Genomic DNA, 57,671 nt, shown 5'->3' on the forward strand with positions numbered 1-57,671 from the left:
ACAATCTCACCCAAAAATCCGGCGAGAAATAATTGCGTACCCAATAACATCATAGTCAAAGCAATATAAAAATACGGGGAATTTGTTACCAGCGGATGCGGAATACCATTACTGATAGCGTATAATTTATTCGCACCAACAATAACTACCGCTATAAAGCCCAGCAGGAACATAACCGTCCCCCACAATCCGAAAAAGTGCATTGGCTTACGTCCGAATACGGAAAGAAACCAAAGTGTAAGCAGATCCAAATAACCGTTTACAAAGCGGCTAAGACCTGCAAATTTACTCTTGCCATATTTACGGGCCTGATGATGTACGGCCTTCTCCCCTATTTTATTAAATCCGGCTATCTTAGCCAGATAAGGAATATAACGATGCATATCGTTGTATACCTCTATACTTTTTATGACTTCTTTCCGGTACGATTTCAATCCGCAATTAAAGTCATGCAATTTCACTCCCGATACCTTACGGGCTGTTGCATTAAATAACTTGGTAGGCAAAGTTTTGGACAACGGGTCGTAACGCTTCTTTTTCCATCCCGATACCAAATCGTAGCCATCTTCTTTTATCATTTTATATAATGCAGGAATTTCATCCGGACTATCCTGCATATCTGCATCCATCGTGATCACAACATCTCCCTCTGCTTTCTGAAAGGCACAATGAAGCGCAGGAGATTTTCCGTAATTTCGTCTAAACCGTATTGCTTTTATTTCAGGGGAAGTTTTCTTGATAGTGCTTATAACATCCCACGACCGATCGGTACTGCCATCATCTACAAAGATTACTTCATATGAATACCCGTTCTCATCCATTACCCGCTTTATCCACGTGTATAGTTCCGGAAGAGATTCTTCTTCATTCAGCAACGGTATTACAACAGATATGTCCATCGGGATACTACTAATTAAAAGCCTAAGGCCGATTGTTATTCATATTACTTGTACTATTTACAAGAAAGCTCATAAGAAAACCAAGAACTACCCCTAATATCATATTACCGATAAACTCGGAGATAATATATAACGGTTTTCCTGTAACGATATAAAGGTATATTTCTTTCTGATCGGGCTGGAGATTGCGCATTTTATCTACCATAGCGATAAAAGGTGCTGTCATCTTCATAAAGAATCCCGGGTCGATAAATTTATAATGAGCGTACATGATCCCAGCCTCGAAAAAAGAGGCAAAGAAACAAATCAGCACGACAAAAAAGACACACGACCATATACCTTTTGGTTTATCCGGCTCCGAACCTTTAAATTTAAAGGTAAAAATATAAATAAGCAGAAATGTACCGACATTCAATAGATAGAATATATAAATAAACACATGATCGGAGAATCCGGCACCTATCTTAAACATATATTTAAACATCCAGAACAGCCCCAGAATAGCCCCATAATGCATGGCATACCTAAGTAACGATGTTCCTCTCTCCTTTATATCCGTACTATCGATCATTGTGCTACAAATGTAAGAAATTTGTTTAAAACAAATAAGTGTAAATCCTCCGATTTACACTTATTTCATTTATTAGTTTGCTGTCTTTTCTTCTTTTACCGTTAAATCCAGCGGCTCTTTTACTTTCTCTTTTAGCAGAGCTATATCCAGAACCTGCTTTATATCATCCACATAGTGGAAAGTCAACCCTTTCAGATAAAGCGGCTTAATTTCATCGATATCTTTCTTATTTTCTTTACAAAGAATTATATCTTTTATTCCGGCACGTTTAGCTGCCAGTATTTTTTCGCGGATACCTCCCACCGGCAATACTTTACCCCGTAAAGTAATTTCTCCGGTCATAGCGAGGTTTGCTTTCACTCTGCGTTGAGTAAAGGCCGAAGCCAGAGACGTTACCATAGTAATACCTGCCGACGGGCCGTCTTTTGGAATAGCTCCTTCAGGCACATGAACATGAACATTCCAGTTATCAAAAACTTTTTCGTCGATACCGAAATACTGAGAATGAGAATGGAGGTATTCCAATGCCAATACGGCAGATTCTTTCATCACATCACCCAGATTTCCGGTAAGAGTGAGTTTTCCTCCTTTACCTTTGCTCAGGGATGTCTCAATAAAGAGTATCTCACCTCCAACCGATGTCCAGGCGAGCCCTGTAACCACTCCTGCATAACCATTGCCCTGATACTGATCCCGGGTATATTCTATGGCGCCGAGATATTCGTGTAAATCTTCAGGTTCGATAATCTTCTTATATCCTTCTTCCGAAGCTACCTTACGGGCAACTTTGCGCATCACTTTGGCTATCTTCTTATCCAATTCGCGTACCCCGGATTCACGTGTATAATTTTCAACAATCTTTTCAATTGTCTTTTTCGGAATATCAATTACATCCTTAGCCAATCCATGATTTTCCATTTGTTTGGGAATCAGGTGGCGGCGGGCTATCTCTACTTTTTCTTCAATGATATAACCGCTTACATCAATCAATTCCATACGGTCGAGTAACGGCTGGGAAATTGTAGACAGATTATTAGCTGTAGCAATAAACATTACTTTCGACAGGTCATAATCTATATTCAGGTAATTATCGTGGAACGCAGAATTCTGTTCGGGATCGAGGACTTCGAGTAATGCAGAAGAGGGATCTCCTTTAAAATCACTTCCGATCTTATCTACTTCATCCAGCACAAACACAGGGTTTGACGAACCGGCTTTCAATATATTCTGAATAATACGCCCCGGCATAGCTCCGATATATGTACGACGGTGGCCGCGTATTTCCGATTCATCGTGTAATCCGCCGAACGAAACACGCACGTAATTACGGTTCAGGGCTTTTGCGATAGATTTACCCAATGATGTTTTACCTACTCCCGGAGGGCCGTAAAGACAAATTATAGGTGATTTCAAATCTCCTTTCAGCTTTAACACAGCCAGGTGCTCGATTATACGCTCTTTCACCTTCTCCAAACCAAAATGATCCTGATCAAGGACTTTCTGAGCATTCTTCAGATTGAAATTATCTTTCGTATATTCGTTCCAAGGCAAGTCGAGTAATGTTTCTATGTATGTGAATTGAGTGGAATAATCAGGAGACTGCGGATGCAGACGTTCCAATTTGCTCATTTCTTTCTCAAATGTCTGAGCAGCTTCTTTGTTCCATTTCTTCTTCTGTCCACGTTGTCTGAATTCATCCAGATCGGCCTGCTGAGGATTTCCTCCCAACTCGTCCTGAATAGTCTTGATTTGCTGTTGCAGGAAATACTCTTTTTGCTGCTGGTTCAACTCCTCACGTGTTTTCATCTGAATATTGAGTTTCATCTCCATCATCTGAGTCTCACGATTGAGGATAACAAGCAGACGATAAGCACGTTCCTTATCATCGTCAATATCCAGCAGACTTTGTTTTTCCGTACCGGACACAGGCAAGTTGGCACAACAATAGTTCACCAAAAGCGGAGATACCACATCAGATTTCAGCCGTTGTATAAATTCTTTCGGCGGTTCACCGTACATACGCAGCATCTGTATTGTCATATCCCTTATAGAGTCTAACAATGCTTTGTATTCTGTATCGTTTTTAAGGACAGGTAGAGTTTCACGTATTTCGTAATGCCCTTTGAGAAAAGGTTCTGTTTGTGTCAATTCTGTCAGTCGGAAACGTTTCTTTCCTTGAAAAATGACAGTCACATTTTCATCATCCGGCAACTCTATCACACGTATAATCTCACCGATCACACCCATAGAATACAAGTCGGCAATTTCCGGATCATCATTTTCTGCGTCCTTTTGGCAGACTAAGCCGACATATTTTCCTTTCAGCCGGTTTACACTCTTTATCAGCTTCAACGATTTTTTCCGGGCAACTGCAATTGGCATACTCGTTCCCGGAAAAATCACCGTATTACGAAGAGGCAAAATTGGCAATTCTTCTTTCAGATCTTTCTCGTTTATATAGCAATCCCCATCATCGAAGTCATTGGCTATAATTGAAATAACCGGTTCATTACTTTCGTTTAGATGAAGAAAATCTCTCTTTTTATTAGACATATTATCCTTTTATTTAAACTTGGATTTACCCCCTCCTCTGTAAGGGGCTGTAAAAATACAGAATTATAATTAACTTTGTTTTTAATATATAACAAAATTTGTGCCATAATGGATTTCAATATTTGCCTTTATAGTATTTCAAGATTAAAGCGGACAAAACATGCCCAATCCCTATTTCAAGTTTAAGCGATTCACTGTATACCACGACTTATGTGCCATGAAGGTAGGCACCGATGGAGTATTGCTTGGCGGATGGATAAATGTTAGTGAGGCCGAGAAAGCTCTCGACATAGGTACAGGCACGGGTTTGGTAGCCTTAATGCTTGCTCAGAGGAAGGACAAACTTCACATAGATGCCATCGATATCGACCACTATGCAATAGAGCAGGCAAAAGAAAATATAAAACAGTCACCTTTCTCTGATCAAATACAGGCTTTCGAATCTTCGCTTCAGCATTTCAGGGAATCCAGGCAACAGTATGACTTAATCGTTTCTAACCCGCCATTCTTTATTCAATCATTAAAATCACCACATAAAGAACGGACATTAGCCCGCCATACCGACAGCTTATCTTTAGAAGAATTATTAGAGATTTCCGCGGTCTTATTAACAAGTAAAGGCAAACTGTCCATTATATATCCGTCCGAACATAAAGAAACTCTATTTTCTTTATCTAAAAAGCTTGAACTGTATCCTTCGCGCATTACTAACGTATACCCTACTCCGGTGTCCTTGCCTAAACGGATACTGATCGAATTTTCAAAAACAGAATTGCCATTAATCGAAAACAACTTGATCATAGAAAAGGAAAGGCATGTATATTCTGATGAATTTACGGAATTAGTACAAGACTTTTATTTGAAGATGTAACCCATAACAAGCAGGCTATATACATCATTTACACAACTTTGTGCTGCCATTTAGCATACTTGAGATACAAGAACGAAAACAACAACAAGCCTCCCCAATATACATATTCTACAGTCCAGCATACCGCTACAGATGCCGATTTATATATCACTATCCAATACATATAAAGGACATATGACACCAGTGTTATTATTTCGAGCTGCAAAGCAGCACGAGTGTTTCCTGTACCCGAAATAGAATTGAATATCACGGTACTCAGGCTGCAAATAGGCAGAGCAAACACTACAACCAACAAAGGTGTAACCGACTCGGGTATCAATGATACATCTTCGTGCGAAGCTATCAATGATATCCAGAATTCAGCGCCAAGGCCGGTTACCAACATTACAACAAGGATAACCCCGAGACTAAGCGAGCAAATTCTTTTGATAAGAGGTATTACGTCTTTTATCTTACCTGCCCCCATCGTATTGCCTACAAGTGTATTGGCTGTAGTTGCAAAAGCATTCATCGGAATAAAGAAAAGCATATAGAAACTACGTACAATATTTGTAATAGCCAATGCACGTGGAGAATGCTGTTCAATTGCCATAAAGAATATGAACCATGTGGACATGGATATTAAATACTGAACCATCGTAAAAGATGAAATGTTCAGGATACTCTTTACAATAGAGAACCTGAATCGCATTTTCATAAAACCGTATTTCTTGAGGTCTACAGTCTTCAATGTGTATATTACAAAGAACAGTACCGATGCTATTTCCGATATTACGGCTGCAATACCTGCACCTTCTATTCCAAGTTCGGGGAAACCGAATTTACCGAATATGAGAACATAGTCCCCTATAAAATTGACCACCGCCATTACTACGGCATTCATTGTCAACACAGGTGTACGTGCGATACCGACATAAAAAGCCCTGAACATGACATTTATAGAAGCAAAGAAAAAGCCATAGATACGCCACGAGAGGTAAGAATGCACTGCCTCATAAACTTTTTCCGATTCCATGAAACGGGGAAGAACATATTCGCTCAACAGGGAGGAACCCATAAATAGCATCAAAGCAATAAGCTCCAGAAAAATCATACCCTGAATAACAATACTTCCAATCTTGTTATAATTCTTCTCACCATTACGGCGGCTTATCATTATCTGGCCTCCAATACTGAATCCGAAACAAAGCGTAAAAAAGGCGATATAATAAATCCCGGCCAACCCGGAGGCACTTTGCTCAACCTCTCCTACCCTTCCCAGAAAGATGGTAGCAGTAATCTGAACAATATTCTGAGCAAGCAAGCCTAACATTATAGGCAAACTTACTTTCCATATATCTTTGTATGAATACATAATCCGGGCCGATAGCTATTAGCGCATAGCTATTAGCATCTTTAAAATGTCAGTTTTATTTAATTAGTTTGTTTGTTTTTGTATCAGGAAATGCAACCCATGGCTTGAAAGCCTTAGCTTCCTCAAAGTCCATATATGCATATGACATGATGATAACAATATCTCCGGGCTGAACCTTTCGGGCAGCTGCGCCATTGAGGCAGATAGCCCCCGAACCTCGTTTTCCTTTTATAATATAAGTTTCGAGACGCTCTCCATTATTATTATTTACAATCTGAACCTTCTCACCTTCAATCAGGTTTACAGCATCCATCAGATCTTCATCTATCGTGATACTTCCTATATAATTCAAGTTGGCTTCGGTTACAGTAACACGATGTAACTTCGATTTTACAACCTCTATAATCATTTTGTGTTCTCTTAATTTTGGCTATCCGCCTTGTATATAATATTATCTATCAATCGCACTTCGCCACAAAATATGGCGATGCAACCCACTATATAATCGCCATCCTTCCAATCTGACACCGACTGTAAAGTATAACCATCCACAATTTCGTAATATTCAACTTTCAGTTCGGCAAAAGAGTCCAATGTTGTCACCACTTTCTTTATCACCTCCCCTACAGAACTACCCTTTATCCACTCCCTACTTTCTGCAAGAACCCTGGATATATTCACCGCCAGATCTTTCTGAGCAGCAGTCAATCGTTCGTTACGGCTGCTTAGCGCAAGCCCGCTGGCTTCCCTCACAATAGGCATTGGGACAATATTGACATTCAGCTTTAACTGTTTCACCATCTCACGTATGATAGCCAATTGCTGAAAATCTTTTTCTCCGAAATATGCCCTGTCCGGCTTCACTATATAGAACAGGCGGCTTACCACCTGGGCAACTCCGTTAAAATGGCCCGGACGATGTTCGCCCTCCATCACTTTATCAAGTTGTCCGAAATCAAATTGACGTGTATCCGGCTCCGGATAAACCTCATCTACAGAGGGAGCAAAAATTACACCAACTCCTATCGATTTCAGATATCCACAGTCCCGTTCCAAATTTCTCGGATATTTTTCAAGATCTTCCTTATTGTTAAACTGGGTAGGGTTTACAAAGATGCTCACAATGCACACATCGTTGTCGGCAATACATTGTTTCACCAAAGAGAGATGTCCCTCGTGCAAAGCCCCCATAGTGGGAACCAGACCAATCGTTTTACCTTCCGAACGCAAGGCTGTAACTTTGTCACACACGCCCTGAGTTGTTTTAATCAAATCCATTTATTCACATCAATAAAAAACGGATACAAAGCAAGTAAATATTTATGGATTGGCGAAACAATCCATGATTTTTGTTCTGCAATTTAACGTATAAAACACGTCGAAATACGACTCATCCCCCGTAAAAAGAGAGAATTCAACATTTTGTGAAGCAAAGTTTGCAAAAAAGAAGATTTTTTTTTATTATCTTTGTACTCTCAATCGAATTCAGAAGAGAGTAAATTAAATGGGTACAAAAAAAGTTTTATACATCACACAGGAGATAACGCCTTATCTGCCTGATTCACCAATTGCAACAAATTGTAGATACTTACCTCAAGCTATACAAGAAAAAGGACAGGAAATCAGGACATTTATGCCCAAATTCGGAAGCATAAATGAGAGACGCAATCAACTTCACGAAGTGATACGGCTTTCGGGCATGAATCTAATCATCGATGATACCGATCACCCCCTAATCATCAAAGTGGCGTCTATACAAGCCGCCCGGATGCAAATCTATTTCATAGACAATGAAGACTACTTTAAACGTAAGCATACAATAGCTGACGATAAGGATGTAGAATTCAGTGATAATGATGAGCGGAGCATTTTCTATGTAAGGGGAGTTTTGGAAACAATTAAAAAATTACGTTGGATACCGGATGTGATAGATTGTCATGGATGGATGACCGCTCTGACCGGGCTATACATAAAAACAGCTTATGCAGACGACCCTTGCTTCAAAAACTCGAAAATAGTATATTCTTTATACAATGATGACTTTAAGCAACCATTCAGTAATAAATTTATTGACAAGCTGAAATTTGACGGAATAAAAGATAAAGACGTGGAAGCCCTAAAAGGTGTTGTAGATTACGAAACACTTTCTAACTTTGCCGTAAAATATGCAGATGGCATTATCCAAAGTGAAGAAAATGTGAATAATAACGTTCTTGACAACATAAATAAATCAGGAAAAAAATTTCTTTCTTATCCGGGTAATTTAGACGTTTCTGTAGATGCCATCAATAATTTTTACGAGAATCTTTAAAGTATCTAAAATAAATATAGAAAAATGCTGTTTTATTTCTTGAGAATAGCATTTTTTTGGATATTTGAACCCCAAATTGAATTTAACAATAGTTTGAATGAAAATTAAAACATTATTGATTCTGGCAATCACTCTTTCCACGCTAACATTTGTGGCTTGTGATGATGACCTGACCTCCCTTGGTAGCAGTATACAACCCGGCGGTGACGATATATTCGTAGGATCCGATACACTTAGCCTTACAGCTGTAACCCGTTCGTTTAACGATTCAGTATATGCGCGTACCGTATATGGCTTACTAGGAGAATATACTGATCCTATCTTCGGAAAAATAAAATCCGATTACTTATGTGAGTTCTACTGTGCAGAAAATTCTGCATTTGCAGACCCGTACAAGAAGGGAATAACCATTGATTCGGTCAGACTTAATACAGAGTTTACATATTTTACAGGAGACACCGTATCGCCTATGGGATTATCAGTATACGAAGTCACAAAACCACTGAAGGCATTTTTCTTCACAAGTGTAAATCCTGAGAATTATTGCGATATGCAAAAGTTGCTGGGACAAAGTATTTTCTCTATACAGGATGTTCCCGACACTATCATCAGCAGTACCAGAATCAGAACTATTTCAACCAATCTCAATTTGGAACTGGGGCAGCGTTTTTATAACGAATGGGAAGATTCCGACGGCGCCACTTTCAAAAACTCCAATACCCTGAAAGAATTCTTTAAAGGTGTATATGTAACCACTAATTTCGGTTCGGGCAGTATTATTAATGTAGATTATACAGAGTTTGACATCCATTATACATATCAGATGAAGAACGTGGCAAATACAGCCGACTCTGCCGTAGCTGGTATATTCAGGCTTCCGGTTACACCTGAGGTTATACAGATGAATCATGTTAAGAATTCACCTCCGGCCGGTATGATCACAGAGGGACCTGCAGAAAAGACGTATATGAATACCCCTGCGGGACTATACACTGAAGTGACCATTCCATTAGATGCTATAGTAAATGCAGCAGTAGCAGGCGCAGGTAAAGATGCGGTTATCAACGCTGCAAACTTTAAAATGCTCGGAAATACAGAAGAGGAAGCTAAATCGGGCCTGAGCAGGCCGTCGGACATCCTGTTTATAAATAAAGACTCACTCCCGAATTTCTTCTATAACAGAAAATTGCACGATGCTCAAACCAGTTTTGTGACGACCCGTTCCACCACCAACAATTCATATGACTTCGGAAACCTGGCAAGTGTAATCAATCACTATGCTAAATATTATAAGGAGAAGGGGGTATCGCCTCTCCCTGACTTGAAATATCTCGTTATTCCGGTAACAGCTACATATACGCAAACCACGAACTCGAGCGGATATACAGTGAATGTGATAACGGATCTATACAATCAGATGTTCCCTACATCGGCCATCTTAAGAACCGAGCCGAAGGATATGAAAATGTCTATTATATACAGTAAATACTGATAGTACAAAACAGATAACAGAATATAACCGTGTCTGCAAAACAGATAAGAAATACAGCTAAAGTACTGCTCTTATTATATATAGGATACTTTAGCTGTGTTTCTTATTTTATACATACACATATCTACAACGGGGTAGTATATGTCCATTCCCACCCCTACAATAAGTTTGCAAAAGATGCAGACGACAACCAAACACCGCCTTTTGAAACCCATCACCATACATCGGCGGGTTTCTTTACTTTCAATCAGTTATCAAATCTTGCTTCGTTCGAAGCATTGGAGAATAATAATATAGGCGAAATAATCCAGCCTGTACAAATTGTTGCGTATGAACAACTCTCTCCACAAATAGTTACAACTCCTGTTGTAGCTTACTTCAGTCTCAGGGCACCACCCCGGTTATCTTAATCTTTAATAATAATATTTCTGCGATTCAGGAAATATAATTCAGGATTGATACGACTCCGTATTCAATCCCAATCCCATATAAACATATATTCGGTTTGCCTTTGATAAAACTCCGGGACAGATCGAAATAAAGGTGTAAACAATGAACTGTTTGCCCCTGATTTATAACATAAGGCTACAGAGCTATTTATTACACTGTTTTGCACAGGCTGAATAAGTAGTTAGCTTAAAAAATGTATTATCAATACTTTCCATCACTTATATCGACAATCTGTTACGGCATTTTATTCATGCTTCCGGGTTATCGACTCTAAATAATTCAATATGAAAAAGATTATACTCTTATCATTCTATATATTTTGTGTTATCGGGCTCTTAGCTCAGCAAACAAGCAGATCATCTCTCAAAGGCCATGTACTGGACGGGCAGACAGATGAACATTTACCAGGTGTAACAATCTCAATAGAAGGCACCCAAATGACTACGGTAACAGACGAATCGGGCCATTTTGCCTTAGAAAATATTCAGGCAGGAACGTACATCATAGTGACACAATACATTGGATATTCATCTCTGAAGCAAGAAGTCACAATAGAGAGGAACACTACCAAAAACGTTTCCCTTTATATAGAACCCGAAAACCAGTTGCTCGGCGAAGTAATGGTTACAGCTTCTGCCCGGAGTCTCAACAGGCAAATGTCTCCTATAGTTGTAAACCAGCTGACAGCCAAGACATTTGAGGCTACCAATTCCAATTCTCTTTCGCAAGGGCTGAATTATATGCCGGGACTGAGAGTAGAAACAAACTGTCAGAATTGCGGAACACAGGAAGTACGGATTAACGGACTGGAGGGACAATATTCTCAGATGTTAATCGACGGACAACCTGTATTCAGCTCATTATCTACAATGTACGGGTTGGAACAATTACCAGCCAATATGATAGAGCAAGTTGAAGTTGTACGCGGAGGAGGATCTGTGCTATATGGAGCTAATGCGATCGGCGGAGTTATCAATATTATAACAAAAGAGCCTGAAAAGAACTCATATCAGGCTAAATATAATATGTCGCTCATAGATGGAAAATCGGTGGATAATATCCTCTCTCTCAATTCATCTTTCGTAGATCGCTCCAAAAAATCAGGTATATCACTGTTTGCGAATATGCGCAACCGCAATCCTTGGGACGCTAATGGAGACGGTTTTTCGGAAATAGGAAAGAACAGGGCTTCATCTATCGGTTTCCGCTCCTTCTCCAAACCCAATTTACATGATAAGTTTACACTGGAGTATCATTATATTTCTGAATATCGTCGTGGTGGAGACAATATGAGCCGTCCGCCACATGAAGCGCTGATTGCCGAAACAACTGATTACAGGATACATTCGGGTAGTGCCGGATACTCTCATCTGAGCGAAGACAACAAAAAGAAGTTAACAGTCAACCTTTCGGCTCAAAAGACAGGCAGAGATAGTTATTATGGTGGTGGATACGATCCCGATGGTTATGGAAACACTTCAGAACTGGCACTAACAGGAACTGTCCGTTATGAAATAAATATGGATAAATTTCTTTTCATGCCAGCTAAGTTCACAGCCGGATTCACTCAAGAATATACAAACCTTCACGATACCATACATAGCCGCAATGTGAAGCAAATAAAAAATATAAGCAGTCTGTACGTTCAGAATGAATGGAGAGACGACAACCTGACTTTTATTGTCGGGCTGCGGGGAGATAAACACAATAAACTGGACAATATCAATATCATCCCCAGAAGCAGTATCCGCTACCGCATTGGAGAAAACACCAATTTGAGAGCAGCGTATTCGATGGGGTACCGTGCCCCGGAGATTATTGCATCGGATCTGGATATACCTGTTATAGGTGGTAGCGCAACGATTACCCAATTGGGGGAGAACCTGAAAAGGGAATATTCGAACTCCGTAAATGGGGGTATAGATTTCAGCCTTTACAACGAAAAGATATATTCCTATTTCCTTCTGGAAGGGTTCTATACCAAAATAAACAGGGTATTCATTGTTGAAGAGACCGGAACAGACGCTGCGGGAAATACAATAATGACCCGACGAAACGGCGATGGGGCATATGTATACGGATTGAATCTGGAAACAACTATACAACCAATAAACTGGCTCGAACTGCAAGGAGGCTTCACCTGGCAGAAGAGCCGGTATACAGAGCCAGTAAGCTGGTCGAGCGAAGAATATGTAGCACCCGTAAAAAAAATGCTGCGTTCACCCGATACATACGGATTCCTTTCTGCAATAGCAACCCCGAAAAAGAGCTATGCCGTATCCCTGTCAGGAGTATATACTGGCTCTATGCTGACACCTCACTTTGCCGGAGCAGAGGGTGTAACAAGGGATGAGACAGTAAAAACAAAGAGCTTCTTTGATACGACCATCAAATTATCATACTTCTTCAATATCAATTCAACAAATAAAATAGAGATTAACGGAGGTATACAGAATATGTTCAACCAGATACAGAAAGATTATGACAAAGGGCCAAACAGGGACTCGGAATATATCTACGGGCCGTCACTTCCCCGGACATTCTTTATTGGCCTGAAAATTAGTTCCATATAGTTAAGTAAAGCAAGCCGTTAGATTAAAAATGCTTAACGGCTTGCCTGCTTTTAGCCATTTATGTGATATTTTCTAAGATTTTGATACTATCTTTGCACTATAGCGCAGTCAGGTCAGCGGGAACTTTAGCTTTTCGTACATTACTTTACAAAGGTGAAACGGCTGTTATAAAAGGTAGTTAATGGTATATATCATTATAAAAGGTTTGTTTATCGGATTCTTATCTTCAGCTCCTATGGGACCTGTGGGTATGCTTTGCATACAGCGCACCCTGAATGAAGGCAGGAAAAACGGTCTAATAACCGGTATAGGCGCTGTGGTAGGCGATATGCTGATAGCATTGTTGGCCATCGTTGCCGCTCTCGGATTGGGCTTCAGTACGGAATTTATTCAACAGCACGAAGGCCCGCTCAAAGTCGTAGGGAGTATTATCCTCATTGTTTTCGGATATATTGTATTTAACAAAAACCCGTCGAAAAGCCTCACAAAATTAAAAGAGAAATCGGTTTCTACCTGGACAGTATTCATTTCGTCTCTTATCCTTACCGTTTCCAACATTGCCACTTTATTCCTTTACATAGCACTTTTTGCCCGGTTTAATGTTATTGATGCCGATAAACCATTCGGTTACGACCTGATAACAATACTATTTATCGGAATAGGTGCATTCCTGTGGTGGCTACTGGTTACTTATTTTGTAAATAAGTTGCGCAGCAGATTCAACCCCAGAGGATTACAGATATTTAATAAAATTATAGGTTTGTTACTTATAGGATTGGGTGTTGCAGGTATTGTCACCGGAACACTGATGGGCATAGACATCTTCTAATCGCGTCCTTTCAATCTGATCTTTATTCCATAATGGCGTGTCATTAGCTCTTCCGAAAATGGGTCTTCGCCATGAATATATGTACTACCCTCATATCGTTCAAATTCACAGGAGACAGCACCTTGCCGTTTAGCCTCCTCTATCTTAACCTCCCTTTCTTTCATTATATTTCTGAAGATATTAATATCCTTGGCTGCCAGATAGAATGTAAAGATAAAGCTGATAAATCCTATGACTATAACCGATAAACGTATCTGCCGTAGGAACTTCTGACCAAAATCTATATTGTAATATAAAATTCCTGCCCCGACAATGAGAAAAGTAACAACTCCGAATAATGCCCTGCGTGGGAAAGTAGGTGAAAACAACATCGCATATACCGCGGCTATAGCGGCTATAGAATAGATAATGCTGAGTTTCAATTTATCCTTTCTCTCTCCTACGGGAAAACGATAGTATAGTATATATATTACCAGACAACTCAAGATTAATGTACCTGAATAAAAGAAGAATGTCAGTGTACAGTTAAATAACCTATAGACAATAACAGACAGGCCAAACGCAGACTCTCCTGCCCTCTCGAAATTACCGGGAGCAAGAATCATAACTGCATAACCAATAATAGCACCCAGCAATCCGGCAATAGCCCAAACCGGTATTTTCCATGTATACGAACTGTAATAGATAAAGAAAAAGACTACAATAAGAATCATCGCACCTGCTGTATTCTCGTTGGTCCATCCAGCAATAATGCCAAGAAGAAAGAGCCCTGTTGACGCCAGTATCTTACCTGCAATATTTAATTCGTTCCCTTTATAAAAACGGTATGGAAGCAGGAATAAAAGAATGAGAAACGTGCACCAAAGATAATTAGCCGAACCCGTAAGCCATAACACTGCATCTCCAAATACAGGCTGCATAAACCAGATAGCTATGTTTATGAATATGAACAATGATAAACTCCCCTTATTTCGTCCTGTAATATGAAAATAAATAAGGAAGACATAACCGAGATACACCAACGTATTCAATATATCTGCAAAATAAGCTGGTAGCAGCAACAATACCTGCGCTATAAAATGAGCAATACTACGTCCTCCCCACTGATAATAGTGATTGATCTGGGACTGGATAATATCTCCGACAGAGGTAACCCGTACATTTTCCCCATAAATAAAGAGATAGGCAAAATCATCTGATATAAGCGGCGTAAGTATATTCAGAACGAGTAAGACTGAAAAGCATATAGAAACTGTGAGAATCCAAAGGAGTGACCGTTTCAGTTTATTATCGCTTATCCTGTCAATTACACGGTCTGTCTTAACGTACAGACCTTTTACTGAAGTAAGGACACGTTCAAATGTATTTGATTGTATATTCATCTGTTACACGCTATATCTATGCAAAAGTAGTATAAAAAACAAAAGTTACAAGTTTTGTTGCTTGCATCATTCGCACATCGCCAGATCAGGACATTTGCAGAGGATAGATTTACTCTCCAGGGTAAACGCATGAAATATGTGTTTTTATGCAGAAGGTTTATCTATACATTTTTTAGCCGGTAGCCATTAGCTATTGGCTGATAGCTCTTTGAAAAAATGAATTAGCAAATTTATAAATTAGTATATTAGCAAATGAATTAAAAGGTGTAACCTTTGTTACTTTTTAACAAGTAATGTGAATCAGCAGTTGGATTTTAACGTTCGATTTTATCTAATGCGCCGTCCGGCTTGTATTTGGCTCCGCCGATTTCCGCTTCGCTCCAATTCATTTTGCCTTGATGCAAAACGAAACAAAAAATCAAGGCTGCATCCCCCGGCGACCCAAAACCGCAGCTCCGGTGGGGCAAAATAATACGGAATCATCCATAGCCGGATTATCAGCCGTGTATAGCAACTACCGTATTTTGCCCTACACCTCCGCTTTACGGATTGGGTACCCCGCCTATGGGACGAGGCCGGGATCGCGATGCGGCGACAAGACAGAGGCTCTTCAGGCGTTAGCCCCACGTGCGTTAGCCCTTGCGCATTAGTGACGCAGGCGGGGCACCCACACGGTGCAGACGGCGTAGAAAGGGACTGGGCGATAGCCCGTTTGTCACTTTCAGCCGGCAAATCGGTTGTGGGTCGCCGAGGAACGGAGCGCTAGCCTTTTGGTTCGTTTTGGGCAATGCCAAAATGAACATTCTGGCGGAACGAAGTGCAGCAGAAAAACGAACGTTTCTATCCTATAATAATCACTTCAACTACTGATTGGCATAAGTAGTAAGTTTTAAGTACTAAGTTGAAAGTTATATGAGATACGAGTAGACAAGACACGAGATACAAGTTGTTAACTACTAACTGTTGACTGTTAACTGACAAGATAATTCTTCATTAATTCCTGTTACCTTTGTTACCTTTTAACTAAATATAGTTAACGGATGCAAAAATGGCAAGATAAGAACAATGAAAATTCTGTCAGATGTGTCAGATTTTAACACTATATGGTTAATAAATATGAATTAAGCGAATAGTTATAACCTACAATTTTTCGTTCGTTTGCCATAATTTACTTTCAGATAAAGAAATATATATCCGGAATATTTCTTAAATTAGTACTCTATACTTTTGATGGGAAACTAAAAACAGAGATAATAAAGCCTCTGTTACATAGAATGAAAAACCGAATAATTATGGATAAAATAAAATGGGGAATAATAGGTGCAGGTGACGTATGTGAAAAGAAAAGCGGCCCAGCCCTATACAAGATAGAACATTCGGAGCTTGTCGCCGTGATGCGCAGGGATGAGGCCAAGATAAAAGACTTTGCTGCCCGTCATGGTGTAGGTAAATACTATACGGATGCAGAGCAGTTAATAAATGACCCTGATGTGAATATGATATATGTAGCCACCCCGCCGGCATCACATAAGGAATACGCTATCAAAGCACTGAAGGCAGGAAAACCTGTTTACGTGGAAAAACCGATGGCTATGAGCTATACCGAATGTATGGAAATGGTGGGCGCTGCTAAAAATGCGAAACAGAATCTATTCGTTGCTTATTATCGCCGGGCCCTACCTTATTTTCTGAAAGTGAAAGAATTGATAGACAATAACAAAATAGGAAAAATTCTGACTGCCGAGATAAAATATTTCCGGCCGGCCAGTGGGTCCGATATGGATACCGGGAATCAAACATGGCGTGTGAACAGAGAGATTGCAGGAGACGGCTATTTCTTCGATCTGGCTCCGCATACACTTGACATACTCGATTTTCTGTTGGGAGAGATAGAAGAAGCGAAAGGATATACACAGAATCTCGGAGGCCATTATTCCGTTTCGGATACTATATCGGCGATTATTCAGTTCAAATCGGGAGTCACAGGCACAGGGCAATGGTGCTTCGTTTCATCCGAACAAGCCCGGCAGGATACAATCATTATCAATGGAACTGAAGGATATATCCGCTTCAATACATTCGACTTCCGCCCTATTTGCCTGACTACGGCAAAAGGAACCGAACTCTTCGAGACGAAGCATCCCGAACATATCCAACAGCCGCTTATTCAAACCATTGTTAATGAATTGCGAGGTACAGGAACTTGTCCCTCTACAGGAGTATCAGGCGCAAGAACGTCCAGAGTGATGGATATGATAACAAAGAAGATATAAAAGGAAGATATTTATCTTAACCGGTTTCTTTCGAACACAACCCTCGAACATGTCCAGTATATAAGAACACTGAATAGGCAAAGCCCGGAAGCAACGAGATACAACGTTTCGAATGAAAAGAAGCCTGTAATATATCCGCCTAATAACATACCTATTGCCAGCCCCAGGTCGAACCCGATAAGATACGTAGAGTTGGCTGTTCCCCGCTGACTGTTTTCGGCAAGATTAATATACAGCGTTTGTAAAGCCGGAAACATCATTCCGAAACCGATGCCGATAAACAACCCCGATATACAGAATGCATAAATATTGTGTATAGTGGCAAAAGCGAAGAATGCAATAGCCACAATGGCCATTGCCGACACATTTACCTCATGTATCTTACCCCTGTCTACGAGCTTGCCTGCGAATACACGCGATGTGATGATACCACCCGCCCAGAAGAGAAAGAAGATACCGGCATTGAATATGCCTATCTGTTTCCCATATTGGGCTACAAAAGGGCCTATTGTGCCCCAGGCAAAACACGGCAGCAACTGATTGAGAAATATAGGCCAGCCTTTCAGCAGGAAGAAACGGTCCATAGAAAGCTTTTGAGACTGCTCTACCTTAGGTCTTTCAGGCGCTTTAATCATCGCTGTGGCCACAATACCCAATGTTCCCATAGCAATGGCACACCAAAGTAATATCTGAAAACCCCAGTTATTGTATATATGTATGGCTACGAATGGCCCTATAGCCATTGCCACATTCATAAAAGTACCGTAATAGCCTATGCCTTCGGCCCGTCGTTCGGTTGGCACTACATCTATCGCCAGTGTGCTGGACGATACAGTGGAAAGCCCCCATGTGATACCATGCAGGAAACGCACAAGGATGAACAACATGACTGTCGTAGCCCAGAAGTAACCGAAAAAGATAAGGACATAACAGGAAAAGGCTACCAGAAGAACTTTCTTCCGGGAATACAAATCAACAATATAACCGGAAAATGGACGAACAAACATAAGGGCAATAGCATACGATGCCAATACAATCCCCGTTTTGGACTGTGCAACCCCCATTTGTTCTGTTATGTAAAGAGGGATAGAAGGCATCAGCAAATTGAATGAGCAGGCCATCAGGAAGTTCGCAATACAAACATTCAGATAGCTTAACGACCACAGTTTCGGTTTCGCAATTTGAATTTCCATAACACATTAACGTTAGAGGAGGTCACTAAGTTCCATCCAGCGCATTGTTTTTTCATCTATTTCATCAATCAATTCGCTGATACGATTCGATTTGGATAGCAATTCGTCAGTGGAAAGAGTACCGCTCGACAACTCATTTTCGAGCTTTTCTTTCTCCTCCTCCAGTTTCGGAATCAAGACATCGAGTTCTTCAAATTCCCGCTTCTCCTTGAACGATAGCTTCTTCTTATCATCATTTTTTGGTGATGCGATCTGAGGTTTATCTTCTTTTGGTTTTGCAGCCTGCTCTTTTTCCTTCTCAATGGCTTCCTGTATCTCTTTCCACTCCCTGTATTCGGTATAATTACCCGGGAAGTCTTTTATCTTTGCGTTCCCCTGAAAAGCAAGCAGGTGGTCTACCACTTTATCCATAAAATAACGGTCATGCGAAACCACTATCACGCAACCTTTAAACTGTTGGAGGTATTCTTCCAATATATTGAGCGTAACGATATCCAAATCATTGGTAGGCTCGTCCAATACCAGAAAGTTAGGGTTGGTTATCAGTACCGTACACAGATACAAACGACGTTTCTCTCCTCCCGATAGTTTATATACAAAATTATGTTGCTTTTCGGGCGGAAACAGAAAGTGTTGCAGGAATTGCGATGCAGTCAGACGGTTACCATTACCTAAATCGATAACCTCAGCTATATTTTGTATCACGTCCAGCACTTTCATTTGGTCATCAAACTTTAGTCCGTCCTGGCTGTAATAACCGAATTTCACGGTCTCGCCGATATCGAAGTTTCCCTTATCTGGTGTAACTTCCCCCATCAGCATCTTTATGAAAGTGGATTTTCCCGTTCCATTGTTGCCTACAATTCCCAGTTTTTCGTAACGGGCAAATACATAATTGAAATCCTCTACAATTTTGATATCACCAAAAGCCTTATATACATGCTGCGCCTCAAATATCTTGTTACCGATATAGGAACCTTTCATTTGCAACTGTACATTTCCGGCATCACGCACCTGTTGAGCCTTTTTCTCCAGGTCGTAAAATGCATCGATACGCGATTTAGCCTTTGTTCCCCGTGCCTGCGGCTGTCGGCGCATCCATTCCAGTTCCTTACGCATAAGGTTATTGGCACGGTCTATTTCCGAATTCTGCGCACTGATCCGTTCATCCCTTTTTTCGAGATAATAGGAATAATTTCCTTTATACTGGTAAAGTTGTTGCTGGTCTATCTCTATAATCTCGTTGCAAACCCGATCGAGGAAATAACGGTCGTGCGTAACCATCAACAGGCTAAGCCGCGAACGTTGAAGATATTCCTCCAACCATTCCACCATATCCAGATCGAGGTGGTTGGTCGGCTCATCCAATATAATCAGGTCAGGTTCGGTAATAAGCACATTAGCAAGAGCTACACGCTTGAGTTGTCCTCCTGATAATTCGGAAATTTTCTGTTCGAAATCTGTTATTTTGAGCTGCGCCAGAATTTGCTTTGCCCTATGCTCATAATCCCATGCCTGTAACACATCCATCTTTTGGAGGATATTATCCAGATTAGAGTGATCTTTTGAATTTATTACTTTTTCGTATTCCGCAATCAGGTCTGTTACCTCATTTCCGGAACTAAAACAGGCCTGCAAAACTGTCAGATTTTCGGGATATACAGGGTCTTGTTCGAGATAAGATACCCGTATATCACGCCGAAAGACAACCGCACCATTATCATAAGATTCCTTACCTGTAAGTATATTAAGTAAGGTAGTTTTGCCCGAACCATTTTTTGCAATAAGCCCGATACGCTCACCCTCTGCAATACCGAAGGATATTTCGCGAAACAGAACCAAGTCTCCAAAACTTTTAGTGAGTCCGTCTACCTGTAAAATAGATGCCATATGAATAATTTTGTGCAAAGGTAAGCAAAAAGAGAGAGTTTACAGTTTTTATCTCGGGGATAGTGATCGTGCATTTATCGGGGAAAAGTTTATCTATATGATGCCGATAGCTTTTAGCTATTAGACGGTAGAGTTCTTTGACAATTTGCATTCATATTTTAGATTAAGAATGAAAATGTAATACCTGAATAATATGTAACACCTGTTACTTTTACATACGCTTCGCTCCTGTGACCGTTGGTTGTTACCTTTTTATTTTAACCACAGAGTAAAAGGAGTAGCACGGAGTCTTTTTATTGATGAGATGCTTCGCTCTGCTCAGCATAACAAGTCAATTATTAATTTTTCATTCTTAATTATTAATTGATTTTTCTGTTACCTTTGTTACCTTTTTTGGAATTCATGTAGGAACAATCCTTTGTGGTTACCCACCTACCATAAATGGGCAACCACAAGACCAGACTCTACATAAATGGAAAAAGTGTTACCTTTTAAAGAAGGAGATGCTTCGCTCTACTCAACATGACAAGCCAATTATTAATTTTTCATTCTTAATTCTTCATTAATTCCTGTAACCTTTGTTACCTTTTGAGGAATGAAGTAGAAAAAGGCCTTTCTTCTTGCTAAAAATTCTATCTTTGCCCAATAACATATACAACACACATACATGAGTACACAGTTATCTATATCTTTTTTCGATATTTTCAGATATTGGGATACAATCACGGAATATGTAAATCCACTCGCCATAATATTATGGGCTATTACAGGCGGTGTCATCGGATTTATAACAGTACTAATAGCCGAACTTATCCTTCGTAAAAAAATATTAATACGTCGTCGCCATTGGACATTGCAATGGCTTTCTTATATATACATGGTATTCTTGCCTCTTTTTGCAGGCTTCTGTTTTACTCAATGGTTTGCACTACATGGCTGTGAAAGAGAGATCGTAAAGAATATCCCCACTTATCTGGGAGAGGCAAATTCAGCTTTCAACACATACCTGAAAAATGAAGTGGAGAAGATTATTGACAAAAAGCATATGCAACTTACTGGTCATGATGTCATTGACAAAACCGCATCATACGCAAGCCAAACTGCAAGTACCTTACTATCCGAAGCACAACCGGCTGATAGTAGCATAACGGCTAAAGCTTCTGCCTTCCTTATGAGCAAAGTAATGGAAACAGATTTCGTTAAAGATCAGGCAGTAAAATATGTAGAAAGTGCTTTAGGTGAAGAAGTACTGAATGATAAGGAACTGACAAACGACCTGCTGAATGTAAAGATCGAGAATATTCTCACAGACGGGGTACTGAATACCATTATAGAAAAGAAGGTCAAGAATATTTTTGGAGGTCTTAAGTTGAATATTGTATTTATCTTCTTGTTGGGATTAGCAATACCAATAGCTGAGATAATACTGGCGCATTATCTGGAAAAGAAAAGGCTCGCAGTTATTCCTTCTGTAATATTTGACACACCTCCTCCTATCCCAACACAATTAGAAAAGGAGAAAACAAGTCAGGAAAATAATTGATGTACAATAGGAATCAGCAGGGCTGTCATAACTCCCATCAATCCAATAGCCAGGCCACTGAGTGCACCTTCTATCACTCCCATTTCCATCGCTTTGGCCGTACCAACGCCATGAGCAGAAGCACCCATTGCAAGTCCCTTGGCAACACTGCTTTTTATTCCCAGCACACGTAGTATAGGAGGACCAACAATACTGCCGAAAATACCACAAAACAATACGATAACAGCAGTAAGTGAGGCATTGCCACCGGATTGCTCAGCTATACTCATAGCAATAGGTGTAGTTACCGACTTCGGTTCGAGGCTATGTATCAATACCTGATCTGCACCTGTAAGTTTAGCCAGTATGATGACGCTCAGAATACCAACAACACTACCAATGAATACCGATGTAAGTATAGATACGACATTCCCTTTCAGGTAAGCAAGTTGTTCGTACAATACATATCCCAACGCTACCACCGAAGGCCCCAGCATAAAACTAACAAATTCACTTCCCTTCTCGAAGGTTTGATAACTGATGCCGGATATCTCCAGAAAGGCGATGATAATAGCAATGGATATAATCAGTGGATGCAGCAATCCTATCCTTGTCTTCTTGAACACCCATTGTCCAAAAAGATAGCTCCCGAAAACAAGCAGGAGCATAAATTCCGTGGATTCAAATAATGCTCTCATTTTCTTTTCTTCTCCATTTGTTGTTGAATAACCGCCACTACGGCAATAACCAGAACTGTACTCACCGAACATACAATAAGAATCGACATCCAGAATTTGCTGATCAGTCCGTAAGAGCCTAACAATCCCGCACCAGCCGGTATAAAGAATATAGCCATATTGCGGGTAAAGGCATTGGCAACATCTTTTACATAGTCGGGTTTAAGGGCTTTGAAGTAGAGACTGAGGAATAATAGAATCATTCCGATAATATTTCCGGGAACAAGTCTATCTATCAGATAACTAATGCCTTGCCCAAGGAAATAGAACAGAAGAATGATAAAGATACCTTTTACCATTTTCATAACGATAACCTTCTAATTTAACTCGGATACAAAGGTAGTATTAAGTTATAAGTTATGGGTATAAGTTATGAGTTTTTTGATAGCCGATCAGCTTTCTTCCGGCTCTTCAAATATCTCCAGTGAGAAATTCTCTCCATCGAAAACGCCGTAAGAGAAGTATTTGATCCAATCACCCAATATTACAACCCGGCTTTGCATAGAGAGCATCAGGTCGAGCATAATATGACGATGTCCGAATATAAAGTAGTTGATACCAGGAGCATGCTTTAAATGGCTTTTGGCAAAGAGAACAAGGTGCTCTTTGTCTTCTCCGAAATAATCGGGCATCTCATCATTCTCTCTATTATGATTAGACCACCACTGGGCAAACCCTACCGTCCACCGCGGATGGATGGCAGCATAAAGTTTGCGGCAAAACTTATTGTGGAAAAGTCCGCGTAAGAGCTTGAATGAAGTAGAGTCATCCCCTAGTCCGTCTCCATGTGCCAGAAAAAACTTCTTTCCATGTATATCCCGTACCAAAGGTTGGGTATGGACGATCATTCCACACTCTTTTTGCAAGTAATCGGTTACCCATATATCATGATTGCCGATAAAGAAATGCACCTCGATACCCTTATCTGTCAGTTCGGCAATTTTCCCCAGAAAACGGACAAAACCGCGGGGTACCACATTACGGTATTCGAACCAGTAATCGAATATATCGCCAAGCAGATAGATAGTCTGGGCATCTTCTTTGACCCTATCCAGCCACCGACAGAGTTTTCTCTCTACCTCGTGCTGAGGAAAATAATGGTCATCGACTTTGACCGAAGGCAGGGTCATCTGCTGATGCTTATTCACATTCTTCTTGTGAAAAGCAGAACCTAAATGTACATCTGATAAGAAATAGACTTTTTTTTCCACCTTATCCTGCTTATAGAAATCCCAGTTCCAGTTTTGCTTCCTCACTCAGCATATCCTTATTCCATTGAGGTTCGAATGTCAGATTAACTATTACATTGTTCACTTCCCTGATAGACTCCACCTTGTACCTCACATCTTCCAATATAAAGTCGGCTGCAGGACAATTAGGCGCGGTCAGCGTCATTGTAATAGTTACATTCTTATCGTCGTCTACCTCCACCTCATAAATAAGGCCAAGATCGTAAACATTGACTGGTATTTCGGGATCGTAAACAGTTTTCAACATGTTTACTATTTTTACTTCCAAGTTTAATAATTCGCTCATATCTCTAATTTAAGGCCTCAGACCTATTTATTACTTCCGTATTCGAAGCTGCAATAGTTAGCATGACATAACATTGCATTCAATACATTCTTTTATTTACATTTGTTATAAACAATTTTACAGAATCATTAGTTTATAACCATTCCATTTTACACTGCAAAGGTAATATTAAGTTACAAGTTATGAGTTATAAGTCATGAGTTTTTTGAGTACCCGACACCTTACATCCTACCCCTATCCATATAACTATAGTATGAGTGATCGCAGACTATAATGTGATCGAGAAGCCTGACATCCATTATCTGCCCAGCCTCTTTCAACCGGCGGGTAATATTATCGTCGTCGCCGCTCGGATTAGAGTTTCCTGAAGGATGATTGTGACAAAGCACCATAGCTGATGCCAGTGAGTCTATCGCTTCCTTCATTATCATACGGATATCAACAACTGTCCCGGCAACACCACCTTTACTGACTTGTATCTTCTTCAGCACCTTATTAGCCCGGTTGAGTAATAGTACCCAAACCTCTTCGTGTTTCAGATCGGCTAATACAGGATGGAATATCTGATAGACCGTATCACTTGATGTTATCTGCGGCTGCACAACAACCTCCGATAATTTCCTGCGTTTACCCAGTTCCATTGCAGCAGCTATAGTTATCGCTTTGGCTTCCCCTATCCCATTGAAGTTTTTTATAAGGTCTTTTATCTCCTGCTTACCCAATATATTCAGATTATTGGATAGACTGTGGAGGATGCGTTGTGCCAGTTCGACTGCTGTCTCGTTCTTATTTCCCGAACCAATAAGAATGCCCAGCAGTTCAGCATCAGATAGAGCTCCCACTCCCTTCAGAAGCATCTTTTCCCGAGGCCGGTCTTCTTCCGCCCAGTCTTTGATATTCAGTTTGGTTTTATTTTCCATAGTTTAGAAAGTAAAGTCGGCTTTAGGTTTATTAACTATATATAGTTAAAAGGTAACAAAGGTAACAGAAAAATCAATTAATAATTAAGAATGAAAAATTAATAATTGACTTGTTATGTTGAGCAGAGCGAAGCATCTCCTTCTTTAAAAGGTAACACTTGTAACACTTTTTCCATTTATGTAGAGTCTGGTCTTGTGGTTGCCCATTTATGGTAAGTGGGTAACCACAAAGGATTGTCCCTACATGAATTCCCCAAAAGGTAACAACCAACGGTCACAGGAGCGAAGCGTATGTAAAAGTAACAGGTGTTACATATTATTCAGGTATTACATTTTCATTCTTAATCTAAAATATGAATGCAAATTGTCAAAGAACTCTACCGTCTAATAGCTATCAGCTAACGGCTAAAAGCTTATACATATAGATAAAGTTCCTTAACAAACTTACATTAAAACATTTCGGGCCCTCTGTTATCATAAACAGAGAGCCCGATATATTCTTAATCTGAAAGGTTCAGGCTTTCACCCGTTCTACATATGCACCATCTTTCGTACTGATTTTGATCTTATCACCTTCATTGATGAAAAGCGGCACACGTACCTCAGCACCTGTTTCCACTGTTGCGGGTTTCAATGTGTTTGTAGCTGTATCACCTTTCATTCCCGGCTCGGTATATGTTACTTCAAGGATAACATTAGTCGGCATTTCGGCTGTCAGTATCGCTTCTGTTTCTGCATGTACCTGTACCTCTACCTTATCGCCTTCTTTCAGAAATGCCACCCCTTCAATCATATCTCCGGCAATGGAAATCTGTTCGAAAGTCTCGGCATTCATGAAATTATAGCCCATGTCGTCCTGATAAAGATACTGATAAGGACGTCTTTCAATACGCACCTCATCCAATTTGATTCCGGCATTGAATGTCCTTTCCAGAACACGGCCGGTAGTAACGCTACGCATTTTTGTACGGACAAAAGCTGCACCTTTACCCGGTTTTACATGAAGAAATTCAATAATAACATAGTATTGCCCGTCGATGTCGATGCACATACCATTTCTTATATCTGCTGTTGTTGCCATTAATTATATTTTATGTTTAGATTAAAAAATTTCGAGTTGCAAAGATAATAAAACTCATTATTTTACAAAACCCCTGTTTTTTAACAAGTAAATAGGATTTGGTTCTGCCCCTCTGAAATTTTTGTATAGAGTCATTGGTTCGTCTGTTCCACCTTTCGACAATACATTTTCACGGAACGATTTAGCTGTTGCCTGATCGAAGATATTACCCTTTTCCACAAACGCTTGGAACGCATCCGAATCCAGTACTTCCGACCACAGGTAGCTGTAATATCCTGCAGAATAGCCACCACTGAATACATGTTGGAAATATGTACTTCTGTATCGAGGTATAATTTCCGAAATCAGTCCTATTTCGGCCATTGCATCAGCCTCAAATTTGTCTACGTCCAGTTTCTCAACACCCTCTGTTTGCTTAGGATTAAAGTTTGGAGTAGCGGTCATTGTGTACCATTTCATATCCAGAATAGCAGCCGCTACAAGTTCGGTAGTTCTGAATCCCTGATTGAAATATCCTGCATTCTGAATTTTTTGTATTAATTCGTCAGGAATCACTTTACCTGTTTCATAATGTTTTGCATACATTTTCAGCACTTCCGGCTCAAAAGCCCAGTGTTCCATCACCTGCGAAGGCAACTCCACAAAATCACGGTACACAGAAGTTCCCGAAAGCCCGTTATATGTACATTTAGACAAAAGCCCGTGCAATCCGTGACCAAATTCATGGAACATCGTTTCTACCTGATCCAGAGTAAGAAGTGCCGGTTTGCCATCTGTCGGAGGATTATAGTTTCCTACATTGTATATCAACGGGTGAACAAATTCACCTTTAAATATTTCCTGCTTGCGGAAACTGCTCATCCATGCACCCGGACGTTTACCCTGACGCGCAAAGTCATCAAAGTATATCATACCTATAAGAGAACCATCCGCGTCATTTACCTCGTATGCTTTTACATCTTGCTGATAAACCGGCACATCCGTTTTTTGCTTGAATGTAATGCCATAAAGTTTGTTTGCCACAGCAAATACTCCTTCACGTACATTATCTGCTTTGAAGTATGGCTTCAATGCATCTTCGTCCAAAGCGTACTTCTCCTTACGCAGTTTCTCTGCATAATATGCCCAATCCCAAGACTCGATCTTGATATCTTTCCCTTCTTTTTTAGCAATCGCCTGTAATTCTGTCGCTTCTTTCTTTGCTTGTGGCAATGCATATTTCCAGATGCTGTTCAGTAAGTTCATCACATTATCCGGAGTTTTAGCCATCGTTTCTTCGAGCACGTAATCGGCATGAGTGTTATAACCAAGTATATTAGCCTTTTCGAGGCGAAGACTTACTATTTTCTTTATATTCTCTTTATTGTCGAACTCGTTATTATTGTCGCCCCGCATATACATGGCTTTGTACAATTTTTCACGCAGTTCGCGATTATCGGCATACTGAAGGAATGGCTCCCAGCTTGGCTTGCTCAGTCCGAACATCCATTTGCCTTCCATTCCCTTATCTTTAGCCATTTTGGCTGCCGCGGCTATAATATCTTCCGGTAATCCCGCAAGGTCTTCTTTTTTATCTATTACCAACTGATAATTATCCGTTTCTTTCAACAGATTCTGATTGAAACTTAAAGCCGTAGAACTTAATTCTTTATTTATCTCACGCAAACGATCCTGTTTAGACCCGTCAAGCAATATACCTGAACGAACAAAACCTTTATAGGTTTTATCCAGTAGCATTTTCTGTTCAGTGGTCAGGTTAGCAGGTGCCGCGTCATATACAGTCTTTATACGGGCAAAAAGCTTTTCGTTAAAGTTGATATTATCATAATGCTCTGTCCGCTTAGGAGTAATCTCCTTTTCAATGCTTTGGTAAGTAGAATCGGACATTGTCCCTGTCATTACCGACAGCACTGCACCCACACTATTCAGCATCCTGCCCGATTCATCGAGAGCCACAATCGTGTTTTCGAAAGTCGGGGCATCCGGATTGTTCACAATGGAATCTATTTCGGCGTTGTGCCTTTTCATTCCTTCTTCGAAAGCAGGCAGGTAATGCTCTGCTTTTATCTTGTCGAAAGGAGGTACACCATTAGGAGTGTTAAACTCTGAAAAGAAAGGATTACCCGCTTCCCTGGTACTTGTAGTATTACAAGAGTAAACCATAATTAAAAAACTAATAATAAATAGAAACTTCTTCATAAAGTAGTATTTATGTGAATGAATTGATTTTTAGCAAAAATAGGTAAAAATTACTATACACTAAAACTTATAGATAAATATGAACGTTTTGAGTAGCGAGAGCAGAAGCAAAATAAATTTTGATTATGCCGAGTCGCAATAAACGACTAATGTAATTGAACGATAAAAATCGGGAATATTAACAGATAATCCGATTAAAATCCTTAAACTTGTAAGAATATTTTTTCAAAACCATGAATAAACTGTTTATGAAACAAGATTTACTCTATATCATACTATTTATCGGTATCATCATATTCCCGGGGTGTACAGGGAGCATCGACAGCCAGTTGAAAAAACTGTCGGAGGAGGCAAATACCAAATGTCCGAGAATACTGGATCAGTGGACAAGACTGGACAGTTGCGCCACTTTCCCGAACCAGACGATAAGGTATTACCATACACTGAGCGAAGTAACCATTACCGATACTACCCTTTTTAAATCGCAGTTACAGCCTCAAATAATAAGTTCGGTGAAAACAAATCCCGACATGAAGTTTTTCAGGGAAAATAATGTCACCATGCAATACGAATACAGGAATCAGACAGGTAAATATCTTTTCTCTGTAATTATAGAACCAAAAGAATATAAGTAATATAAAAACTTTCATAACATCTGGGTAATTATGGATAATCAACGTATGTTTAAAAACCCTTTTTCCATCAAAGGCCGTATACGCAGACTCGAATATGGCCTTAGCTACCTTATTTATCTTGCTTATTATTTCACTATTTCCGCCGTTATCGCCTTGTTAGATACATCCGGCGTATCAGAAGATATGTTTTGGATTCTTTTATTTCCAATGCTTCCTGCCTATTGGTTTCTTATCGCTCAGGGAACCAAAAGATGCCATGACAGAGAGAATAGTGGATGGTACCAAATAATACCTTTTTATGCATTATGGATGCTTTTTGGAGCCAGTGACTATGGAGAGAACTATTATGGTCCCAATCCAAAAGGGGACGGTAATGAAGATATGGAAAAGATAATCGATGAAATAGGATTACAGGATCAGGAATAACAATAAAATAAATAATATGATACTAGACAGTTTAAAAAATGCAGAGGCGTACTACAAACTCCACCCTTTATTCAAAAAAGCGTTTGAATACCTGAAATCGGTTGATTTCGCCAATGCGGAAACAGGCAAAACAGAAATTGAAGGCAAGGAGCTTTTCCTGATGGTCAGCGATAGCGATATGAAAACCGAAGAAAATGCCAAAATGGAAGTCCATAACAAATATATAGACATACAACTCCCTATAAGCAAGCCTGAAACATACGGCTGGAAAACACGTGCGGAGCTTAAAGAGGAGCGTGACGCGTTTAATGAAGAAAAAGATATCCAGTTCTTCTTTGATAAAGGTACGACTCTCGTTACGGCAGTACCGGGCGATTTCACTGTTTTCTTCCCCGAAGACGGGCATGCTCCCTGCATCGGCGAAGGGAAAATAAGAAAAGTTGTAGTAAAAATAAAGCTATAAACAATTATGAGTTATAAATTATGAATCAGTCATAATTATTAATTCTCAATTATTAATTCTTAATTAATAAGACCATGCTTAAACTGATAAAAAACGATCCGTGGTTAGAGCCTTATGCGGAAGCAATAGAAGGACGATACGACTATGTGTTGAAAAGAGAAGCGGCTATAACCAATAATGGGAAAATAACCCTTTCCGATTTTGCATCGGGACATCTTTATTTCGGTTTGCATAAAACTGCCCGTATGTGGATATTCAGGGAATGGGCCCCGAATGCTACCGCCATATATATGGTCGGTGATTTCAACAACTGGCAGAAACAGGACGATTATAGACTCAACCGTAAAGATGGCGGTGAATGGGAGCTGAAACTGCCCCTGAGTAAAATAAAGCATGGTGACCTGTTTAAACTCATCATGTGTTGGAACGGTGGCGAAGCCGAACGTATTCCGGCTTGGGCCACACGGGTTGTACAGGACGATCATACCAAGATATTCAGTGCACAAGTCTGGTTCCCCGAAGTTCCATATGAGTTCAGGAAAAAAACGTTCAAACCAAAAACCGACCCGCTGCTGATTTACGAATGCCATATAGGCATGGCAGCCGAATCGGAAAAGGTCGGCACATACGAAGAGTTCAGACTGAATATCCTCCCCCGCATTAAAGAGGACGGTTATAATACCATACAGATAATGGCCATTCAGGAACATCCATACTACGGCTCATTCGGATACCATGTCTCCAGTTTCTTCGCAGCATCTTCCCGTTTCGGTACTCCCGACGAGTTGAAACATCTGATAGATGATGCGCACGGAATGGGTATTGCCGTCATTATGGACATCGTACATTCCCATGCCGTAAAAAATGAAGTGGAAGGCCTGGGACGTTTCGACGGATCATACTCCCAATACTTCCATGAAGGGGACAGGCGGGAACATCCGGCCTGGGATTCGCTGAATTTCAATTACAGTAAAGATGAGGTCATGCACTTCCTGCTTTCGAACTGCAAATACTGGCTGGAGGAATACAAGTTCGACGGATTCCGGTTCGACGGGGTAACCTCGATGCTATATTACAGTCACGGACTGGGTGACAACTTTACAGGATATCAGGATTACTTCAACGGTAATGAGGACGGGGATGCGATCTGCTACCTCACTTTAGCCAATAAACTGATACATGAGGTAAACCCTAAAGCAATCACTATAGCCGAAGAGGTTAGCGGGATGCCCGGACTGGCAGCCAAGATCAAAGATGGTGGCTACGGATTCGATTACCGTATGGCGATGAATATACCCGACTACTGGATTAAAATAATCAAAGAACGGAAAGACGAAGACTGGCATCCGACAGGTATCTTCTGGGAATTGACCAACAGGCGTGAAGACGAAAAGACAATCTCATACGCCGAAAGCCACGACCAGGCTCTGGTAGGAGACAAAACAATTATTTTCAGGCTAATAGATGCAGACATGTACTGGTATATGTCGAAGCATTATGGCAGCTCGTATCAGACAGACAGAGGTATTGCGCTGCATAAGATAATCCGTCTTGTTACAGCATCGACTATCAATGGCGGCTATCTCAATTTCATGGGGAATGAATTCGGACACCCCGAGTGGGTAGACTTCCCCCGTGAAGGCAACGGCTGGTCATACAAATATGCACGCAGGCAATGGTGGCTGGCTGATAATCACGACCTCAAATATCATTATCTGGGCGACTTCGACAAAGCAATGCTCGCCCTGATCAGTAGTATTAAAGGATTCCAGAAAAGCCCTGTTATCAGGCTGTGGGACAAGGATGAAGACCAGATATTAGCCTTTATGCGAGAGGATTATATATTTGTATTCAACTTCAATCCGGGACAATCGTTTGTCGATTACGGATTTCTTGCACCTGAAGGAAAATACAAGGTAGTATTGGATACGGATTCACCCGTTTTCGGAGGTAATGGCCTGACTGATGACTCCATCGAGCATTTCACTGTTTCCGACGAATTGTATCACAAGGATGGTAAAGGCTGGCTGAAACTATATATCCCGGCACGGACTGCATTTGTATTAAAGAAAATAAATTAACGGATAAATGACTAACGGACCGGATAATGAAAATTACCGGTCCGTTTTTGTTCGGCACAGAGCGTTTTTAATCTTTTATAAACATTCAGGGCTGTTCGCTGTTCAATAGAAGAAACGAAACGCTGCGAAATAGACAAAGTTTGATTACTTTTGCATAAGAATTTTAATATAACGTGTAATAAGATGAATTTATATCCATTAAAGTTTAAACCCATCCTTAAATCCATTATCTGGGGTGGAGATGAAATATGTAAGTTTAAAGGTGTAACACCCGAACAGGACGGCATCGGCGAAAGCTGGGAAATATCCAGTGTAAAAGGCAACGTTTCGGTAGTCGCTAACGGAGAACTGGAGAATAAAGACCTGAGTGAAATAATAGATACTTACAAAGCTCAGTTGGTAGGGAAAAAGAATTTCGAAACTTTCGGCAACACATTCCCTTTGCTTATCAAATTTATTGACGCCCGCGACAATCTTTCTATACAAGTGCATCCCGACGATGAACTGGCAAAGAAAAGACACGATTCGTTCGGAAAAACGGAAATGTGGTATGTTATAAACGCGACACCATCGGCATTCCTGTATTCAGGTTTCGAAAAGCAAATGACTCCGGAATCATACGTTAAAAGCATCGAAGACAATACATTTGTAGACTCTTTGGCTAAGCATGATGTAAAAGCAGGCGATGTATTCTTCCTCCCCGCAGGACGCGTACATGCTATCGGTGCCGGAACATTTATTGCCGAGATACAGCAAACATCTAATATCACATACCGTATCTACGACTACAACCGTAAAGACGCGAACGGTAACGGACGCGAACTCCATACCGAACTGGCGAAGGACGCGATAGATTTTAAGTTATACGATAATTATAAAAACTCCTATACAAGAGCGGAAAACCAACCTGTAAGGTTGGAATCGTGCCGATACTTTACCACGAATCTTCTGGAGGTAACTAAAGATATTACCAGAGATTACAGTGATATCGACTCGTTTGTCGCTTATATCTGTATGGGGGGAGCTTGCAGTATCAAAGACGATAAAGGAAACGACCTGTCTGTAAAACAAGGTGAAACAATCCTCATTCCGGCCGATACCAAAAGCGTTGCAATCAGTCCGGAAGGGAATGTATTGCTTCTCGAAACGTATGTCTAAAGGCAATTGAAAATATAAAACAATAGGAATACCACATATTTTCAAGCAAAACGGAAATCTGTGGTATTTGTATTTAAGGAAATTATGAAGGGAGTATTATTAGTAAACACAGGTAGCCCTAAAACATGTGCACGACCGGATGTGAAGTTCTTTATCAGGGCAATGCTTTCCGATCCGTATGTCATGACCGTACCCGATTGGTTCCGTCCTATTCTGGTCAACGGGCTTATTATTCCTTTAAGGCAATTCAGTTCTACAGCTCATTACAGGATGATATGGGATCACACAAAGGAAGATTCACCCCTGCTCGACCATGCTAAATCCCTGGCAAAAAAACTTGAAACCCTGACAGAATTGCCTGTCGAGGTGGCGATGAGATATGGGCAGCCCGATGTGCAATTGGCACTGGAAAGGCTAATGGCTAAAAACAACAGGCTACATGAGGTTGTTGTATTGCCATTATTTCCCCAGTATGCAGAATCTTCTTACAAAACGGTAGTGGATGAAGTGGGTAGAATCTTTTTCAAACGGCCATACCCTTTCCGGTTGAGAGTAATAGAACCCTATTTCCGGCATCCGGCATATATATCATCTCTGGTAAAAAGTATCAGGCCATACATAGCCGAAGGTTTCGACAAATTGATATTCACATTCCACAGTCTGCCTCTTTCCCATGTAGAAGAGGGCTGGAAAAAAGGGAAAGAATTCGATTATGTTTATCAGACCAAAGAAACTGTCCGTCTTGTTTTAAGAGAGCTGGATATGGAAATGAAAAGAACCAGACAGGTATATCATTCGGCAATGGGCAAAAAATGGCTTGGCCCAAGCCTGGACGAAGTCATAGAAGAACAGGCAGCGGAAAAAACGAAGAAACTGCTGGTCGTGGCACCGGGCTTTGCTGCCGACAATCTGGAAACACTATACGATATCAATATAAAAGCAAAGGAACTCTTTATCGATAAAGGAGGGGCGCAATTAACCTTTATCCCCTGTCTCAACAGTGAAGACTACTGGGTAGAAAGTGTTGCCAGAATAATTTCTTAGAATGAATACTCCGGAGGGCTAATGAAACGTATATTATTTTTCAATGACAGTCTTGTGATGGGTGGTACGGAGATACTACTGGTCGACCTTCTTAATCATTTGGCGCCTAAAGCGCAAATCACCCTTCTTTTACCGGAGCCATCCGATAAGGATGTATTGCTGCGTAAGGTATCTCCGGCTGTTTCTATAAAATATCTATACCCGGATGGTCTCCCTCATTTTCAAAAAAAAATATGGGAAAATATAATGATTTTCTTCCCCCGCATGTTTGCCAGGCAGAAAGGTATTTCCGAAAGTGAGTATGATGAAATTGTTTGTTTCAAGGAAACATTCTTCGCCCGCATTTTTGCAAAAATGAACATTCCTAAAATACTCTGGATACATAACATCATTTATAAAAGAAAATATGAAACCAGGTCTTTCAGGGAAAAAGTTTCGGTGTGGCTGAATAAAAAACAAATAAAACGTGTAGAACGGTCTTATAACAGTTTCGACAAAGTTATATGTGTGTCCGATGCTGCAAAGAACACTTATCTATCCGTATTACATGACGGAAATATTCCAAAACAAGATATCAGCGTATTGTACAACGCCATCGACCTGACCAAAGTAAAAGAAAAGGCGAAAGAACCAATCATAGACTTACCGCAAAATGAAACCAACTTCATACTTATAACAAGAACCTCCCCTGAAAAACGGATCGACAGGCTTATCAACGCCATTATACGGCTCAAAGATGAGGGCTACAACTTCCATGTCTATATAATAGGCGATGAAATGGATAACCGGACAATGAGGGAAGAACTGATAGAAAAAGAAATAAATGGAATGATCACACTCAAAGGCAGGATAGACAATCCTTTTCCTTATATTCTGCAAAGCAAGTGGTCTTTATGCGTATCGGAACGTGAGAGCTTCTCTCTGGTATTGCTGGAGTCGATGGCTCTAAAAACTCCTGTGATAACAACCGACTGCGGGGGACCGCGCGACATCGTGGACGGCGGCAAATACGGGATACTGGTAGACAATAGCGCAGAAGGCGTTTACCGGGGGATGAAATCGGTATTGGACGACCCAGCACTCTCTCTTAAATACAGCTCGCATCTGGACGAAGCAGTATCGAGGTTCGATTATAAGGGATGGCTAAACAGTGTGGAAAAATTACTTGCAATTGAAGTATGAAGATGCCTGTATTTCAATATTATTTCGTAAACTCACATCATATTTATTGCCCTTATTTATTAACAATCAGGCAGACTTTTCAACAAGATATACATTGTTACACAAATTTAACACTCACTTCCTGTTTTTTATTATTTAATTTGTCATCAAAAAAATATTAATAGCTTTTTATGGGAAAAATAATCGCATTAGCCAACCAAAAAGGCGGCGTAGGAAAAACAACAACTACAATCAATCTGGCGGCATCTTTGGCAGCTCTTGAGAAAAAAGTATTGGTAGTCGATGCAGATCCGCAGGCCAACGCCTCTTCGGGTTTGGGCATTGATATTAAAAAAGTAAATAAGACTATCTACGAATGCCTGATCGGCGCAGCCTCTCCGCAAGAAGCGATCGTATCCACAGAGATAGAACGGCTTTATGTATTACCATCCCATATCAATCTGGTAGGGGCTGAACTGGAAATGCTGAATGTGGAAAACAGGGAGAAGCAATTGCGGGAAGTTCTTGTTCCGCTCAAACCTGATTATGACTATATTCTGATAGACTGTTCTCCTTCATTAGGACTGATAACCGTAAATGCCCTTACTGCGGCAGACTCGATCATTATACCTGTACAATGTGAATATTTTGCACTGGAAGGAATCAGTAAATTACTTAATACAATAAAAATAATTAAAAATAAGCTGAACCCCGCCCTCGAAATAGAAGGCTTCCTTCTCACCATGTATGATGCTCGTTTGCGTCTGGCCAACCAGATATATGAAGAAGTGAAAAGCCATTTCCAGGAACTGGTTTTCACTACTGTAATACAGCGGAATGTGAAGCTTAGCGAATCGCAAAGCTTTGCCCAACCGGTGCTTGTTTATGATGCAGCATCGAAAGGTTCTGTAAATCATATGCAGCTGGCACAAGAACTTATTGAGAAAAATTCTTAACTTTGCTTTCCTGATTAAATACTTAATAAATTGTTATGGCTAAGAAAATGGTGCTAGGAAGAGGGTTGGACGCCCTTATTACCATTGATGAAGTAAAAACCGAAGGCTCCTCTTCAATCAACGAAATAGAGTTATCCAAAATACAGGTAAACCCTGATCAGCCCCGGCATGTATTCGATGAAGAAGCATTGCAGGAACTGGCAGCATCTATTCGTCAGATAGGAGTTATCCAACCCATAACATTGCGCAAGATAGACGATGATTTATATCAGATCATAGCAGGAGAACGACGTTACAGGGCCTCTTCAATTGCCGGATTAAGTTCAATCCCTGCATATATCCGTACAGCCGAAGATGAAACTGTAATGGAGATGGCACTGATAGAGAATATCCAGCGTGAAGACCTGAACTCCATAGAAATTGCACTGGCCTACCAGAATCTTATCGAAGCATATGATCTCACACAGGAGCGCCTCAGTGAGCGCATTGGTAAAAAGAGAACGACCATAGCCAATTATCTGCGCCTGTTAAAATTACCAGCTGAGATACAAATGGGTATCAGAGACAAGAAAATAGATATGGCGCATGCACGTACTCTGGTCACACTAGAGGACGCTGCGGCACAATTGGAAGTTTACGAACTGATACTTGAAGAAGGTTTATCTGTAAGGAAAGTAGAAGAATACGTAAGAGCAATAGCCAAAGGGGAAAAGCTGGAAGACTTGCTCAAAGAAGAAAAAGTAGTAGAAACAGTTAAAAAATCAGGAGTAAAAAAAGCTACTCCCGAAGAATTTGAGATACTTAAGACTCACTTATCGAAATTCTTCTCCACCAAGGTACAACTCACGTGTAACGATAAGGGAAAGGGGAAGATAAGTATTCCGTTCAAAACGGAAGAAGAGCTGGAGAGGATTATTTCGATATTTGACCAATTGAAAAAATAAAACGAGGTATTTTCCGTAATATTATATATGAGGAGAGGTTTATTTATTTGTTTGTGGTGCATATTAGGAGTAACTCTTCTTCCGCTGAATGCACAAGAACCTCAAGTTCAGGATTCAGTGCTTCGTTCAGACGGCAAACGTTTACCCGCCGATACTATAAAACCGTTGATAAGCGAGAAAGCTGTGGTTTTAGTGGATTCGGTAATTACAATAAGTAAACATGAATTTAAACCCGATTCGAAAAAAGCAGTCATATATTCTGCTATTTTTCCGGGATTAGGACAATTTTATAATCGCAAGTACTGGAAACTGCCGATTGTATATGGAGGAGCGCTCGGACTCACTTATGCCATTACATGGAATGGGCGGGTATACAATGATTACAATCAGGCATTCCGGGATTTAGTAACAGGTTCCGGTACCAGTTATACGAATTATTTAAGACCTGGACAAACTGTCGACGACTATGGCCGCGACAGACTACAATCGGCTCTGAAGAGCAAAAAGGATTTCTATAGAAGAAACAGGGACTTGGCCATTATCGCGGCCGTGGGTGTGTATGCGCTATGCATGATCGATGCTTATGTAGATGCGCAATTGTATGATTTTGATATGTCACCGGATCTCTCCATGAGAGTTACACCAGTATTCTGGCCACCGACATCTTATTCTAAAGCCTCGGTAGGGCTTCAATGTAGTATAAATTTTTAAACTTGCAGAAATCTCACTTTATGTGAAGCTCTGCAAATACCATAAAGGAACACTTATGCTGAAAAAACTAATAATCACAGGGCTTTTCCTTTCCAGTACATTTATCGTATTCGGACAGTCCGGTCGTAAAGAATTGTCGGCACGTGATACAATAACCGATAGGTCGATAATATATCCGGCAGACATGGAACGCAACTACGATGAACTGCTAAAAAACTGGAGTAATAATGTAAAATATGGTGATGATTGCCGTTCGAATGACGACAGTGCCGTATTGTTCAATGATTCTGTTTATATACACAGGTTATATTCTTTACCGACTAAGATGGAGCTGGTATTTAACCCCGTTGTGCGCGACTATATAGAAATGTATGCAGGTCGTCGCCGCAATCAGGTCAGCTATATGCTGGGGCAGGGTAAATACTACTTCCCTCTCTTCGAACAAGCATTGGACAAAGAAGGCTTACCTCTGGAACTTAAATACCTTCCGGTAATCGAATCAGCCCTTAACCCGATCGCTCGCTCCAGAGTCGGTGCTACAGGTTTATGGCAATTCATGGCCCCTACAGGTAAGATGTACGACCTGGAGATAAACAGCCTTGTAGACGAACGCCGCGACCCTCTTAAATCGACAGATGCAGCAGCCAGATATCTGAAAGACTTATATGGAATCTATGGAGACTGGAATCTGGTAATTGCAGCCTACAACTGTGGTCCGGGTAATGTAAACAAAGCAATCCGCCGTAGTGGAGGACAAACCGATTACTGGGCTATCTATCCCTATCTGCCACGGGAGACGAGAGGCTATGTTCCGGCTTTTATAGCAGCTACATATATAATGAATTATTACGACGAGCATAATATCTGCCCTGCCGAATGTAAAAATCCGGCTTCGATAGATTCTCTGATGATTGACAAGAATGTTCATTTCCAACAGATAGCAGACAACCTGAACGTATCGGTAGATGATTTACGTCAATTCAACCCTCAGTTTAAGAGTGACATCATACCGGGCGATTACAAACACTATTCTTTGAACCTTCCTATCGATAAACTTTCCTTATTTCTGGATAAGAAAGATGATATCTATACATATAAAGCTGACCAGTATCTGACTCACCGTAAAGTAGCAGGTGTTGACGCAGTGGGCGGTAACAGAGCTGCCGGCAACGCAATCACATACAGGGTAAAAAGAGGAGATACATTAGCACGCCTGGCCAGCCGGTATGGAGTTACATCCAGCCAGATAAAACAATGGAACAATCTTGCTTCAAACAAATTAACAGTAGGCAGACGCCTGAAAATTTATAAGCCGGAAGAACCATCCTCAGAAGAACTACTGGCATCAAGCAATACATCATCCGACACCACAGTCGTTTCTGTATCAGGCTTAACCAGAACTGTTTCCATCCCGAAAGAAACCACTACTTATTATAAGATACGTAAAGGCGATACATGGGCAGGCATAGCAAAAAAGAACGGAGTATCAGTCACCGAACTAAAAGGCTGGAACCGCTCAAACAAACTAATTGCCGGAAAACAACTAAAAATACAGAAGATAGAATATGTAGAAATTCAAGAAGCGGTGAAACTTCCTGAACCGGAACTACCAACAGTAATCATTGATTCAACCTACACTGCGGATTTGATTGACGGTTATTTAAAGAAAATTGTGCGCGACGAATCCACACTACCTCGCGTCAGAATATCTACGACCGACTCTGACGATTCGGACAGAAAAAATGCTGATGATTCAAAAATAATTTATCACAAAGTAAAAATAGGGGAAACCATCACTCAAATTGCAGCCCGTTACAATGTCACTAAAAAAGACATCATAACATGGAACAAGCTATCATCCAATATGGCAAAGGTAGGACAACGCCTATTGATACTTCTTCCCGAACAGAATAACAGCGTTCAAACCAGTGATGGAACGCAAGCCAATACAGAAAATAAATCACTTACTGCAACGAATATGTAAGTAATTATAAAATAATCTAATGGTTAAATCAATTTTTATTATGATGCGAATAGCTCTTAATTAAAATTGATTTTACTATTTTTGTTTCCTTACTCAAAACTTATGGCAAAAGAGGATACGCATACTCAGGATGATATTTTAATCGAGCAGGAATTTAATGCTCTTATCGACGATTACCTAAAGACTAACCATAGGCGTAAAGTCGAAATTATAACAAAAGCTTTTCTTTTCGCAAAGGAAGCCCATAAGGGTGCGCGTCGTCGTTCTGGAGAGCCTTATATACTACATCCTATTTCTGTAGCCCGTATTGTCTGTGGTGAGATCGGACTTGGATCAACATCCATCTGCGCAGCATTGCTGCACGATGTAGTGGAAGATACGGAATACACGGTCGAAGACATGAAAGTGCTCTTTGGAGATAAAATAGCGCAGATCGTAGACGGACTCACTAAAATATCGAGCGGCATGTTCGGAGAGAATGTATCAGCTCAGGCCGAAAACTTCCGCAAGCTATTGCTCACCATGTCGGATGATATACGTGTGATACTGGTCAAAATAGCAGACCGCCTTCATAATATGCGCACATTGGGCTCCATGGCTCCTGCCAAACAGTATAAGATTGCAGGAGAGACAATGTATATATACGCTCCACTGGCCCATCGTTTGGGCCTGTTCGCTATAAAGACAGAACTGGAAGAGCTCAGTTTCAAATGGGAAAACCCCGAGGTATATAAGGATATCCAATATAAACTACAGGCAACTTATAAAATAAGATCGGATGTTTATCAGCATTTTGCCAAACCTGTGGTTGACAAACTTAACGAACTCGGCTTTAAATACGAGATCAGAGCACGCGAAAAGTCGGTCTATTCCATCTGGAATAAAATGCAGGCGAAAGGTGTTCCATTTGAAGAAATATATGATATTTTCGCAGTCCGTATCATTTTTGAGAATGAACCGGGCATAGATGAAAAAAAACGATGTTGGGATATATATTCGGTCATAACAGACATTTATAAACTTCGCCCCGACAGAATCAGGGATTGGGTGAGCCGCCCAAAGGCAAACGGATATCAGGCACTACACCTCACCGTAATGGGCCCTGACGGGCAATGGATAGAAATACAAATACGCAGCCGGCGCATGGACGACATTGCTGAAAAAGGATTCGCCGCACACTGGAAATACAAAGAAGGAAAAATAGAAGAAGATACAGAACTGGATAAATGGCTGAAAACCATTAAAGAAATATTGGAAAGCCCGAGTCCGAATGCGATGGACTTCCTTGACACGATAAAGCTAAATCTATACTCACAGGAGATCTTTGTTTTCACACCAAAAGGAGAGATAAGAACTTTAGCGCAAGGGGCAACAGCCCTTGACTTTGCCTATGATCTGCATTCAGACATCGGAGACCATTGTATAGGTGCTAAAGTCAATCATAAGCTGGTCCCTCTCAGTGAGAAACTAAATAGCGGGGATCAGGTCGAAATCCTTACTTCGAAATCGCAAGTACCAAAATACGAGTGGCTTGGTCTGGTAACAACAGCCAAAGCCCGTACGAAGATAGAATATGCTCTCAGGAAGCATAAAAGAGAAGTCGCCAAACAAGGTGAAGAACTCTTAATCAAGGCACTCGAAGGTACAACAATTGAGTTGACTCCTGCAATCATGGACCAGATGCTGGATTATTATCAGAAACAGACTAAAGAAGACTTATACTACGCAATCGGCAATAACGATATTTCCCTTCCTCAAAAAATAGAAAAGTTATTGACCTTAAAAAAACAAAACTCCGATAATGTTTTAGTCAAATATATGAAGCAGGCTTTCCATGCTGTAAAAAAGGCAGATAAAGACAAAGCCGAAAAGCCGCAGGAATACGAACAAATAAACCCTAAAAAAACATATATCCTCGAAGAAGATTCTTTTAATAAAAACTTCAGAATGCCTACCTGCTGCAATCCTATACCAGGAGATAAAGTATTCGGTTATCTGAATGACGATAACGAGGTAGACGTACACAGCATACATTGTCCGGTAGGGCTGAAACTGAAAGCCAGCCACGGAGACAAAATTGTAAATCTGGAATGGGGCAGTTATACGCAATTTCCTTTTCTTACCTCTATTATTGTTACAGGTATAGACAGGATGGGAATGCTGAATGATATAACTAAGGTTATCACTGCCGGATCATTAAATATCAAAGGAATGAACATTGAGTCTAATGATGGAGTATTCGAAGGACGGATAATTGTTTATGTACATGATGTGAACGATTTACAAACATTGTGTTCCCGTATAGCTAAAATAAAAGGTGTAAAAGCAGTAAACAGAAAACAAAGTGGCGCTTGAATATTGTATCACGGATAAGAAAAGTAAAGATGCTAAGTTATTTATTATCAAAATTTGGTATAAAAAATTATTTTCACTACTTTTGTAATCGAAATAGAGGGAGAGGAGGCCGTGGCTTCCTCTTTGTTGTTCTTAAAAACAAATGATAGATAAAGATTTTATAAAAGATGTAGCGGACAAATTTTTGCAGGAAACACCGATGTTTCTTGTAGATGTTACTGTCAGACCCGGTAATATTATTGTTGTGGAAATAGACAGCGATGATAGTATCGGCATCGATGATTGCATTGCGCTCAGCCGTGACATAGAGTCCAGATTGGATAGAGAAGCCGAAGATTTCGAATTGGAAGTAGGTTCTGCCGGTGTTACATCTCCCTTCAAGATACCCCGTCAATATAAAAAAAATGAGGGTAACGAAGTCGAAGTTCTTACAAAAGCAGGACAAAAACTTTCCGGCGTACTTAAAACTTCCGACAACAACGGATTTGTAATAACTATTACCAAAATGGTAAAACCGGAAGGTGCAAAAAAGAAAACGGCATTGGAAGAAGATCTTTCATTTGCCTATGACGAAGTGAAATATACAAAATACTTAATACGATTTAAATAACTGTTATGGCTAAAAAGGAAGTTATTAGTATGATCGATACTTTTTCAGAATTTAAGGAACTGAAAAATATCGACAGGATGACAATGATAAGCGTTCTTGAAGACTCGTTTCGCAATGTAATAGCAAAACTCTTCGGATCGAATGACAATTATGATGTTATTATCAATCCTGATAAAGGAGACCTTGAAATATGGCGCAACCGTACAATTGTGGAAGATAGCGAATTAGAGGATGAAAATACTCAGATATCTCTTACGGAAGCCCGAAAAATAGATGAAGATTTTGAGGTAGGCGAAGATGTTACTGACGAAGTTTTCTTCGAAGACTTTGGCCGTCGTGCTATCCTGAATCTGCGCCAGACACTGACTTCGAAAATACTGGAACTCCAGAAAGAGGGCCTGTATAACCGTTATAAAGAAAAAATCGGTGAAATAGTATCCGGTGAAGTATATCAGATTTGGAAAAAAGAAATACTACTTCTCGATGATGAAAAAGAAGAACTTCTTTTGCCCAAGACAGAACAGATCCCAAGCGACTTCTTCCGCAAAGGCGAACATGTACGCGCAGTGGTAGAAAGAGTAGAAAACAAGAATAACAACCCTAAGATTATTTTATCACGTACATCTCCCGTATTCCTCGAAAGACTGCTTGAGATTGAAGTGCCTGAAATAAACGACGGATTGATAACAATAAAGAACATTGCCCGCATACCCGGAGAAAGAGCAAAAGTCGCCGTGGAATCATACGACGACCGCATCGACCCTGTCGGAGCCTGCGTGGGGATGAAAGGTTCACGTATACATGGTATCGTTCGTGAGTTGCGTAACGAAAACATCGATATCATCAACTATACGCCTAACATGAGTTTGTATATCCAGCGCGCCCTTAGCCCGGCCAAAATAACTTCCGTAAAACTGAATGAGGAAGAGAAACGTGCCGAAGTGCTACTTCGTCCCGAAGAAGTATCCCTGGCTATCGGTAAAGGAGGTTTCAACATCAAGTTGGCTAGTATGCTCACAGGCTACACCATCGATGTATATCGTGACATTGACGACTTTGACGAAGAAGATATCTATCTGGATGAATTCCGCGATGAAATTGACGGTTGGGTTATCGACCAATTGAAGAAAATCGGCTGTGTTACAGCCAAGAATGTACTGGCAGCAGACAGGGACAAGCTTATACAAGAAGCAGACCTTGAAGAAGATACAGTGGACGAAATATTAGATATTTTGCGTGCAGAATTTGACGATGAAAGTAAGTCCTGATTTGGTTATTCGCTGATTTCTTAATACTTTTGTATCCGGAGCATCCCGGCAGAATTTACCATTCATGCAAATTATAAGAATATTTACGGGTTCACTGTCCATTTTTTTGATTTAAAAAGAGAATATGTCTATAAGATTAATAAAAATATCCAAAGATTTGAATGTAGGGATCAGCAGTCTGGTTGAATTCCTGCATAAAAAAGGATTTGATGTAGAATCAAATCCCAATGCAAAAGTTGACGGTGAACAACATGAATTACTTGTGAAAGAATTCGGTAATAATGCTGACCTTGAAGCTCTTCTCAGAAATCGTAAAGAAAGAGAGAGAGAGGTTCTGGCCCCTAAAGAAGCAGAGGATGTTGCTACCTAAAAAACAAGAACCTGAAGAAATTGTAACAGAAGTTCCCGAATCTTTCAAACCACATTTACAAGTTGTGGATAAAATAGATCTGGATGCACTAAACAAACCTAAAAAGACAGAGGTAAAAGAAGAAGTGGTCATTGAACCGGAAGTAGTCGTTGTTGAGCCTGTTGCTGAGCCAAAGGTAGAGACACCTCTCCCCGAGCCTACACCTCTTCCCGAACCTGAACCTGTCATTAAAAAAGAAGAAGTAAAAGAAGAACCTGTGTTGATAGTAGAAAAAAAAGAAGAAGAGCCGAAAGTTTCCACTCCGGTTGTAACACCACCGGTAGTTGAAGAAGAAAAAGAAGAGGACGATATTTTCAGACTCAACAAAACTACAATCAAATCGAATATTGTGGTTAAAGGTTCCATCGACCTTAGTTCGATCAATGACAAGACTCGTCCTGCCAAGAAGACAAAAGCAGAGAAGAAAAAAGAACGTCTTGAGAAAGAGCAACAAGATCAGAAAAAGGTAAAAGAAAATACCGTTCGTCTGTTGAAAAAAGAAACCGACGAAGAAGCAAAAAAACGGAAAGCAAGTAGCGATGAAGCAGAAGATGCCGCTAAGAAAAAACGCAACCGTATAAAGCGAGGTAAAGTAGATATTGAAAAAGGAGTTCCTCCTCAAGGCGGAGCGGGCAGCGGGCAGCATCATGGTGGCGGCGACCGTACCAAGCATAATCTGCGTAAACCTATCGTTAAGCAGGCTGTGAACGAAGAAGACGTTCAAAAGCAAATAAAAGAAACATTAGCCCGTCTGACCGGAAAAGGTGGAAAAAACAAGGGTGCAAAGTACAGAAAAGAAAAGCGTGATGCTTTCTCCCAAAAATACCAGGAAGAACTGGAAATGCAGGAGCAAGAAAGCAAAACCCTTAAAATCACAGAATTCGTAACAGCGAATGATCTGGCAAACATGATGAATGTTCCGGTAGTGAAGGTTATCTCCACTTGTATGAGCATCGGTATCATGGTGTCAATCAATCAGCGTCTGGATGCGGAGACTATCAATATCGTCGCTGAAGAATTCGGATTTAAAACAGAATATGTAAGTGCAGAAGTCGTTGAAGCCATCAACGAAGAGGAAGATAATGCAGAAGATCTGGAACCTCGTGCGCCGATTGTTACAGTAATGGGACACGTAGACCACGGTAAGACTTCATTACTCGACACCATCCGTCAGACCAACGTTATCGCCGGCGAAGCAGGGGGAATCACCCAGCATATCGGGGCATACAACGTTAAACTGAAATCGGGACGCCGTATCACATTCCTGGATACTCCCGGACACGAAGCCTTTACGGCGATGCGTGCGCGCGGTGCAAAAGTGACAGATATCGCGATTATCATTGTGGCTGCCGACGACAATGTCATGCCACAGACGGTAGAGGCAATCAATCATGCTTCTGCGGCTGGTGTGCCTATCGTTTTTGCGATAAACAAAATAGATAAACCGGGTGCAAACCCCGAAAAGATAAAGGAAACCCTTGCCGGAATGAATTATCTGGTAGAAGACTGGGGTGGAAAATACCAGTCTCAGGATATTTCAGCTAAACAAGGCTTAGGGGTAGATGAATTATTGGAAAAGGTACTTCTCGAAGCAGAATTACTTGACCTGAAAGCAAATCCTAACAGAAGAGCGACAGGTTCGGTTATTGAATCTTCCCTGGATAAAGGTAGAGGATACTTATCCACAGTACTTGTTGAGAACGGTACTCTCAAGAAAGGAGATATTGTTCTTGCAGGAACATACTTCGGCCGTGTAAAAGCAATGTTCAATGAACGTAATGCCAGCATAGATGCAGCAGCTCCGGCAGCTCCGGCTCTGATACTAGGATTGAATGGCGCACCACAGGCAGGAGACATATTCCATGTGCTGGAAACAGAGCAGGAAGCTCGTGAAATTGCAACAAAACGCGAGCAATTGCAGCGCGAACAAGGTCTCCGAACACAAAAGATACTTACACTCGACGATATAGGACGCCGCATCGCTATCGGAAACTTCCAGCAGTTGAATGTAATCGTTAAAGGTGATGTGGACGGTTCGGTAGAAGCCCTTTCAGACTCCCTGATCAGATTATCGACTGAAGAAATACAGGTAAATGTAATCCATAAAGCTGTTGGTCAGATATCCGAATCGGATATTGTACTGGCTGCAGCCTCCGATGCCATTATTATCGGATTCCAGGTGCGCCCTTCACAGGCAGCCCGCAGGGCAGCAGAAAAAGACGGCGTTGAAATTCGTTTGTATTCTATTATATACGATGCTATCGAAGAGGTCAAATCCGCTATGGAAGGTATGCTTTCTCCTGAAATAAAAGAAGTATTAACCGGATATGTGGAAGTACGCGAGGTGTTCAAGATCACAAAAGTCGGTACAGTTGCAGGATGTATGGTCAAAGAGGGTAAACTCAAGAGAGCCAACAAAATACGACTCATACGCGATGGTATTGTTATTTACTCCGGAGAACTGGGTTCACTGAAACGTTTCAAAGACGATGTGAAGGAAGTTGCGGCCGGATATGAGTGCGGTTTGAATATCCATAATTATAATGATATAAAAATAGGTGACGTTATTGAACCTTTTGAAGAAATAGAGGTAAAGAAAACATTGTAATTAAAAAATATTACATATCTTTGTACCAATTATGAAATAACCTAAGAAAAACCAATTGATAGTTGTTGACAAGCAATCTTGCCTTGAAAGTCGGTGGTACTAACCATGCCACCGAAACACACAACTATCAACAGGTTTAGAGGTTAATCCGTTTCTTCGTCAGATTATATAAGTTGTGTTACTACAAAACAGCAATTATCGTGATGAAAAAAATCATTTTAATTTCAATTATTGCCCTTTCACTCCTTTTTGTGGAGAATACTGTTGCCCAGACTGTGCAGCAAATAGCCTTTGTAAATTCAAATGAACTTCTGGAAGCAATACCCGATAAGGTAACTGCCACAAATACAATCAATGATTTGAATAAAAAGTACAAAGACGAACTGCAAGTGATGCAGAATGATTATAATAAAAAATATTCCGATTTTATTTCATATCAGAACTCGATGGCGGACAATGTACGTCTTCGCCGTATGCAGGAGTTGTATGAGCTGGAACGCCAGATAAACAACTTTATGAAAGTAGCACAAGACGATATCCAGAATCAGGAACAGATCCTGATCGCACCTTTACGCAAGAAAGTAAAAGATGCCATATATCAGGTAGGAATAGAGCAAGGCTTCGTCTGCATTTATGACCTGGCTAATCCGGCCATAGCATTTGTTACACCGGATGCTACAAATGCAACGGATCTTGTAAAGCAAAAGCTGGGTGTAAGGTAAAAATAATAGGATACAAAATAACGATAGTAAAATGCTTCTGTAAAAAGAAGCATTTTTTTTTGTATCTGGTAGTCGTATGAGTGACAATATAGGTTTTCAAAGTATCGGGAGCACAGAATTAATCTTTTCTAAAAAGTTTATCTATAGAATAAGAGCCGGTAGCCTTTAGCTGTTAGCTGATAGCTCTTTGAAATATTGATTAAAGCAGTTACGAGTTTGCCTCGCCTTCGCTTCGGCGAATATTATTTCTTCGCCCTTCGGGCAGTTACCAGTTACAAGTTGGCTGGCGTTTTGTTTCACGCAAAGACGCAGAGACGCAAAGTTTTTATATCTTACCAGTTGTTGACTGATGACTGTTGACTGTAAAGTCTCTTGTGCGATAGCTTCGGCTAACGGCTAATAGCTATCAGCTAAAAGCTGAAAAAGCTGTTACCTTTGTTACCTTTTAACAAGTAGTAAGTTTTAAGTAGTAAGTTAAATGAGATACGGGTTGTTAACTGATGACTGATGACTGCTAACTGTTAACTGAAAAAAGTGTTACTTTTTTTTACTATCGGGGACAGTCTCTTCCTGATAACAGGATGATAATAAGTGGCGGGAAAAAGGATTCCTGATTATTCATTATCCATTCTTAATTATTTTCTATCTTTGAATCACTAAATCATTATATATGCTTAAAGTTGGACCTATCGGTGTGTTTGATTCAGGCTACGGGGGATTGACCATCCTTTCCGAAATACAGTCGTTAATGCCTGAGTACGACTATTGTTACCTCGGGGATAATTCGCGTGCTCCATACGGCTCGCGCTCTTTCGATGTTGTATATGAATTTACCAAGCAAGCTGTACTGAGCCTGTTCGATATGGGTTGCAATCTGGTAATACTGGCATGCAACACAGCATCAGCAAAGGCTCTGCGCACAATCCAACAGAAAGATTTACCTCACATAGATCCGGATAAAAGGGTATTGGGTGTTATCCGCCCCACGGCCGAGATTATAGGGCCTATAACCCAAAGCAGGCATGTTGGGATTTTAGGTACGACCGGAACCATACAATCCGAATCGTATTCTATAGAAATCAATAAACTTTTCCCGGATATTAAAGTCTCAGGCGAAGCATGCCCTATGTGGGTGCCTCTGGTCGAAAACAGAGAGTATGAAAATGAAGGAGCGGATTACTTCATCAAGAAGAATCTCTCAAATATCCTCTCTAAAGACCCGCAGATAGATACACTTATACTGGGATGTACCCATTACCCTATTCTTCTGAATAAAATAAAATCATTCCTGCCGGATGGTGTAACAGCCATAGCCCAAGGCGAATATATCGCCCGTAGTCTGCAAGATTATCTGCATCGCCACCCCGAAATGGACAAAGTATGTACCAAGGGCAGTGTAACAAAATATTATACAACAGAATCGCCCCAAAAATTCTCAGAAGCCGCGACAATATTCTTGAATAAAGACATTGAGGTAAACCGGATCACCCTGGAATAGAAAAATGATCTATTTTTAAGCATGCGTAAGATAATCCATATAGACATGGATGCCTTCTATGCTTCTATCGAGCAACGTGATAATAAAGAGTATAGGGGAAAACCTTTGGCTGTGGGATATTCAGGGCCGAGGGGAGTCGTTGCTGCGGCCAGTTATGAAGCCCGGAGGTATGGGGTGCGTTCGGCAATGGCTTCTAAAACGGCATTGAGAAAATGTCCTCAATTGATATTCGTTCCCGCCCGTTTCGATGTCTATAAGTCTGTATCCCGGCAGATAATGGAAATATTCCATGAATACACTGACCTCGTTGAACCCTTGTCTCTCGATGAAGCCTTTCTGGATGTGACCGAAAACAATAAGAATATTCCATCTGCAACACAGATAGCACAAGAGATCAAACAAAAAATATTAGAGGCCACCCGACTAACAGCTTCTGCCGGAGTATCATTCAATAAGTTTCTTGCCAAAATAGCCTCAGACCAGAATAAGCCGGACGGGTTATTTGTTGTCAAGCCTAAAAATGCAGAACAGTTTGTAGAAACATTAGCTATCGAACAATTTTTCGGAGTGGGTAAAGTCACTGCTAAACGGATGCATCAATTAGGTATAAAAAACGGATGGGATCTGAAACAACGTTCCGAAAATGAATTAATAGCCGTTTTCGGGAAAGCAGGACATATTTATTTCCAAAATGCACGGGCTATAGACGACCGCCCGGTAGAATCGCAACGGATAAGAAAATCAATGAGTTCAGAAACTACTTTTGAACATGATATCGATAATCTCGAAGAGTTGGCCTTAATTCTGGATGAAGTTGCCCGGGATGCATTTCACGACATTGAAAGAAAGAAATTCAAAGCACGGACAGTAACTTTAAAAATAAAGTATGCCGACTTTAAAACGATCACCAGAAGTAAGACTTTTCCAGCGTCAGTGGCAGACTATGAATCCTTCTACAAAGCCGGCTTCGAGCTCCTTCAAAATATAGATTTATCACCTAAAGTGAGGTTAATCGGACTTGGTTTGAAAAACAATGAAGATGAAATGGGATGGGGCGAAGCGATCCAGTTACGCATCAATTTTGAAGACTAAAGTTAAACTACATCGCCAAAACAAAATATTCTCCCGAAAATCCTTTCACATATTGGGATAAGTCCTTATTTTTGCGGTAATGAAACTAAAAAAGAAAGGGCCTCATAGCAACAGGACTAAACATCTTCTTTTTTCGCTCAATGAAGAAGAATATGCACTTATCTCCTCTTATATAAAAAAATATAAGATTGCTAATCGTTCCCGCTGGTGCAGGGAAACTCTCATCGCCCATGTCCTGAAAAATCTCGATCAGGATTACCCTACGCTTTTCGGTGAAAATGAGATGCGCCGATGACTGAGATTCTCACCGACGAACATTATATGAGGCAAGCCCTGAACGAGGCGCAGATTGCTTTCGAAAAGAAGGAAGTGCCCATCGGAGCTGTTATTGTATGCCAAAACAGAATTATTGCACGAGCCCACAACCTGACAGAAACTCTCAATGACGTCACCGCACATGCCGAAATGCAGGCGATTACTGCCGCAGCAAATTTCCTTGGAGGAAAATACCTGACAAATTGTACGCTGTATGTCACATTAGAACCTTGTCCAATGTGTGCCGGGGGACTTCTCTGGTCACAAATACCTAAAGTAGTTTTTGGAGCCAAAGACGAAAAAAAAGGATACTCCCTTTTCTCTCCAAATATACTGCATAACAAAACATCTATAATATCCGGCATTCTGGAGGAAGAATGCGCTTTTCTGTTAAAAGAATTCTTCAGGCAAAAAAGATAATCCCGCATTTTCATACAGCAAAAGAAAATTCTTAACATTTATTTTGACTTCTCCATGCAACATGGCATACAAATTGCGCATCTAATATATGTGAGCAATTTTATTAGAATTAATCAACCAATTTTATTAAACAAAAAAATGAGAAAGTATATGAAACTATTTTCAGCACTGATTCTATCTTCTGTCTTAGCATTAGGATTCTCTTCATGTCTTGATGACGATGGATATTCTCTTGGTAATTACTGGGAGGACATAGTGACAGTAAAAAAGATAGATGACAATACTTATTCCTTCGTACGGGATAATGGTGACAAACTCTGGGTGGCCGCTCCTGTAGGTCTTAACTTGAAACCTAAGTACGACAGAGCGATAATAAACTATACTATCCTCTCCGATGAGAAAGATGGTTATGACCATTACATCAGACTGAACGATTATTATGATGTACTGACCAAAGGCGTTATTTATATAGCCCCCGACGATCAGGTAAAACAAGACAGTATAGGGAATGATCCTATCAAAGTATATTCCGTTTGGGAAGGCGGCGGATATCTGAATATCAATTTCGGATACAATACCGGAGAAAACAAGCCGCATATGATCAACATGGTATCGGCGGAACCGGACTTATCAGTCGACAAAGATATCGTAAAATTAGAATTCAGACATAATATAAATGGTGACGAACCATCACGATATCCGGTTAAAGGTTATGCAAGTTTCGATCTTACACCTTACAAAGTCGCAGGACGTGACAAAGTTACGTTTGAGATAACATCCAAAGATTTTGGAGGAGAAACAAAAACATTTAATATAGAATACAAATACACAGTGGACGAACCACTGGACGAATAAGCAAATACATACTAACCTGAATATTTATTATAATATTCTTTTTGATTTCCTTTCTAAAAAGAGAGCTCGTGAGAGTTCTCTTTTTAATTTGAATACACTCATACTCAAAAAGATTTCTATTTCCCGGCCCAAACAGACCTTATAGAAGCTTTATTAGACAAATTCTAAATAGTTAATAACTTTTTCTTCCTCATACTGCCTGATATTCTATTAAAAAGATGTATTTTTGTTCATATCAGATTTTTCGATAAATGGATAATTCAAAAGTAAAGGAACAAGTCAAAAGCGAGTTCACGGACTATCTCGGTCTGCATAAACATCGTAAAACCCCGGAAAGATATGCCATACTTGAGCATATCTATTCTACGAAAGGACATTTTGACATGGATTCTTTGTATAATGCCATGAAGCAATCCAGCTTCAGAGTCAGCCGTGCTACATTATATAACACTATCGAATTGCTGTTGGACTGCGGTCTGGTCGTAAAACATCAGTTTGGAGCTAATGTATCTCAGTACGAACGGGCCTATGGCAATGAGAATCATGACCATCTGATTTGCCTGAATTGCGGGGAAGTAAAAGAACATAAAAACGGAAATCTCTTTACTCCCACTCAGCAAAAAAAACTGCAACGATTCAAGATCAGCTATTATAGCATGTATATATATGGCATATGCAATAAATGTATGCGGGCAAAAAAAACAGAAGAAAAAAAGAATAAACTAACAGAAAATAAAAATACACGTATTAAAAAGAAATGAAAGTAGATGTATTGCTAGGTTTGCAATGGGGCGACGAAGGAAAAGGTAAGATAGTGGATGTACTCACACCCGACTATGAAATTGTAGCCCGGTTTCAGGGTGGGCCAAATGCAGGGCACACACTGGAATTCGAAGGAAAGAAATATGTCCTTCGTTCTGTACCTTCAGGTATTTTCCAGGGAAACAAAATCAATATCATAGGAAATGGTGTTGTACTTGATCCGGCCTTGTTCAAAGGAGAAATTGAATCACTGGAATCATCCGGCCATGATTTAACAAAACGCCTTCTTATCTCCAAGAAAGCACACCTTATATTACCGACCCACCGATTACTGGATGCCTGCTATGAGGCAGCCAAGGGAGATTCCAAAATAGGTACTACCGGCAAAGGCATCGGACCTACATATACGGATAAAATCAGTCGAAATGGCCTGCGTGTAGGCGATATACTCCACAATTTTGAAGAAAAATATAACGCTGCGAAATCTAAACACTTGAGAATATTACAGCAATACGGACACGATATCAGCGCACTGGCTGAGATAGAAAAAGATTGGTTTGCCGGTGTAGCTAAATTAAAAGAATTTACGTTCATTGACAGTGAACATTATATCAACAACGCAGTAAAACAAGGAAAGAAAATACTGGCCGAAGGTGCACAAGGCACAATGCTCGATATAGATTTCGGGTCATACCCTTTTGTTACATCGTCCAATACCATATCAGCAGGAGCATGTACCGGGCTGGGCATAGCACCGCAGTCGGTAGGTGAAGTGTACGGTATATTCAAGGCATATTGTACCCGTGTGGGCAGTGGCCCGTTCCCAACCGAATTATTCGATGCAACAGGAGATAAACTCCGTGAATTCGGATTTGAGTTCGGTTCTGTAACAGGACGTCCACGCCGTTGCGGATGGATAGACCTGGTAGCTTTGCGCTATGCCATTATGATAGATGGTGTTACCCAACTGATAATGATGAAAAGTGATGTTCTGGACACATTCGAGACTATCAGAGCATGTATCGGCTACGAAATAAACGGAAAGAAAGTTACGGATTTCCCTTTTGAAGTAGACGAGAGAATCAAGCCGATCTATGTGGATATGAAAGGATGGCAAACAGATATGACTAAAATGCAAAAGGAAGATGAATTTCCGGCCGAGTTCAAGCATTATATCTCATTTTTGGAAAAAGAATTGCAGGTTCCAATCAAGATAGTTTCGTTAGGACCTGACAGGGAACAGACTATAATAAGGTAATTAAACCCTTTTTAAGAATATAGAATGTGCCAACAAACATTATTGGCACATTTTTTGTTTCATATATCATAAAAAGAATATTCACAAAAAGATATAAATATGTATATAGGTTGGATTATATTGATACTGGTTGGGGTCGCAAGTTTTGCTGTTTCGCAAATGCTGAAAAGTAAATTTAATAAATATTCTAAAATCCCTTTGACCAACGGGATGACCGGACGGGACGTAGCTGAAAAGATGCTTCACGACAACGGCATATATGATGTAAAAGTCGTTTCCACTCAAGGAATGCTTACCGACCACTATAACCCTGCCAATAAGACTGTAAACCTGAGTGAAGGGGTTTATGCCAGCAATAGTGTAGCTGCCGCCGCGGTAGCCGCTCACGAATGCGGGCACGCTGTACAGCATGCACATGCCTATGGTCCGTTGAAAATGCGCTCGGCTCTTGTACCTGTTGTCAGTTTCGCTTCATCATGGGTGACATGGATTATTCTAGCCGGAATCATTTTCATACAGACATTCCCTACTCTTATCTGGATAGGCATTGGTCTTTTTGCCCTGACTACCATATTCAGTTTTGTTACATTACCTGTAGAGATCAATGCCAGTCAGAGAGCTTTAGCATGGCTCAATACTGCCGGCGTAACTAATATGAATAACCATGACATGGCTAAAGATGCTTTGAAATGGGCTGCTTATACATATGTTGTTGCCGCAATAGGTTCTTTGGCTACATTACTTTATTATATTATGATAGCCCTTGGAGGCAGACGTAATTAACTGAAGGAAACAGTATATAAATTACAAAAGAGTGGTCTTTTCCGGCTACTCTTTTTTTATCATAAATATTCCGTAATAAACAGGATTATATATCTTTGTACATTTCAAAACTATTCTATAAAGTCTGAATGAAACCGATCATGTTCATAATAATCTTCATCATATACCTCTTAGCAAATTTCTATGTCTTCCATCATATCTGGATAGCTATGCCTCCGAATACCATCGGACGGGTAACTCTCGTTTCGTTTGCTGTCGTAGCCGTTTCATCCTTTTTTATATCTTTTCTTGCCGGGGATGTATTGCCTGTATGGATGACATCTTTTTTATACAAAGTAGGCACCGCCTGGTTTTTCATCCTCCTGTATTTTCTTATCGTAATGCTGGTAAAAGATTTATTCGGGCTTACCAATCAGCTATTTCATTTTATGCCGAGCGATGCGATTACCCGCTATACAAAAGAAAATTGGGTAGGGCTGGGCTTTATGGTAGGTTTTATTACCCTACTGATGATTTGCGGATACCTGAAATATCAATGGAAAGTCCGTGTAGAACTGCCTGTACAGATATATAAAACCCTGGGAGATTCTACATCTGTTAAACCCTTGCGGATAGTAGCCATTAGTGACTTGCACCTGGGTTATGGCATAGGAAAAAAGGAATTTGAGGGATGGGTAAATACAATAAATGCTGAAAATCCGGATATTGTTCTCATTGCCGGAGATATTATAGATAATAGTGTACGCCCTCTGAACGAAGGCAACTTTGCCGAAAGCTTTCATAAAATAAAAGCTCCTATGGGGGTTTATGCCTGTCTGGGAAATCATGAATTTATCAGCGGTCTCAAAAACAGTCTCGACTTTTATGAGAAAGCAGGTATCCATCTCTTACGCGACACGGCCGAATTGGTTAACAACAGTTTTTACGTCATCGGGCGCGACGACAGGTCGAACGAATGGCGCAAACCATTGAACGTATTAGTAGACAGCCTCGACAAGTCAAAGCCCCTTATCCTGCTCGACCATCAGCCTTACCATCTCGAAGAAGCTGAAGCATACGGCATCGATTTGCAAATATCCGGGCATACACATCAGGGACAAGTCTGGCCTATCTCTGCTATTACGAATGCAATATACGAAAAAGACCACGGCTTTGTAAAAAAAGGGAATGCCAACATATATATAAGCTCGGGTATCGGTATCTGGGGCGGTAAATTCCGCATCGGAACACAATCGGAATATGTGGTCATCGATTTAAAAACAAAGGAATGAGAGTATTTTTTAATGCAATTATTGTTCAGATATTTCTCAGCGCCTATATCTATTGGCGTGGCTGGCAAGGATTGCCTGATAAGAAATACATCAAAATTCCTTATGCATCTATCTATATTGCTGAACTGGCAATTTATTTCATGGGATTCTTTACCTCCGGAACAGGTTTGTTGCCTTTCGATGCCCTTCATAGTTTTGCATGGGTAGGGACTACCTGGATGCTTTTCACTATATATATGACCATTTTACTGCTACTATACGACTTGGTAAAGTATATCAATCGTAAGAAAAAAATATTCGCAATAGACCTGAAAGCGAAAAAGCCCCGGCTGATTTACTTTTGTGCCTCTCTCCTATTGGTTTGCAGTGTGATGGGTTATGGCAACTATCGTTTCCACAATCCGGTCGTAACAGAAATGAACCTGCCTGTCGATAAACATTCACCAAATATAAAAGAGCTCCGCATCGTAGTTGCCACAGATATACATGCCGGATATCTCATCGATAAAAATATCGTATCCATGTATGTGGATAAGATTATGGAGCAGAAACCGGACATTATCCTGCTGGTAGGCGATATCATAGACTATGATGTGAAATCGCTGTACGAACAACGGATGGAGACCGAGTTTCTGCGGCTGAAAGCCCCATATGGCGTTTATGCTTCAACGGGGAACCATGAATATATCGACTTGGGTGAGGAAAAAGACGAAAAAATACTTTGGTTGAGTAAATACGCAGGACTTACAGTATTACGCGATACAACAATACTGATTGCCGATTCGTTCTATCTGGTGGGCCGCGAAGACGATAAGTGCACAACCAGAAAAGAATTACCCGAACTCATGCAGGGTGTAAACAAAGATTTGCCGATCATTGTTATGAACCACGAACCCCACCGTTTGTATGAAGAATCCGATGCCGGAGCGGATATAGCTGTATTCGGGCATACACATAACGGACAGTTCTTTCCGGTAAACACGATAATGTCCATATCTTCGGCGATATATAACACCGGGACTATACCTGAACACCTGAAATACAGGTCGATGTACGAAATACCATACGGATATAAGAAAAAAGACAATACACATATTTATGTATCATCAGGGCTAGGCCTTGCAGGGCCTCAGTTCCGTATAGGCACTATATCAGAGATTGTAGTTTTGAATGTGAAATTTGATAAATGATAACTATCTTTAGCCATGCTAAAATCGCTTTATATTAAAAATTATGCCCTGATTGA

At 40.5% G+C, this 57,671-nt stretch carries 51 protein-coding genes and 1 pseudogene (2 of these 52 only partly in view); 36 read left to right on the forward strand and 16 right to left on the reverse strand.

Annotated elements, in window-relative coordinates:
* The 3 genes from HMPREF9455_RS06145 to lon all read right to left on the reverse strand — a co-directional run.
* Window positions 1-899, reverse strand: the 5' portion of a protein-coding gene (locus tag HMPREF9455_RS06145; RefSeq protein ID WP_006798759.1) for a glycosyltransferase family 2 protein. The gene continues 52 nt to the left of window position 1, outside the view; only the first 899 of its 951 coding nucleotides appear in the window; its start codon is at window positions 897-899; its stop codon lies beyond the left edge, outside the window.
* A gap of 22 nt (window positions 900-921) precedes the next feature.
* Window positions 922-1,470: a DUF4199 domain-containing protein gene (locus HMPREF9455_RS06150; protein ID WP_006798760.1), complete on the reverse strand. Its 549-nt coding sequence runs from the start codon at window positions 1,468-1,470 to the stop codon at window positions 922-924.
* 72 nt (window positions 1,471-1,542) lie between these two features.
* Window positions 1,543-4,023, reverse strand: a complete 2,481-nt coding sequence (lon, locus tag HMPREF9455_RS06155; protein WP_006798761.1) for an endopeptidase La — start codon at window positions 4,021-4,023, stop codon at window positions 1,543-1,545.
* A gap of 160 nt (window positions 4,024-4,183) precedes the next feature.
* On the opposite strand from lon, the gene HMPREF9455_RS06160 reads away from it, so the two are divergent.
* Entirely contained in the window at window positions 4,184-4,894 is a 711-nt protein-coding gene (locus HMPREF9455_RS06160) for a tRNA1(Val) (adenine(37)-N6)-methyltransferase (RefSeq protein ID WP_006798762.1), read from the forward strand.
* A gap of 28 nt (window positions 4,895-4,922) precedes the next feature.
* On the opposite strand, the gene HMPREF9455_RS06165 is transcribed toward HMPREF9455_RS06160, so the two are convergent.
* From HMPREF9455_RS06165 to panC, 3 genes are read right to left on the reverse strand one after another with little or no spacing between them, the layout of a single operon-like run.
* Complete coding sequence (locus tag HMPREF9455_RS06165; protein WP_044215489.1) at window positions 4,923-6,248, reverse strand: MATE family efflux transporter; 1,326 nt, start codon at window positions 6,246-6,248, stop codon at window positions 4,923-4,925.
* Between the two features lie 55 nt (window positions 6,249-6,303).
* A complete protein-coding gene (gene panD, locus HMPREF9455_RS06170; RefSeq protein WP_006798764.1) occupies window positions 6,304-6,657 on the reverse strand; it encodes an aspartate 1-decarboxylase in 354 nt (117 codons plus the stop codon).
* Between the two features lie 11 nt (window positions 6,658-6,668).
* On the reverse strand, window positions 6,669-7,526 hold the full coding sequence (gene panC / locus HMPREF9455_RS06175) for a pantoate--beta-alanine ligase (protein WP_006798765.1): 858 nt from the start codon (window positions 7,524-7,526) through the stop codon (window positions 6,669-6,671).
* Between the two features lie 226 nt (window positions 7,527-7,752).
* Here panC and HMPREF9455_RS06180 point away from each other — a divergent pair, with 226 nt between their 5' ends.
* The 5 genes from HMPREF9455_RS06180 (at window position 7,753) to HMPREF9455_RS06200 (ending at window position 13,903) form a co-directional block, all read left to right on the forward strand.
* Window positions 7,753-8,559: a glycogen/starch synthase gene (locus HMPREF9455_RS06180; protein ID WP_006798766.1), complete on the forward strand. Its 807-nt coding sequence runs from the start codon at window positions 7,753-7,755 to the stop codon at window positions 8,557-8,559.
* Window positions 8,560-8,656: 97 nt separating this feature from the next.
* Entirely contained in the window at window positions 8,657-10,051 is a 1,395-nt protein-coding gene (locus HMPREF9455_RS06185) for a DUF4270 domain-containing protein (RefSeq protein ID WP_006798767.1), read from the forward strand.
* Window positions 10,052-10,080: 29 nt separating this feature from the next.
* Window positions 10,081-10,461 carry a hypothetical protein gene (locus HMPREF9455_RS06190; RefSeq protein ID WP_006798768.1) on the forward strand — a complete coding sequence of 127 codons (381 nt, stop codon included), beginning with the start codon at window positions 10,081-10,083 and terminating at the stop codon, window positions 10,459-10,461.
* Between the two features lie 324 nt (window positions 10,462-10,785).
* Window positions 10,786-13,074, forward strand: coding sequence for a TonB-dependent receptor (locus HMPREF9455_RS06195; RefSeq protein WP_006798769.1), 2,289 nt, complete (start codon window positions 10,786-10,788; stop codon window positions 13,072-13,074).
* 181 nt (window positions 13,075-13,255) lie between these two features.
* Window positions 13,256-13,903 (forward strand): LysE family translocator, encoded by a 648-nt coding sequence (locus HMPREF9455_RS06200; protein WP_006798770.1) that lies wholly within the window; start codon window positions 13,256-13,258, stop codon window positions 13,901-13,903.
* Here the strand turns inward: HMPREF9455_RS06200 and HMPREF9455_RS06205 are convergent.
* On the reverse strand, window positions 13,900-15,285 hold the full coding sequence (locus HMPREF9455_RS06205) for a DUF3329 domain-containing protein (protein WP_006798771.1): 1,386 nt from the start codon (window positions 15,283-15,285) through the stop codon (window positions 13,900-13,902). The two genes, HMPREF9455_RS06200 and HMPREF9455_RS06205, sit on opposite strands and share 4 nt — an antisense overlap.
* Before the next feature lie 1,292 nt (window positions 15,286-16,577).
* On the opposite strand from HMPREF9455_RS06205, the gene HMPREF9455_RS06215 reads away from it, so the two are divergent.
* Window positions 16,578-17,558: a Gfo/Idh/MocA family protein gene (locus HMPREF9455_RS06215; protein ID WP_006798772.1), complete on the forward strand. Its 981-nt coding sequence runs from the start codon at window positions 16,578-16,580 to the stop codon at window positions 17,556-17,558.
* Window positions 17,559-17,569: 11 nt separating this feature from the next.
* Here the strand turns inward: HMPREF9455_RS06215 and HMPREF9455_RS06220 are convergent, their stop codons facing one another.
* Window positions 17,570-18,751, reverse strand: coding sequence for an MFS transporter (locus HMPREF9455_RS06220; RefSeq protein WP_006798773.1), 1,182 nt, complete (start codon window positions 18,749-18,751; stop codon window positions 17,570-17,572).
* A gap of 12 nt (window positions 18,752-18,763) precedes the next feature.
* On the reverse strand, window positions 18,764-20,641 hold the full coding sequence (locus HMPREF9455_RS06225) for an ABC-F family ATP-binding cassette domain-containing protein (protein ID WP_006798774.1): 1,878 nt from the start codon (window positions 20,639-20,641) through the stop codon (window positions 18,764-18,766).
* Window positions 20,642-21,308: 667 nt separating this feature from the next.
* Between HMPREF9455_RS06225 and HMPREF9455_RS06230 the strand changes: the two genes are divergently transcribed.
* Complete coding sequence (locus HMPREF9455_RS06230) at window positions 21,309-22,184, forward strand: hypothetical protein (protein ID WP_006798776.1); 876 nt, start codon at window positions 21,309-21,311, stop codon at window positions 22,182-22,184.
* Here the strand turns inward: HMPREF9455_RS06230 and HMPREF9455_RS06235 are convergent.
* The 7 genes from HMPREF9455_RS06235 to HMPREF9455_RS06265 form a co-directional block, all read right to left on the reverse strand.
* Entirely contained in the window at window positions 22,169-22,861 is a 693-nt protein-coding gene (locus tag HMPREF9455_RS06235) for an LrgB family protein (protein WP_006798777.1), read from the reverse strand. The genes HMPREF9455_RS06230 and HMPREF9455_RS06235 overlap by 16 nt on opposite strands.
* The gene (locus tag HMPREF9455_RS06240) at window positions 22,858-23,205 is read right to left on the reverse strand and encodes a CidA/LrgA family protein (RefSeq protein ID WP_006798778.1); all 348 of its coding nucleotides are present in this window, start codon (window positions 23,203-23,205) and stop codon (window positions 22,858-22,860) included. Before HMPREF9455_RS06240 ends, HMPREF9455_RS06235 begins: the two co-directional genes overlap by 4 nt.
* 87 nt (window positions 23,206-23,292) lie before the next feature.
* On the reverse strand, window positions 23,293-24,156 hold the full coding sequence (locus HMPREF9455_RS06245) for a UDP-2,3-diacylglucosamine diphosphatase (RefSeq protein ID WP_006798779.1): 864 nt from the start codon (window positions 24,154-24,156) through the stop codon (window positions 23,293-23,295).
* Window positions 24,122-24,436: a metal-sulfur cluster assembly factor gene (locus tag HMPREF9455_RS06250; protein ID WP_006798780.1), complete on the reverse strand. Its 315-nt coding sequence runs from the start codon at window positions 24,434-24,436 to the stop codon at window positions 24,122-24,124. Before HMPREF9455_RS06250 ends, HMPREF9455_RS06245 begins: the two co-directional genes overlap by 35 nt.
* Window positions 24,437-24,657: 221 nt before the next feature.
* Entirely contained in the window at window positions 24,658-25,356 is a 699-nt protein-coding gene (radC, locus tag HMPREF9455_RS06255) for a RadC family protein (protein WP_006798781.1), read from the reverse strand.
* Between the two features lie 514 nt (window positions 25,357-25,870).
* Entirely contained in the window at window positions 25,871-26,437 is a 567-nt protein-coding gene (gene efp / locus HMPREF9455_RS06260) for an elongation factor P (RefSeq protein WP_006798782.1), read from the reverse strand.
* Window positions 26,438-26,494: 57 nt separating this feature from the next.
* Window positions 26,495-28,636 (reverse strand): M3 family metallopeptidase, encoded by a 2,142-nt coding sequence (locus HMPREF9455_RS06265; RefSeq protein WP_006798783.1) that lies wholly within the window; start codon window positions 28,634-28,636, stop codon window positions 26,495-26,497.
* Between the two features lie 248 nt (window positions 28,637-28,884).
* On the opposite strand from HMPREF9455_RS06265, the gene HMPREF9455_RS06270 reads away from it, so the two are divergent.
* The 28 genes and pseudogenes from HMPREF9455_RS06270 to recN all read left to right on the forward strand — a co-directional run.
* Entirely contained in the window at window positions 28,885-29,271 is a 387-nt protein-coding gene (locus tag HMPREF9455_RS06270; protein ID WP_006798784.1) for a hypothetical protein, read from the forward strand.
* 30 nt (window positions 29,272-29,301) lie between these two features.
* On the forward strand, window positions 29,302-29,697 hold the full coding sequence (locus tag HMPREF9455_RS06275) for a DUF805 domain-containing protein (RefSeq protein WP_006798785.1): 396 nt from the start codon (window positions 29,302-29,304) through the stop codon (window positions 29,695-29,697).
* Window positions 29,698-29,713: 16 nt separating this feature from the next.
* Entirely contained in the window at window positions 29,714-30,160 is a 447-nt protein-coding gene (locus HMPREF9455_RS06280) for a NanQ anomerase/TabA/YiaL family protein (RefSeq protein ID WP_006798786.1), read from the forward strand.
* A 74-nt stretch (window positions 30,161-30,234) separates the two neighbouring features.
* Complete coding sequence (locus HMPREF9455_RS06285) at window positions 30,235-32,241, forward strand: alpha amylase C-terminal domain-containing protein (RefSeq protein ID WP_006798787.1); 2,007 nt, start codon at window positions 30,235-30,237, stop codon at window positions 32,239-32,241.
* Between the two features lie 183 nt (window positions 32,242-32,424).
* Entirely contained in the window at window positions 32,425-33,399 is a 975-nt protein-coding gene (locus HMPREF9455_RS06290) for a type I phosphomannose isomerase catalytic subunit (RefSeq protein ID WP_006798788.1), read from the forward strand.
* Window positions 33,400-33,483: 84 nt separating this feature from the next.
* Entirely contained in the window at window positions 33,484-34,443 is a 960-nt protein-coding gene (gene hemH, locus HMPREF9455_RS06295) for a ferrochelatase (RefSeq protein WP_044215495.1), read from the forward strand.
* A gap of 21 nt (window positions 34,444-34,464) precedes the next feature.
* The gene (locus tag HMPREF9455_RS06300; protein WP_006798790.1) at window positions 34,465-35,625 is read left to right on the forward strand and encodes a glycosyltransferase; all 1,161 of its coding nucleotides are present in this window, start codon (window positions 34,465-34,467) and stop codon (window positions 35,623-35,625) included.
* A gap of 170 nt (window positions 35,626-35,795) precedes the next feature.
* The gene (locus HMPREF9455_RS06305; protein WP_006798791.1) at window positions 35,796-36,560 is read left to right on the forward strand and encodes a ParA family protein; all 765 of its coding nucleotides are present in this window, start codon (window positions 35,796-35,798) and stop codon (window positions 36,558-36,560) included.
* 35 nt (window positions 36,561-36,595) lie between these two features.
* A complete protein-coding gene (locus HMPREF9455_RS06310; protein WP_006798792.1) occupies window positions 36,596-37,504 on the forward strand; it encodes a ParB/RepB/Spo0J family partition protein in 909 nt (302 codons plus the stop codon).
* Window positions 37,505-37,531: 27 nt separating this feature from the next.
* Entirely contained in the window at window positions 37,532-38,215 is a 684-nt protein-coding gene (locus HMPREF9455_RS06315) for a DUF5683 domain-containing protein (protein WP_006798793.1), read from the forward strand.
* 58 nt (window positions 38,216-38,273) lie between these two features.
* A pseudogene (locus HMPREF9455_RS06320) lies at window positions 38,274-39,527 on the forward strand (lytic transglycosylase domain-containing protein); the annotation flags it as partial.
* A 774-nt stretch (window positions 39,528-40,301) separates the two neighbouring features.
* Complete coding sequence (locus HMPREF9455_RS06325) at window positions 40,302-42,554, forward strand: RelA/SpoT family protein (RefSeq protein ID WP_044215498.1); 2,253 nt, start codon at window positions 40,302-40,304, stop codon at window positions 42,552-42,554.
* Between the two features lie 142 nt (window positions 42,555-42,696).
* On the forward strand, window positions 42,697-43,164 hold the full coding sequence (rimP, locus tag HMPREF9455_RS06330; RefSeq protein ID WP_006798796.1) for a ribosome assembly cofactor RimP: 468 nt from the start codon (window positions 42,697-42,699) through the stop codon (window positions 43,162-43,164).
* Window positions 43,165-43,169: 5 nt separating this feature from the next.
* Complete coding sequence (nusA, locus tag HMPREF9455_RS06335) at window positions 43,170-44,432, forward strand: transcription termination factor NusA (RefSeq protein ID WP_006798797.1); 1,263 nt, start codon at window positions 43,170-43,172, stop codon at window positions 44,430-44,432.
* Window positions 44,433-44,556: 124 nt separating this feature from the next.
* The gene (locus HMPREF9455_RS21925; protein WP_006798798.1) at window positions 44,557-44,802 is read left to right on the forward strand and encodes a hypothetical protein; all 246 of its coding nucleotides are present in this window, start codon (window positions 44,557-44,559) and stop codon (window positions 44,800-44,802) included.
* On the forward strand, window positions 44,789-47,449 hold the full coding sequence (gene infB, locus HMPREF9455_RS06345) for a translation initiation factor IF-2 (RefSeq protein ID WP_006798799.1): 2,661 nt from the start codon (window positions 44,789-44,791) through the stop codon (window positions 47,447-47,449). The genes HMPREF9455_RS21925 and infB overlap by 14 nt, the downstream gene beginning before the upstream one ends.
* Window positions 47,450-47,652: 203 nt before the next feature.
* Window positions 47,653-48,171, forward strand: a complete 519-nt coding sequence (locus HMPREF9455_RS06350) for an OmpH/Skp family outer membrane protein (protein WP_006798800.1) — start codon at window positions 47,653-47,655, stop codon at window positions 48,169-48,171.
* A gap of 670 nt (window positions 48,172-48,841) precedes the next feature.
* Window positions 48,842-49,669 (forward strand): glutamate racemase, encoded by an 828-nt coding sequence (gene murI / locus HMPREF9455_RS06355; protein WP_006798801.1) that lies wholly within the window; start codon window positions 48,842-48,844, stop codon window positions 49,667-49,669.
* A gap of 21 nt (window positions 49,670-49,690) precedes the next feature.
* Window positions 49,691-50,761: a DNA polymerase IV gene (dinB, locus tag HMPREF9455_RS06360; RefSeq protein ID WP_044215503.1), complete on the forward strand. Its 1,071-nt coding sequence runs from the start codon at window positions 49,691-49,693 to the stop codon at window positions 50,759-50,761.
* A 79-nt stretch (window positions 50,762-50,840) separates the two neighbouring features.
* Window positions 50,841-51,056 (forward strand): hypothetical protein, encoded by a 216-nt coding sequence (locus tag HMPREF9455_RS06365; RefSeq protein ID WP_044215505.1) that lies wholly within the window; start codon window positions 50,841-50,843, stop codon window positions 51,054-51,056.
* Window positions 51,053-51,496, forward strand: coding sequence for a nucleoside deaminase (locus HMPREF9455_RS06370; protein ID WP_006798803.1), 444 nt, complete (start codon window positions 51,053-51,055; stop codon window positions 51,494-51,496). Before HMPREF9455_RS06365 ends, HMPREF9455_RS06370 begins: the two co-directional genes overlap by 4 nt.
* 150 nt (window positions 51,497-51,646) lie before the next feature.
* Complete coding sequence (locus HMPREF9455_RS06375) at window positions 51,647-52,351, forward strand: NigD1/NigD2 family lipoprotein (protein ID WP_006798804.1); 705 nt, start codon at window positions 51,647-51,649, stop codon at window positions 52,349-52,351.
* Between the two features lie 251 nt (window positions 52,352-52,602).
* The gene (locus HMPREF9455_RS06380) at window positions 52,603-53,112 is read left to right on the forward strand and encodes a Fur family transcriptional regulator (protein ID WP_006798805.1); all 510 of its coding nucleotides are present in this window, start codon (window positions 52,603-52,605) and stop codon (window positions 53,110-53,112) included.
* Window positions 53,109-54,371, forward strand: a complete 1,263-nt coding sequence (locus tag HMPREF9455_RS06385) for an adenylosuccinate synthase (RefSeq protein ID WP_006798806.1) — start codon at window positions 53,109-53,111, stop codon at window positions 54,369-54,371. The genes HMPREF9455_RS06380 and HMPREF9455_RS06385 overlap by 4 nt, the downstream gene beginning before the upstream one ends.
* 99 nt (window positions 54,372-54,470) lie before the next feature.
* On the forward strand, window positions 54,471-55,154 hold the full coding sequence (locus HMPREF9455_RS06390; protein WP_006798807.1) for a zinc metallopeptidase: 684 nt from the start codon (window positions 54,471-54,473) through the stop codon (window positions 55,152-55,154).
* Window positions 55,155-55,282: 128 nt separating this feature from the next.
* On the forward strand, window positions 55,283-56,425 hold the full coding sequence (locus HMPREF9455_RS06395; RefSeq protein WP_006798808.1) for a metallophosphoesterase: 1,143 nt from the start codon (window positions 55,283-55,285) through the stop codon (window positions 56,423-56,425).
* Window positions 56,422-57,615 (forward strand): metallophosphoesterase, encoded by a 1,194-nt coding sequence (locus HMPREF9455_RS06400; protein ID WP_006798809.1) that lies wholly within the window; start codon window positions 56,422-56,424, stop codon window positions 57,613-57,615. The genes HMPREF9455_RS06395 and HMPREF9455_RS06400 overlap by 4 nt, the downstream gene beginning before the upstream one ends.
* 15 nt (window positions 57,616-57,630) lie before the next feature.
* A protein-coding gene (gene recN, locus HMPREF9455_RS06405; protein WP_006798810.1) for a DNA repair protein RecN crosses the window boundary here: on the forward strand, window positions 57,631-57,671 show its beginning. The gene runs 1,618 nt beyond the window's last position; only the first 41 of its 1,659 coding nucleotides appear in the window; it begins with the start codon at window positions 57,631-57,633; the stop codon falls past the right edge of the window.

This window comes from Dysgonomonas gadei ATCC BAA-286 (assembly GCF_000213555.1).
Classification (GTDB): Bacteria; Bacteroidota; Bacteroidia; order Bacteroidales; family Dysgonomonadaceae; genus Dysgonomonas; species Dysgonomonas gadei.

Excerpts from the sequence above, each read along its gene's own strand:
- HMPREF9455_RS06150 (WP_006798760.1), bottom strand. The coding sequence starts at position 1,470 with ATGATCGATAGTACGGATATAAAGGAGAGAGGAACATCGTTACTTAGG.
- lon (WP_006798761.1), bottom strand. The coding sequence starts at position 4,023 with ATGTCTAATAAAAAGAGAGATTTTCTTCATCTAAACGAAAGTAATGAA.
- HMPREF9455_RS06160 (WP_006798762.1), top strand. The coding sequence starts at position 4,184 with ATGCCCAATCCCTATTTCAAGTTTAAGCGATTCACTGTATACCACGAC.
- HMPREF9455_RS06165 (WP_044215489.1), bottom strand. The coding sequence starts at position 6,248 with ATGTATTCATACAAAGATATATGGAAAGTAAGTTTGCCTATAATGTTA.
- panD (WP_006798764.1), bottom strand. The coding sequence starts at position 6,657 with ATGATTATAGAGGTTGTAAAATCGAAGTTACATCGTGTTACTGTAACC.
- panC (WP_006798765.1), bottom strand. The coding sequence starts at position 7,526 with ATGGATTTGATTAAAACAACTCAGGGCGTGTGTGACAAAGTTACAGCC.
- HMPREF9455_RS06180 (WP_006798766.1), top strand. The coding sequence starts at position 7,753 with ATGGGTACAAAAAAAGTTTTATACATCACACAGGAGATAACGCCTTAT.
- HMPREF9455_RS06185 (WP_006798767.1), top strand. The coding sequence starts at position 8,657 with ATGAAAATTAAAACATTATTGATTCTGGCAATCACTCTTTCCACGCTA.
- HMPREF9455_RS06195 (WP_006798769.1), top strand. The coding sequence starts at position 10,786 with ATGAAAAAGATTATACTCTTATCATTCTATATATTTTGTGTTATCGGG.
- HMPREF9455_RS06200 (WP_006798770.1), top strand. The coding sequence starts at position 13,256 with ATGGTATATATCATTATAAAAGGTTTGTTTATCGGATTCTTATCTTCA.
- HMPREF9455_RS06205 (WP_006798771.1), bottom strand. The coding sequence starts at position 15,285 with ATGAATATACAATCAAATACATTTGAACGTGTCCTTACTTCAGTAAAA.
- HMPREF9455_RS06215 (WP_006798772.1), top strand. The coding sequence starts at position 16,578 with ATGGATAAAATAAAATGGGGAATAATAGGTGCAGGTGACGTATGTGAA.
- HMPREF9455_RS06220 (WP_006798773.1), bottom strand. The coding sequence starts at position 18,751 with ATGGAAATTCAAATTGCGAAACCGAAACTGTGGTCGTTAAGCTATCTG.
- HMPREF9455_RS06225 (WP_006798774.1), bottom strand. The coding sequence starts at position 20,641 with ATGGCATCTATTTTACAGGTAGACGGACTCACTAAAAGTTTTGGAGAC.
- HMPREF9455_RS06230 (WP_006798776.1), top strand. The coding sequence starts at position 21,309 with ATGAGTACACAGTTATCTATATCTTTTTTCGATATTTTCAGATATTGG.
- HMPREF9455_RS06235 (WP_006798777.1), bottom strand. The coding sequence starts at position 22,861 with ATGAGAGCATTATTTGAATCCACGGAATTTATGCTCCTGCTTGTTTTC.
- HMPREF9455_RS06240 (WP_006798778.1), bottom strand. The coding sequence starts at position 23,205 with ATGAAAATGGTAAAAGGTATCTTTATCATTCTTCTGTTCTATTTCCTT.
- HMPREF9455_RS06250 (WP_006798780.1), bottom strand. The coding sequence starts at position 24,436 with ATGAGCGAATTATTAAACTTGGAAGTAAAAATAGTAAACATGTTGAAA.
- radC (WP_006798781.1), bottom strand. The coding sequence starts at position 25,356 with ATGGAAAATAAAACCAAACTGAATATCAAAGACTGGGCGGAAGAAGAC.
- efp (WP_006798782.1), bottom strand. The coding sequence starts at position 26,437 with ATGGCAACAACAGCAGATATAAGAAATGGTATGTGCATCGACATCGAC.
- HMPREF9455_RS06265 (WP_006798783.1), bottom strand. The coding sequence starts at position 28,636 with ATGAAGAAGTTTCTATTTATTATTAGTTTTTTAATTATGGTTTACTCT.
- HMPREF9455_RS06270 (WP_006798784.1), top strand. The coding sequence starts at position 28,885 with ATGAAACAAGATTTACTCTATATCATACTATTTATCGGTATCATCATA.
- HMPREF9455_RS06275 (WP_006798785.1), top strand. The coding sequence starts at position 29,302 with ATGGATAATCAACGTATGTTTAAAAACCCTTTTTCCATCAAAGGCCGT.
- HMPREF9455_RS06280 (WP_006798786.1), top strand. The coding sequence starts at position 29,714 with ATGATACTAGACAGTTTAAAAAATGCAGAGGCGTACTACAAACTCCAC.
- HMPREF9455_RS06285 (WP_006798787.1), top strand. The coding sequence starts at position 30,235 with ATGCTTAAACTGATAAAAAACGATCCGTGGTTAGAGCCTTATGCGGAA.
- HMPREF9455_RS06290 (WP_006798788.1), top strand. The coding sequence starts at position 32,425 with ATGAATTTATATCCATTAAAGTTTAAACCCATCCTTAAATCCATTATC.
- hemH (WP_044215495.1), top strand. The coding sequence starts at position 33,484 with ATGAAGGGAGTATTATTAGTAAACACAGGTAGCCCTAAAACATGTGCA.
- HMPREF9455_RS06300 (WP_006798790.1), top strand. The coding sequence starts at position 34,465 with ATGAAACGTATATTATTTTTCAATGACAGTCTTGTGATGGGTGGTACG.
- HMPREF9455_RS06305 (WP_006798791.1), top strand. The coding sequence starts at position 35,796 with ATGGGAAAAATAATCGCATTAGCCAACCAAAAAGGCGGCGTAGGAAAA.
- HMPREF9455_RS06310 (WP_006798792.1), top strand. The coding sequence starts at position 36,596 with ATGGCTAAGAAAATGGTGCTAGGAAGAGGGTTGGACGCCCTTATTACC.
- HMPREF9455_RS06315 (WP_006798793.1), top strand. The coding sequence starts at position 37,532 with ATGAGGAGAGGTTTATTTATTTGTTTGTGGTGCATATTAGGAGTAACT.
- HMPREF9455_RS06325 (WP_044215498.1), top strand. The coding sequence starts at position 40,302 with ATGGCAAAAGAGGATACGCATACTCAGGATGATATTTTAATCGAGCAG.
- rimP (WP_006798796.1), top strand. The coding sequence starts at position 42,697 with ATGATAGATAAAGATTTTATAAAAGATGTAGCGGACAAATTTTTGCAG.
- nusA (WP_006798797.1), top strand. The coding sequence starts at position 43,170 with ATGGCTAAAAAGGAAGTTATTAGTATGATCGATACTTTTTCAGAATTT.
- HMPREF9455_RS21925 (WP_006798798.1), top strand. The coding sequence starts at position 44,557 with ATGTCTATAAGATTAATAAAAATATCCAAAGATTTGAATGTAGGGATC.
- infB (WP_006798799.1), top strand. The coding sequence starts at position 44,789 with ATGTTGCTACCTAAAAAACAAGAACCTGAAGAAATTGTAACAGAAGTT.
- HMPREF9455_RS06350 (WP_006798800.1), top strand. The coding sequence starts at position 47,653 with ATGAAAAAAATCATTTTAATTTCAATTATTGCCCTTTCACTCCTTTTT.
- murI (WP_006798801.1), top strand. The coding sequence starts at position 48,842 with ATGCTTAAAGTTGGACCTATCGGTGTGTTTGATTCAGGCTACGGGGGA.
- dinB (WP_044215503.1), top strand. The coding sequence starts at position 49,691 with ATGCGTAAGATAATCCATATAGACATGGATGCCTTCTATGCTTCTATC.
- HMPREF9455_RS06365 (WP_044215505.1), top strand. The coding sequence starts at position 50,841 with ATGAAACTAAAAAAGAAAGGGCCTCATAGCAACAGGACTAAACATCTT.
- HMPREF9455_RS06370 (WP_006798803.1), top strand. The coding sequence starts at position 51,053 with ATGACTGAGATTCTCACCGACGAACATTATATGAGGCAAGCCCTGAAC.
- HMPREF9455_RS06375 (WP_006798804.1), top strand. The coding sequence starts at position 51,647 with ATGAAACTATTTTCAGCACTGATTCTATCTTCTGTCTTAGCATTAGGA.
- HMPREF9455_RS06380 (WP_006798805.1), top strand. The coding sequence starts at position 52,603 with ATGGATAATTCAAAAGTAAAGGAACAAGTCAAAAGCGAGTTCACGGAC.
- HMPREF9455_RS06385 (WP_006798806.1), top strand. The coding sequence starts at position 53,109 with ATGAAAGTAGATGTATTGCTAGGTTTGCAATGGGGCGACGAAGGAAAA.
- HMPREF9455_RS06390 (WP_006798807.1), top strand. The coding sequence starts at position 54,471 with ATGTATATAGGTTGGATTATATTGATACTGGTTGGGGTCGCAAGTTTT.
- HMPREF9455_RS06395 (WP_006798808.1), top strand. The coding sequence starts at position 55,283 with ATGAAACCGATCATGTTCATAATAATCTTCATCATATACCTCTTAGCA.
- HMPREF9455_RS06400 (WP_006798809.1), top strand. The coding sequence starts at position 56,422 with ATGAGAGTATTTTTTAATGCAATTATTGTTCAGATATTTCTCAGCGCC.